Consider the following 54,432-nt stretch of genomic DNA (forward strand, 5'->3'; position numbering starts at 1 on the left):
TGCAGCAGGCGCATACCCTGGCCAAGCTGCTGCTGACCGATGTGCGCGAGGCGGTGAGCCAGTTGCGCGACAGCGGCGCGATCGACCTGGCGGCGGCGCTGCGGCCGCTGGCCGAGCGGGTGCCGTCGCTGCAGATCCACCTGCAGGTGGAGGAGCCGCTGACCGTGGAGGATCCCGAGCGCGCGCACGTGTTGTTGCGCTGCACCCAGGAAATCATCACCAACGCGGTGCGCCACGCCCAGGCCGACAATCTGTGGATCGAGGTGCGCCGTGACGGCCCACAGGTGGTGATCCAGGCGCGCGACGACGGCCGCGGTTGCGAGACGCTGGCCCCCGGCAACGGCCTGCGCGGCATGCGCGAGCGCCTGAGCCAGTACGGCGGCAGCCTGGACGTGGCGGCCGCGCCCGGTGCGGGCTTCCGCCTGCGGGCCGCCGTTCCCGGCGCCGCCACCCTGCTGCCACCCGCCGTTTCCCAAGGAGTGCTGTGATGATCCGTGTGTGTCTGGTCGACGATCAAACCCTGGTGCGGCAGGGCATCCGCTCGCTGCTGGCGCTGGACGGCGGCATCGAGGTGGTGGCCGAGGCCAGCGACGGCCGCCAGGCGGTGGAACTGATTCCGCAGGTGCTGCCCGACGTGGTGCTGATGGACATGCGCATGCCGTCGATGTCCGGGCTGGAGGCGCTGCAGGTGCTGTCGCGCGCCGCCGCGCTGCCGCCGACCATCATCCTGACCACCTTCGACGACGACCAGTTGGTCCTGGCCGGGCTCAAGGCCGGAGCCAAGGGCTATCTGCTCAAGGACGTGTCGCTGGAGCAACTGGTCGGTGCGATCCGCACCGTGGCCGCCGGCGGCTCGCTGGTGCAGCCGGCGGTGACCCAGCGCCTGCTGTCGGGCCTGGAGCACATGCGCAACGATTTCGTCAGCCTGGACCGGCCCGACCCGCTGACCGACCGCGAGACCGAGATCCTGCGGCTGATGGCCAGCGGCTTCTCCAACAAGGAGATCGCCAATTCGCTGGGCGTGGCCGAGGGCACGATCAAGAACCACGTCTCCAACATCCTGTCCAAGCTCGGCGTGCGCGACCGCACCCGGGCGGTGCTGAAGGCGTTCGAGCTGCAACTGGTCTGACGGGGCGGGAGAGCACGGCTCGGCCGGGCGAGCGCCGGCGGGACGGCCCGGCCCTGCGCCGCAGGTGGTCTGAACGCGACAGGAGGATGGCCCGCCGAGGTCGGTCTCGCGCAGGCCGGGCGGGTTCTTTACGACCGGAGGCCATGCACTGGATGCCGGCACAGAGGTGGCACGCCTGTCTCCCGCCGGGAAGTGGTCTGGCCCGGGTCGGGCAGACTCCAGGCATGTCGATCCGCCCGATGGCGCCGCCATTGCTCGTTTCGATGCGATCGCGGATCGGGCGCGCAGGCCTGTCCGGTGTCGCTGCCAGGACAATGGTCTGGTCGCCTCAGGCGCCGTGCGCATGGCCGTTGCCGGCACCGCCCGAGGCCGTTGTGGGGCGGGGCGAAGCGGCATTCCGTGATGTGCTGACCACGGACAGCGAAGCCTGCTAGGATGGGCGCTTCGCTTCATCAACCCGGCCGTGGGATCGGCCCCGGAGACCTCCTGAATGACCCGTATTATCGAGTTCCTGATCGCCCTGGGGATCGTGGCTGGCCTGTTCGTCATCGTCGGCGTGGTGCTGCCCTCGGAGCGTCACATGTCCGAAAGCGTCGAGACCAATCGGCGCATGACCATCGTCTATGACACGGTCAACAGCCTGCGTCGGTTCAAGGACTGGAACCCTCTGGTGCTGCGCGACCCGCGCATCGAGCTGAAGCTCTCCGGCCCGGAATCCGGCGTCGGCGCGCGCCTGGACTACAGCTCCAAGGAGGGCTACATCGGCAAGGGTAGCTGGACCATCACCTCGACCGAGAAGAACAAGGACGTGGTCATCGCCATCGAGGACGAGACCAAGGGCAAGGACAAGACCACCAGCTTCAAGCTGGAGCCGACCGGCAAGAACGGCCGCAACGTGAAGATCACCCAGGACTACACCGTCAAGTACGGTTGGGACCTGCTGGGTCGCTACGCCGGTCTGTATGTCAGCCGCCACGTCGGCGACGACATCAAGCTGGGCCTGTCGCGCCTGAGCAACGTGCTGGCCACCGTGCCGAACGTGGACTACCGCTCCGACGACACCCCGCTGAAGGACCTGAAGGTCGTCGACGTGCCGGCCGAGGACCTGCTGGTGGTCAACGCCGGCAACATCGACCGCGACAACGACTCCATCAAGAAGTCCATCAAGGACAACCAGGAGTGGATCAAGCGGGTGATGGACGCCAACGGCCTGGAAGCGGCCGGTCCGGTGCGCATCGTCACCACCGACTTCGGCGCCGACAAGTACGCGTTCGACGTCGCCCAGCCGGTGCGCAAGCGTGCCGGTGGCGCGCCGAAGGACGACGCCAAGAAGGATGAGAAGAAGGACGACAAGAAGGACGATGCGGCCGCCGCGCCGGTCGATGCCACCCCGGTTGCCGCCTCCGGCGAGCCGCTGAAGGTGACCATCCCGCAGGGCGCCCCGGTGACCTACGTGCGCACCGAAGCGCACCGCTCCGCCTTCGCCAGCTACACCGGCCACATGGCCGGCCTGGATGCGGCGCGCAATGCGCTGCGTGCCTGGGCCGCGACCAGCGGCTACGACGTGACCGACCGTCCGTACGAAGCCTGGAAGGGCGGCGTGGACAAGTCGTTCTCGCCGGAAGGCACCTACGACATCTACTGGGCGATCAAGTAAGTCCTGCCCTGGTGGACGAGTGAACCGGAACGCGCCGCATCTTGCGGCGCGTTCTGTTTATGGGGCCGGCAAACGCTGCCGCGCTCCCGGAGGAAACCCTCATGCTGACATTCGATCGCCGTGCGCGCGGGCCGTTCTGGCTGTGCAGCGCCGGTGCGCTGCTGGCGGCCGTGTCCATCGGCCTGTCGGCCTATGCCTCGCACGGCGTGGCCGAGCCCCTGGCGCAATCGCACCTGCAGACCGCCGCGCTGTACGCCTTCGGCCACGGCGTGGCGCTGGCGGCGCTGGGTCGCCGCAGCGAGCGCCTGCTCGGGCGCCTGGCGCTGTGCCTGTTGCTGCTGGGGACCGTGCTGTTCTCCGGCAGCCTGGCCGGCAACGCGCTGGCACAGTGGCCAACCCGGCTGGCGCCGATCGGCGGCACCACACTGATGCTGGGCTGGTTGCTGTTGGCGGTGGATGCGTTGCGGCGCTGAGCCGGATTCACGTCGGCGCCGGATGAGGCAAGTCAGGCGCAGGGTAAGTGCGCAACGACGTATTTGAGACTTGCAGTTGCGCAACTGGAGCGGTTCGGCTCGATTCGGCCGCCGCGGTGGGGGACTCAGGGTGTCGGCGCTGCAGGCGCGCTGGCGGTCGTGGCCGCGTTGTTCGATTCGGCGCTTGTGGATGGCGGGGATGGCGGGATCGCGGGCGTGCGGAACAGCGGGTCGTCGCTCAGCCTTGGCCGTTGCGACGATGGGAAGCGTCGTTCCTGTTGTAGCCAGCGGTGGTATTGGAAGGTGCCCCGCGCTGCGCTCAGATAGGCCAGCGCGATCAGCACGGCGATGCCCAGGCCATTGATGCTGCCCCCCAGCAGATAGCCGATGCGGATGAGGACGTAGACCGCCAGTTGCAGGCACGCGGCGATGCGGCTCTTGCGGTAAGTGCCATAGGCGAGTCCGGCGACCAGCAGCGTGCCGAGGCCATAGGCGATGCCCTCGAAGACATCGTCGCCGAGGAAGGCGCGCACGCCCAGCGCAAGGTTGATCAAGGCCATCAAGCTGGCGACGATCCAGCCGGCGGCGATCTTGCGCAGGATGGTATCGGGCGCTTCGGCCAGGACCGCCGCGGTCTGTGCGCTCTGCGCATGCGGCGCGGCGTAGGGATTCTCGGGCACGAATGCAGCTTCCGTTTGCGTCGGGCGATCCCTCGACAACGGCTTGCGATGCCAAAACTTTACCGCGCGATGCGTGGCCTGCGTGGGCGATCGCCCGCGCTGGGGTGTGCCACGCGCCGCGCTCAGCGGTCCCCGACCAGTTCCACCTGCGTCTGCAACCGCACCCACGCGTCCTGGCTGGGATCGTTGACCGTGACCTGCACGGTGTAGGTGCCGAGCGGGTCGCTGTCCTCGAAGCGCAGTTGCACCGACAGCGGCGCCAATTCCAGCAGTCCAGCGGCGGCCGGTGCGCCACCCATGCCCAGCGGGCGCATCGGATCCTGCAGGGTGGTGCTGCCATCGGGGCCGAGCATGCGCAGGCTCATCTGCGCATCGCAGGCGCCGCCGTTGTTGGGACTGGGCGCGCAGCCGGAGTACAGCAGCGCCACGCGCAGCAACTGGCCGCGCTTCACGCGCGCGATCGTGCGCAGATTGGGCGCATGCGCGGCGTCGGTCTGGCCCCACTCCTGCGCGAACGTGGCGAAGTCGGCGTCGTCGGCGATCTGCAGCGCGGCGGCGAAGGCCTTGTCGTGGCCGCGCTCGGCGCTGTCGGGCAGGGCCGAGCCCTGCCGGTCGTGCCATTGCGCGGCGGCGCAGGTGGGCAGGGCCAGGACCAGGAGGGTCAGTGCCCGCCAAGTGGCGGTGCCGGCGCGCGGCCGGCGCGTGTGGGAACGGATCATGTGCGAGCGGCCTCCTGCCAGCACCAGTGCCAGGGTTCGTAGACGATGCCATGCGGGTTGTCGCGCGGATAGCTCATCCGGTAGCCGAAGGCAGCGGCATGCCGGAGCAGCCAGGCGAAGGCCGGCGTGCGCTCGAAGCTTTCCTCGGCCGGCGGCTCGCCGGGTGTGCCGATGTCCAGGGCGTGCCCGCTGTGGTGCTCGCTGAAGCCCGGCGCGGCATTGACCGCAAGGATCTGCTCCAGGGTCTGCCCGCGGGCGAACTTGCGGGCGAAGATGCCGAGTTGATACGCGTGGCTGCGATAGCCCGAGATCGCCTCCAGCACCACGCCATCGCGCGCGGCGGCATGGCGCAGCGCGTGCCAGGCGCGTGCGGCGCCCGCGCTCAGCCACAGCGGGCGGCGGTAGCGGTCGGCGCCGGCCGCGTGCAGGGTGGCCGGTTCCGGCTGCAGCGGCAGGCCGGTGCGCTGCGCGTAGGCGTCGGCGGACAAGCCCAATTGGTCCAGTTGGGCCTGCAGCGCGTGCAGCGGCAACCAGGCCTCGGCATCTCGTAGCGCGCCGCGTGCGGGCAGGGCGTCGAGCCGATCCAGCGCCGCGTCGATGCCGGGTTCGTGCATCAGTCGCGGGACCAGTGCGTGCATCCCGTGTGCGTTCGCGCTCGCCAGGTAGCGCCCGTCGTGCTTGCGCCGCAGGAGCCAAGTCGCCTGCGCGAGCTGGCGCGCGTCGGCGTTGCTGCGGGCGCGCAGCCGCGCAGCCGGCAGCAGTTCGATGGTCTCGGTGTTGAGCAGCAGACGGGGAACGGTGCGCATCGGCACAGAGTAGAGCCAAGCACCGCGGGCGGCCAGTCGCCGGGCGATCCCGCCGCGCCGCGCACGACAGGGGCAGGCGCGGCTCAGAAGAACTCGTCGAGCAACTGATGGAACTGCAGCCGCGTGATGTCCGGCGTGGCGATGCCGTACGCGGCGAAGAAGTGGTCGGCGAGCGCCGGGCCGAATTCGTCCAGGCAGTTGGCCAGGATCGCCAGGTCCTGGTACGGATCGGCGACCCCGGCGCGGCCGAGATCGATCACGCCGACGACGTGGTCCGGCGTGTCGAGCAGGATGTTGTCCAGCGAATAATCGCCGTGGCTCAGTACGCGTTCGCTGGCCAGCGGCAGCAGCGCGGTCATCGCCTGCCAGGCCATGTCCGCCGACCAGCCGGCACGCGTGGCGTCAAAATCCTCGGTGTCGACCAGGCCCGCCTGCAGCCGGCGCTGCGCCGCGGCCAGGCGCCGTGGGTGGCTGGCGTCGAACGGGCAGGTGTCGATCGGCGTGGCGTGGAAGTGGCGCAGGAACTCGGCCAGCGCCTGCACGATGCGCTCGGCCTGCGCCGGCGCCTCCTGCAGCCATTGGTAGGCGGTCTTGCCCGGCAGCGCTTCGCTGAGCAGCCAGGCGCCGGCAGCGTCGGCCTCGAAATGCAGTACGCGCGGCACGCCGCGTGTTCCGCGCAACCAGTGCAGCCGTGCGAACTCGTCCACCACATCGTCGTGCGAGGTGCCGGTGCCGCGCTTGAGGTACAGATCCGGGGTGCCGGCACCGCCGAGCCGGTAGACCTGGGCGCCGGCTTCGCCGACCAGATTGCGGTGCCAGTGCAGCCCGTGCAGCCGCGCCGACAACGTCGGCGGCAGCGCCGGTGCGGTGGTGCGAATCTCGCGGGGCGCTGCGTCGTCCATCGGACCGATCCTCAAGGCGTCATGTGGCGGGCGATGTTGTCGTCGCCGTCGTCGCGCCGCGCGCGGCTGGCGACGAAGACGCGCATGGCTGGTGTTCCAGCATATATCGCTTCGCATACGCCAGAACGCCCAACGCGGTGTGCTCTACGGATCGGGCGCGTCGCACGGCGAGGCCTTGCCGCACCGCGCAGCATGTCGTGCCCTGCGCGGCCGGTCGCAGCAGCGGCCGACGCGGCGAGGTGCGTCGGACTCAGGCCATGCGGCGCGCCGTGCCGCGCGTGACTTCGCCACCGTGTACCTGCCCCGCCAGCGTCTGCCATTCCTGCAGCACCTGCCTGGGGTGTTCGACGCTGAGCAGCAGCCAGCCGCCCTCGTGCAGCGGAACAGCCAGGACGCGGTCGCTGGTGATCAGACAGAACGCCTTGTGCCCGTCGCGGGTGCGGTAGTGGCCGGCATGGAAGCCGGGATAGCCGAAGCCGAGCAGCTTCAAGGCCGGCTTGAAGCCGGTGTGCTCGGACAGCGCGACCACGCGCGCGTCCCTCAGGCGCAGCGCAGCCAGCGGCAAGCGCTTGGTCAGGAAGGTCGCGCGCACGTCCAGCAAGCCGTCGTGCAGCAGCACGCGCTGCCGCGCGAAGGTGGCGGTGCCGGCCACGCCGATCAACGCCAGCAGTCCGAAATGCCACCACAGCGCGCCGGGCCGTGCGGCGTGCAACGCGAAGCCACCGACCACCGCGGCCACGACCAGTAGCGGCAGCCACAGCCACAAGGCCAGGCCCAGTCGATGCGCCGGCGCCACCGGATACTGCCGCGCCGGGGAGGGCCGCGCAGAGCGCAGCCGGCTCATGGTGCGGCTCCATGGCTGGCGGGCAGGGCCTGCACCCAGGTCGCGACATCGGCGATCAGGGCCGGGTCGACGTGGCCGGGCGTGGCGTACTCGGCCGGTCCGGGCGCACCGCTGTCCGCTGTGAGGTCGCCGGCCTGCAGGCGATCCAGTAGCCCCCTGGCGGTCTGTTGCGGCGCCGCGCCCAGCGCCGTGAGCGGGCCAAGCAGCGCCACCGGTGCAGGCGCAAGAACCCGATGCCGGCGCATGTCAGACCTCCCGCTTGAACATCAGCAGCGGTTTGGTGCCCGGCAGTGCGACGACGTTGACCAGTTCCCAGCCGAGCTTGCCGTGCTTGTTCAGGTCGGCCTGCAGTTCGTCCAGTTTCAGCCCCAGCATCAGATTGGTCTTGGCCTCGACGGTGAGGTATTCCCAGCGCTTGCTCATGTTTCCGGTTCCTTGTCGTCACGCGGCTTGGGCAGCCGCCCTGCCTTGCGCAGCGCGTCGCGCAACACGTATTCGATCTGCGCGTTGAGGCTGCGCAGTTCGTCGTCGGCCCAGCGCTGCGCCGCCGCCAGCACGTCGGCGTTGATGCGCAGCGGATAGGCCTTCTTCTCGCTCATGACCGCTCCCGCCGCGCGGCGTCGCTGCGGCGCAGGTGCAGCAGCATCGACACGATCAGCGCGTTCACCGTCAGCAGCAGTGCGATCGCCACCGCGTAGACGCCGGCGCGCTGGCCGCCGGTCCAGTACAGCGCCGCCGCGCCGAGCAGGATCGCCAGGCCGATCAGCGCCCAGCGCAGGCCCAGCCCGCGCGCGCGGTCGTCGCCCTTGCCGCCGACCCAGGCGGCGATGACCAGGGCCGGCAGGCCGGAGAGGGCGAGCGCCAGCGGCGCGATGGCGGCGTGCATGGACATTGACACCTCAGTACAGCGAGCCGGCGTTGACGATCGGCTGGGTGCCGCGGTCCGAGCACAGCACGGTCAGCAGATTGCTGACCATGTGCGCTTTGCGCTCCTCGTCCAGCTCGACCACGCCGTTCTTCTGCAGTTCGGCCAGGGCCATCTCGACCATGCCCACCGCGCCGGCGACGATGCGGGTGCGCGCGGCGATCACCGCGTTGGCCTGCTGCCGCTGCAGCATCGCCTGTGCGATTTCCGGGGCGTAGGCGAGGTGGCTGATGCGCGCCTCGATCACGTCCACGCCGGCCTGGGTCAGGCGTTCGTCGAGGTGGCGCTTGAGCTGTTCGCTGATCTCGTTGGGGTGGCTGCGCAGCGAAATCTGCCCGTCCTCGTGCTGGTCGTAGGGATAGCTGGTGGCCATCGCGCGCAGCGCCGCCTCGGACTGGATGTGCACGAAGCTCTCGTAGTCGTCGACGTTGTAGACCGCTTCGGAGGCATCCATCACCTGCCACACGATCACCGCGGCGATCTCGATCGGGCTGCCGTCCAGTTCGTTGACCTTGAGCCGGCCGCTCTCGAAGTTGCGCACGCGCTGGCTGACCTTGCGCTTGCTGAAGAAGGGGTTGTTCCAGCGCAGGCCCGGGTCCTTGACCGTGCCCACGTAGCGACCGAACAGGCTCAGCACCGCGGCCTGGTTCGGTTCCAGCGCGTACAGGCCGACCACCAGGAACAACGCGACGGTCAGCACCGGGATCGCGACCAGCAGGGTCCATGGCATCGCCGACGGCTGCAGCACGCCGGTGGCGATGATCGCACCGGCGCCGGCCACGAACACCAGGACCAGGCCCACGATCATCGGAATGCCGGGCAGGGAGGAACGGGGCTGCTCTTTCATGGTGGACGTCCTTGGGTGGTTGGACTAAACGATATCAAATTGATATCAGTTTGCAAGAGGGCCGGGATTGGGGAATCGGGATTCGGGATTGGCTGAAAAGCCGGGATTCGGGAGTCGGGAGTCGGGATTCGGGATTCGGGAGCGGTAGAAGCTAGGAACGCGGACGGACAAAGGGGTTCGCTTGCGCGAATCCCTGATTTGGTTGTTTCACAGTGGAAAGTCGCTGCGATAGCAAGCCGATCGCTGCCTGGCCGAAGTCGTCGAATGGAAGGTGGAGGGCAATGTCCCCGGCTGGCAGCGGGCAGTCGGCACGATGTCAGGCCGTCATTGACCCGCTCTTACAAATCCCCAGTCCCGACTCCCGAATCCCGGCTTTTCAGCCAATCCCCAATCCCGACTCCCCAATCCCGTCGCCGCAAGCGGCGACCACTCACCCGCCGAGGATCAACACCGGCGAGCGGAAACCGCTGAGGTGATGGGTGCCGGTGGCGATGTCGCTGCGGTAGCGGCCTGGGATCTCGATCTGGCAGCGTTTGCCGATGCGCACGCCGGGGCCGATGTCCACCTGTCGGCCGAGCGTGGCCTGTGCACCGATCTGCGCGTCGGCGCCGAGCGTCGCGCCGGCCTCGATCCACGCCGAGGCGCCGACCTTGACCGCCGATTCCAGCACCGCCGCCGCGCCGATCCAGGCGTTGAAACCGATGTCGCAGTGCGCATCGACGATGGCGCCGGCGCCGATCGCGCAGTTCTCGCCGACGCGCGCGCTGGCCGCCACCTGCGCGCCGCGGCAGATCAGCGGCGGCATCTTGAAGCCGCGTGCCTTCAGTTCGCCCATCAGTTCCTGGCGGCGGAAGTTGAGGAACTGCGGGCCCCAGGCGACGAAGGCGGTGGCGCCGGTGTCGGCCAGTGCGTGCAGGGCATCGAGGTCGAAGCGGTAGTCCTTGCCCTGCGCTACGTCCAGCGGATGCAGTACGCAGTCCGGCGCCGCCTCGGCCCAGGCCGCCAGCGCCCAGCGTAGCAGCGCACCGCTGCCGACCACGTATTTGTCAGAGGACATGGCGGCCCTCCATGACGTCCATGTACCAGCGTTCGATCTGCATGTTGGCGTGCTCGTAGTCGCCCAGCACGGCGCGCGGGGCGCCGGCGCGCAATCCCGACTGCACCTGTTCCATGATCTCGATGTCCTCGCGCAGCACCTTCTCGGCGCCATGCAGGTGCCCGAGCAGCACCGCGTCGGAACCCGGGTAGCGCTGCTTCTTGCGCGCGGTGACGTAGTACACCAGCAGGTCGGTGCGCTGCGCCGACACCGGCTGATGGTGCTCGATGATGAAGGAATAGCCACCCGAGCCCGAGGCGATGTGCAGGTTCGGGTACAGCAGCCAGTTCAGATACCAGTCGTCGTTGCCGAAGCGTTCGACGTGCGCGTGCCAGGGGTAGTGCGCCATCGCCACCAACGGCTCGTTGAGCCCGCCGCTGCTGAACGTGCGCAGGCGCGCCAGATGCGCCTCGCGCGAGGCGCTGCCCTCGGCGTGGTAGCGGCGCGCCTCGGCGATGCCGGCATCGTCCATCTGCACCTGGAACTTGACCTGCTGCGCCAGCGTGCGCGCATGCACGAAGCGCGGGTGCAGCGCATCGCGCAGGTTCTCGTAGGCCAGCTTCCAGTTGAAGTCGGCCTCGAAGGTCGCCACCAGCACTTCGTCGTCGAACTGCTCGGAGGCGGCGCGCAGCATCTCCAGCGCCTCCAGCGAGAACTGCCTTTCCAGCGGCATCGGCGCGGGCGACAGGTTCACGAACACCAGCTTGCCGATGCAGGCCACCGCGAAGCGGCGCAGCCGCAGGCAGGCGCGCGCCTCCGGTGCCAGGCGGTAGGCATCGTCCTGGAAGGGGATGTTGTCCACGCTGCCGTCGGCGCCGTAGCGCCAGCCGTGGTAGCTGCAAACCAGCGGGCGCACGCCCTGCGGTTGCTGTTGCAGCGGGTTCTGCCGGTGCAGGCACAGGTTGTCGAAGGCGCGCAGTTCGCCGTCGATGTTCTGCACCACCACGTCCACCCCGCACACCGAGCGGCGGACGAAGGCATTGGGCTTGTCCAGCAGCATGCGCGGGGCCACGAACTGCCACAGCGGCTTCATCAGGAGCTCGCGTTCGCGCGCGAACCAGGCCTCGTCGATGTAGGCTTCGGCCGGCATCAACGAGTGCATGGGCGCTCCCCGGTGGTGCGGCAGGGCGTGCCGAGGCGATTTCCGACGCTGCGTGCGTGCATGGCGAGACATCCCCAGTGACGCCGCAGAAGATAGCACCTCGCTGCGCGCACGCGATGGCGTAGCCGGCCCTGTGCCGGCGTGGGGCGCCGGCCCGTTAGAATACGGTCCCCCTCTTCGCGCAGGCGCCACCGTCATGGTCACTCTGGGAACCCCGCTGTCCGCTTCCGCCACCCGCGTGCTGCTGCTCGGCTCCGGCGAACTCGGCAAGGAAGTGGCGATCGAACTGCAGCGCTTCGGCGTGGAGGTGATCGCGGTGGACCGTTATGCCGATGCACCGGCGATGCAGGTCGCACACCGCAGCCACGTGGTCGACATGCTCGATGCGATGGCACTGCGCGAACTGATCGCGCGCGAGCGGCCGCACCTGATCGTGCCGGAGATCGAGGCGATCCACACCGAAACGCTGGTGGCGCTGGAGCGCGACCTCGGCCAGCGGGTGATTCCGACCGCGCGCGCGGCGCGGCTGACCATGGACCGCGAAGGCATCCGCCGCCTGGCCGCCGAGACCCTGGGCCTGCCGACCTCGCCGTACCGCTTCGTGGACACGCCCGAGCAGTACCGCGAGGCGATCGCCGCGGTCGGCCTGCCGTGCGTGGTCAAGCCGGTGATGTCGTCCTCCGGCAAGGGCCAGAGCACGCTGCGCAGCGCCGCCGACATCGATGCGGCCTGGGAATACGCGCAGACCGGTGGCCGCGCCGGCGCCGGCCGCTGCATCGTCGAAGGCTTCATCGACTTCGAGTACGAAATCACCCTGCTGACCGTGCGCCACGCCGGCGGCACCGCGTTCTGCGATCCGATCGGGCACTGGCAGAAGGACGGCGACTACCGCGAGAGCTGGCAGCCGCAGCCGATGTCGGCGCTGGCGCTGCAGCGCGCGCAGGACATCGCCCGCGCGGTCACCGACGATCTCGGCGGCTGGGGGCTGTTCGGCGTGGAGCTGTTCGTCAAGGGCGACGAGGTCTGGTTCAGCGAAGTGTCGCCGCGGCCGCACGACACCGGCCTGGTCACCCTGGTGTCGCAGGAACTGAGCGAGTTCGCCCTGCATGCGCGCGCGATCCTCGGCCTGCCGATTCCGTCGATCCGCCAGAACGGCCCGTCGGCCTCGTGCGCGCTGTTGGCGCACGGCGAAGGCGTGCCGCGCTTCGGCAACGTCGACGCCGCGCTGCAGGCCCCGGACACCGCCCTGCGCCTGTTCGGCAAGCCCAGCGTGCACGGCCACCGCCGCGTCGGCGTGACCCTGGCCCGCGGCGCGAGCATCGACGAAGCGCGGCAAACCGCCCGCGACGCCGCCGCCGCCCTCACCATCGACCTAGACGCATAAAGCTTCGAGCGCTCGGAAAGCGGGGCCAAAGGGGACCCGCTTTCCCATTTCCCATTCCCGGCCCCTCAGGCCGGCGGCGCAAACCGTGCCGCCGCCAGGCGGATGCTCCACACCAGTTCCACCATCGCCAGATTGTTGAGCAGGGCCTCGCCGCCCAGCACCAGCCAATAGCCGGCGCCGTCGACCCAGAACGGCACGAACGACCAGTCCGGCAGCAGCAACTGCGGCTCGCTGTAGAACGCCACGTAGCGGTGCGCGCCATGCCAGCCGCGCGCGCTCTGGCGCTGGGCGAAGCCGGAGAAGTCGGCGGCGGCCACGCTCAGCGTCTCGGCCTGTTCCTGGTCCAGGCCGGCATGGCCCAGGCAGAAGCCGCTGTCGGAGGCCAGCACCGCGCGGCGTTCGGCCGACAGCGGGGCGATCACGTGCTGGGCGAAATCGTCCAGGCGGATTTCCGGCCCCGGTACCGCGCGCCGCAGCAACTGCACCCATTGCTGTTCGCGCGCGTCCTGCAGCAGCCGCTGCGCGTCGCCGCCCACGCGCTGGCGCCATTCCTGCAGCGACAACGCACCGTGCGCACCGAGCAGCAATTGCAGCGCGCGCTGCATGCGGTCGGGCGTGGCGCTGGCAAAGCCGTGCAGTACGCCATGCGGGGTCGGCATCAGCCAGGTCGGTTCGGAGCCGGTCGGTTCGTGGGTCGTCATAGCGGCGCACTCGCGCTGGAAAAGGACAGGGCGTCGACGCTGCGGCCGCCCAGCGGCTCACGCTGCTGCAGCCAGCGTGCGGTGCGGTCCCAGCGGTCTCCCAGGGCCAGCGCGTGGCGGCGCAGTTCGCGGGTGGCAAGCATGAAGGCGAGCTTGTCCTGGCAACTGATGCAGTAGTCTAGGAACTCGCGCTCGCAGCGCGCCGCGGCGATCGGCGCGCCATCGCACAGCGCGTCCACCACTTCGCGCACCATCCGCCGCGAATGATCCGGGCTGGCCCGGCGCACCCGCGCCGGCACGTCGGCCGACGGCCGCGCCAGCACGCTCCAGCGCGTGGCCAGGGCGTTGATCGGCAGCAGCGCGTGGCCCTGGCTGTGGCGCTGGAAGGCCTCGGCCACGTGCGGCGGCAGATGCGGCGCGGCCATCTGCAGCGCCAACTGGCGCAAGGCGATGTCGTGGCGTGGCAGCGCCACGAACAGGTCGGCGAGCACGCCCTGGGTCGGTTCGTTGTCGTGCAACTGCAGCGCCGCATGCAGCCGCGCCAGGTGCGCGGCGGCGTCGCGCGGGTCGCGCAGCAACGCACGGGCATGGGTGCGCATCACCAGGCGTGCGGGATCGCGAGCGGGAGTGGTGGCCATGGGCGCCTCAGTCCAGCAGGGTGTCGATCAGGTCGATCATGAATTCGGCGTCCTCCGTGGCCATCGCCTCGAAGCCCTGCTCCAGGCCCAGCGCGTCCAGCACCGCCTGGTCGTCGCGGTGCGCGGCATCGCCCAGCGCGAGCAGGGCATCGCGCAGCACCGGCAGTTGCGGGCCCAGCCGCGGATGCGCCAACAGCACGTGGCCGATGTCGCACAGCGCGCTTTCCACCAGCGGGCGCAGTCGTGCACGGGTCAGCTGCGACAGGCCGTGGTAGGCGGTGGCCAGGAACAGGCCGGCGTCGGCTTCGCCCTCCAGCAGCAACCGCGCCACGGCGGCGTAGCTGCTGGCCGGGCGCCAGGCGATGCGTTCCGGCTCCAGGTCGGCCGGTTCCAGCAGGCGCAGGCCGATCAGGCGCACGTCGTGGTTGGCGGTCAGCGCGATGCGGCAGCCGTAGGGCAGGTCTTCCACGCAACGCGCCGGCGCCTCGGCCGCGGTCGCGATCACCACCTCGTCGGCGCGGCCGCGCGGCCGCACCAGCGGCAGGTAGCCGCGGTCGCGGATCAGGGCGCTGGCGTCGAACGGGCTGGCGTACACCAGGTCGACGACGCTGTCGTCCAGCAACTGCCGCTGTTCGGCGGCATCGGCCGGCATCAGCAGGCGCAGGCCGATGCCGGCGCGGCGTTGCAGCACCGTGCTGAGCAGGTACCAGCCGCCGAAGTATTCGGGCGCGAAGTCCGGCGCGACCAGGAACGTGCAGCTCATGCCGGCGCCTCCGCCTGTTCGTCCTGCAGCCATTGCGCGTACAGCGGCTGCAGCGCCTCGATGCGCCGCCGCGAGGGCTTGCGCCGCACCGAGGTGAAGCCGACCACGCGGCCGTCGCGCACGTTCGGCAAGGCGGTGGCGTAGACCCAGTAGCAGGCGCCGTCGCGGCGCAGGTTCTTGACGTAGCCGTGCCATTTCTCGCCGGCCAGCACGGTGTCCCACAACGCGCGAAACGCGCGCCGCGGCATCTCCGGGTGGCGCAGGATGCAGTGCGACGCGCCGATCAGCAGGTCGCGCGGCCAGCCGCTGAGTTCGACGAAGGCGTCGTTGGCGTGGGTGATGACGCCGTCCAGGTCGGTGCGCGAGACGATCAGGCGTCCGTCCGGGTAAGCGACCTCGCGCTCGCTCCAGTACACGGTGCGGCGGCTGCCATCGTGATAGCGCAACTCGGCGCTGCGGTGCGGCTCGTGCGGCGGATCCATCGGCGGCAGCGGCATGGCGGCGCCCTACAGGATCTGCTGCAGCGCCTGCGCGGCGCGCTTGATGTCCAGGAACACCAGGCCGAGCCTGGCGCTGGGCTTGGCCAGCACGGTGAGCACCGCCTCGCGGCCGGCCGCGCTCATGATCACGTAGCCGAGTTCGCCCTGGATCAGCACCCGCTCCAGCGTGCCGCGCGCCAGCTCGCGCGCGCTGCGTTCGCCCAGCGCGAGCAGCGCCGCCGACATCGCGCCGACCCGGTCCTCGTCCATGCCCTGCGGCATCGCCGAGGCGATCATCAGCCCGTCCAGGGAGATCAGCGCCGAGGCCTCGATGTCGGCAGTAGCGCCGTTGAGGCCTTCCAGCGCCTGTTGCAACTGTTGCGTTCGCATGCTCGCCTTCCGCTTGCGCATCCCGACCGGGTGCGGGAGGCATTGGACCGCGTCGGCGCGGGTTTGCCCTTGATCTGGATCAAGGCCGATCGCGGTGCTTGGCGCGGCAGGCGGTCCACGGGCAACGTGGGCCATGGTCTGCCAGAAACGACGCGGCGGCCCATGGGGCCGCCGATGCTGGCTGCGCGGGCCGCGTTGCGACCTGCGCGGTGTTCTCTCGCCTTCGCCTACGGTCCCGCGGCGACGTCGACCCAGACCAGATGGTGGTCGCTGCCGTCGGCGATGGCGGCAGCGGGATCGCTGGAAGCCGGCCAGAACACGCCGCTGTCCAGGTAGCGGAAGTTGCGCGACGGCAGCACGTAGTCCAGGCGCATGGTGCCGGCCTTGGGCCCGAAATCACCGGTGACCTGCTGCGGCGGGCCGCAGTGCGCGACGCCATTGGCCGCGTAGGCGCGCGTGGTCTCCTCGCCGCCGGCGCTGTGCGGAGTGGGGTAGTGCAGCACGCGCGGATGCGTCACCAGTGCACGAATCGCGTCGTGGCGGCCCTCGCCATCGATCACGTCGTTGTTGAGATCGCCGAGCATCACGAACTGCGCATCGGCGGCCAGCCCGCCGCAGCGCCCGGCGTCGTCGCACAGCCAGCGCGCCTTGCCGCTGCCGGCGTCGTCCAGGTACTCGCGCCACAACCGCAGCTCGTCGTGATTGCGCGCCGCATTGCGCTTCTCCGCGCCGTCGAACACCGGCGGGGTCGGGTGCGCCACCAGCGCGTGCAGCACGCCCAGCGGGGTGCGCACCGGCACGTCCCAATGCGATTTCGACGACAGCCGCAGCTGCGCCCACACCGCGTCGCTGTAGAAGAAGCGGCCGGTGGCCGGATCGACCGGGCGCAGTGCCCCGGGCATCGCGCTCCATTTGAACAGGCGGAAGCTGCGCACTGCCGCGGTATCTATTGGGTATTTGGACAGCAGCAGCATGCCGTACTGGCCGGGATGCAGCCCGTAGCCCCACGCGTCGTTGCCGCGCGCGCGGCCTTCGCCGCCGACATGGCCGTCGTTGTCCAGGTCAAGGCCGCTGGGCACGCCGGTGTTGACCGGCGCCAGGTAGCGATACGGATAGCGCAGCGCCGCACCGCCGTGCGGCTGCGGCACCGCCAGGTAGCGCTGCTCGAACAGATCGGCAGCGCGGTGCGCGTCGTCGTAGTCGAACTCGTTGAGCAGCACGATGTCAGGGCGCACCTGCTGCAGCACCGCGGCGATCTTGCGCGCCTGCGCGCTGTCGCCCTGCAGGGCGGCGATCAGCGCGCCGGGTTCGTCGGCATTGAGCGAGGTGTTGTAGGTGGCCAGCCGCAGCGTCGTGGCGGCTGGCGCGGCAGCGTCGGTCATCGGGGAGGGAGTGGGAGCGGTGTGCGCGCAGGCGCCGCACAGCAGGGTCAGGGCGAGCAGGAGGAGGCGTGATGTCATGCGCCCAGTTTCGCATGCGCTGCATGTCGGCACGATGGCGCAACCACCGCGGCGATACCGGCCGGGCCGCGCCAGCGGCCGTCGGCTAGCTGCCGAGCTGGCGCAGGTAATCGTCGAAGTCGCGCCAGTGGCGGCCGTCGTAGGCCTGCAGCGGCCGGAAGCGGCGCTTGTAGTCCATCTTCTGGTGGCCGCGGATCCAGTAGCCCAGGTACAGGTGGCGCAGGCCCTCGCGTCGCGCCCAGGCGATCTGCTGCAGGATCGCCAGCGTGCCCAGGCCGCGTGCGCCGGCGTCCGGGTCGTAGAAGGTGTAGACCGCCGACAGCGCCTGTTCGGCGATGTCGGTGACCGCCACCGCCAGCAGCGGCCCACGCCGGCCGTCCGGCAGGCGTTGCCGCAGTTCCAGAAAGCGCCCATGCGACCAGCGGCCGATCAGGAACTGGTCGAACTCGTGTGCGCCGTGATCGTCCATGCCGCCGCCAGGATGGCGATGGCGCAGGTAACGTTGATACAGCGCCAGTTGTTCCTCGCTGCGCTCGGCGGCGACGATGCGCACCTCGATATCGGCATTGCGCGCCAGGCAGCGGCGCTGGCTGCGATCGGGCACGAAGTCCTCGATCGGGATGCGCACCGCCACGCAGGCGCGGCAGTGGTCGCAGTGCGGGCGGTAGACCAGGTCGCCGGAACGGCGGAAGCCCCAGCTCAACGCCAGCGGATACAGCGCGCCCAGGCGCGGATCGTGCGGGTCCAGCACCAGGTCGCGCGCCTGCCGCTCGGGCCAGTAGCCGCACGCGTGCTGGCCGGTCTGGAACAGCCGCAGGTCGTCGCTGGCGTCGGAGTGGATGGCCATGCGCCGAGCATAGCGCTTCGCCATCGCAGGGGCCGCGACTGTCCGCACCATGAATACGCCCGGCAGCCGGTCAACCGTGGCGGCGACGGGGCGTTGTCTGCAGGGAAGGCGCCACGGCGCCGGCCCGATGCAGGGGCCGCCCGCGGCGCCGGACGCCTGCCGTCCCGGCAGGTTCCCATCATCCTCAGGGAGTGACCCATGAAGTCTCGCAAACCGCTGCTTGCCCTGGCCGTGCTGGCCGTGCTGTCCGGCGCCGCCTACGCCGTTACTCCGCCGCCGGCCGATCCCGCCGCGCCCGCCGATGCCGGCGGCATCGCCGCGCTCGACAAGAACGGCGACGGCGTCATCGACCGCAGCGAGGCCGCCGCCGATCCGCGCCTGGCCGAGCATTTCGACGCGCTGGACAAGAACCACGACGGCAAGCTCAGCCGCGACGAGTGGCCGCGTCACGGCCGCCATGGTGGCCGTGGCGGCCCGGGTGGCCCGGGCGACCACGGCGTGCCCGGCGCGATGATGGCCAAGCTGGACACCAACAAGGACGGCCGCATCAGTCGCGCCGAAGCGCAGGCCGATCCCAAGCTCGCCGCGCGCTTCGACAAGATGGACGTGAACAAGGACGGCTACATCGACCGAGCCGACTTCGAGCTGCGCGCCAAGCAGCACCGCGATGCCTGGTTCGCCGCCGCCGATACCAACAAGGACGGCATGCTCAGCCGCGCCGAGTTCGATGCGGCGCAGGCCAAGCGCTGGGCGCATCGTCCGGACGGCCCGCGCGGCGGCGACGCACCGCCGCCGCCGATGCCGGCTCCGGACAGCAACTGAGCCATCCGCCGCGGCGATGGCCGCGGCGTCTCTGCACCAAGGCGCCGATCGACAGCGCCCCTGCGCCCCACGCGCAGGGGCGTTTTTTGTGTGGGAGGAAACCTGCTGTCTCGCGTCGCGCCGTCATGCACCGGAGGCGATCATCGGCTGGCTGTCACCAGCATGGGCGACAGCGCGCAGGCGTCGCCTTGCGCTCGGCGCGGCTCAGTTGCCGCGCGGTGCCGGCTGCACGCGCACGCGCACTTCGTCGCTGCCGGTGTCCTGTGCCGGCGGCCTGGCCGGCCGCGTCGCGGCGGGTTGCGCCGGTGCGGCGGTGGGCGCCCGGTTGTCGCGATGGCGCAGCACGGTGATCAGCGCCACCGCACCGATCGCCAGCAACAGGGCGATGCGGATCCGCCAGGCCCAGCGCTTGCCACCGTCCGGCGCCACCTGCGAGCGGAACTCGTTCAGATAGGGCGCGCGGCCTTGTTCCGGGTCGCGGCGGGTACTGTCGAGCAGGCCGGCGTCGCGCAGCAGTTCGCGCGCGCGCGGCTGGTCGTTGGCATGCACCACCCACACCGTGGGCTGCGCCTGCGCCGCCACCGGATCCAGATAGCTGAACTGGCCGCTGCGGCGGGTCCGGTAGGAGCGGCCATTGCTCAGCCGCACCTCGATGCCGGCATCGCGCAGCAGGGCGGCCACGCCTTCGGCGGTTTCCACGCGTTGGCTGCTGAAGATCTGGCGCATGTCCGTGTCCTCAGCGCTTTGCCGGAACCTGCGCCGCGGCGTCGGCGTCAGGGACCACGCGGATCAGACCTTCCTGTGCGGTGCTCGCCACCAGGGTCCCGTCGCGGGTGAAGAACTGCCCGCGCGCCAGGCCGCGCGCGCCCTGCGCGCTGGGGCTGTCCAGCGAGTACAGCAGCCAGTCGTCGGCGCGGAACGGACGGTGGAACCACAGTGCGTGGTCGAGCGAAGCCATCTGCACGTTCGGCGTGTAGTAGCTGATGCCGTGCGGGAAGGTGGCGGTGCCGAGCAGATGGAAGTCCGAGGCGTAGGCGAGCAGCGCCTGGTGCAGTTCCGGCGCATCGCCGACCGGCTCGCTCAGGCGCAGCCACATCTGCTGGAACGGCGGGCGCTTGGGCGGATTCAGTTCGTCGCGCGGATACACGTGGCGGAACTCGAACGGGCCGCCGCGCGAGAGCCAGCGCTGCACCTTGGTCGGCAGCGTCGCCAGCACTTCCGGGCGCGCCGCCGGAGTCGGCTCGATGTCTTCCGGCTGCGGCACTTCCGGCATCTTCAGCTGGTGGGTGGCGCCGTCCTCCTGTTCCTGGAACGAGGCCGCGCAGAAGAAGATCACCTTGCCGTGCTGGATCGCGGTGACCCGGCGCACCGAGAAGCTGCCGCCGTCGCGGGTGCGGTCCACGTCGTAGACGATGGGATGTTCGATGTCGCCGGCGCGCAGGAAGTAGGCGTGCAGGGAATGCACGCGGCGCGCGTTCTCCACCGTGGCCTGCGCGGCCGACAGCGCCTGGCCCAGCACCTGGCCGCCGAACACGTACTTGGTGCCGATGTCGCGGCTCTGGCCGCGGAACAGGTTGTCCTCCAGCCGCTCCAGCGACAGCAGCTCGATCAGTTCGGAGACGACGGGGGCGGGCTTGGCGGACAAGAGGCGGGGCCTGGCGACGGACGTGCGCCGATTATAGCGGGCCGCCCGTGCGTGCCCGCCTGCCGCCGCGCTCAGCCCTTGCCGAGCCGCGCCGCCAGCGCGCGCAGCGCGGCCTGGGTGTCCGGCGCCTGCCAGTCGTCGATCAACCGCTCCAGCCCGATGTGCTCGTCGGCCAGCGCCACGCGCAGGTCGGCGCGGGCGATGGCGCGGGTCTGCAGCATCGGCTGCCGCGGCCGCTTCAGCAGGTCCAGCAACCAGGCCAGCGCGCGCGCCACCACCAGGTCGGCGTCGACCAGTTCGTCGACCAGGCCGATCTCCAGCGCGCGCTCGGCGCTGACCAGGTCGCCGCCGACCAGCAGGCGCTCGGCGCGGTGCGCACCGACCACGCGCCGCAGCAGGCGCTGGATGCCTTCCGGCGCGACCAGGCCGACCTGGGTCTCGTTGAGCCCGATGGTGACCGGGCGCGCCGGCTCGGGGCTGCGCGCCATCACCCGGTAGTCGCAGCACAGTGCCAGCACGCAGCCGCCGGCCGGGGCGTGGCCGGTCAGCGCCGCCACCACCGGCATCGGGCTGGCGGCCAGCGCGCGCGCCGCGCCGAAGAACTGCTGCCAGCTCGCGAGCAGCTTGGCGCGGTCGTCGCCGTGACTGAGCAGGTGCGGCACGTCCATGCCGGCGGAGAACAGCCGCTCGTTGCCCGACAGCACCAGGCCGCGCGCGCCGTCGGCGCCGGCCTGCTCGATGGCCTGGATCAGCTGCCGGCACAGGTCGGTGTCCAGCGCATTGACCGGCGGCCGCGCCAGGCGCAGTTCGCGGATGGGGCCGTGGTTGATCACGTCGATGAGCGTCGTCATGCTGCGGTCTGCTTTCGAAGAAGGAACCGCGGCGATGATAACCAAACCATTCGCTGGCGTATTGTTCGTGCTGTGCGCGGCCGCCACCGCGGCGTCGGCCGCGCAGCCGGCCTGCGTCACCCTCGAACAGGGCTGGGTGCGGCTGCCGCCGAATCCGGCGATGCCGATGACCGCCGGCTACGGCGTGCTGCACAACGGCTGCGCCAAGCCGGTCACGGTCACCGGGGCCAGCAGCCCCCGCTTCGGCGATGTGTCGTTGCACGAGACCACGGTCGTGGCCGGCGTCAGCCGCATGCGCGCGGTCGAGCGCGTGCCGCTGGCGCCTGGCGCGCGCGTGGAACTCAAGCCCGGCGGCATGCACCTGATGCTGATGCAGGGCAAGGGTGCGCTGACCGAAGGCCAGGCCGTGCCGCTGCAACTGCAGCTGGAAGGTGGCGGCAAGGCCGATGCGACGCTGGCCGTGCGCAAGCAGGCGATGTAGGGGGAGTTCCTTGGTACCTCGTAGGAGCGGCTTCAGCCGCGACAGGCGAAGCCCAGCGTCGGCTGACACCATCCGTCGTCGGGACTGAAGTCCCTCCCACAAGGAGCGCACGCTGCTCCTGACGTGGGCAGTGCCACTGCGAAGGCGGACGATGCGCCGGGTCGGGCCCGGCGCAAGCGCAGGCCTCAGCTCGTCGCCTTGCGCACGGCCTCCGGCAGCGGCGCGCTCTTGCCGGTCTGGGTGTCCATCCACACCACCACCACGTTGCCGTCGGAATAGAGCCGGCTCTCGTCCTGCTGGTCGACGATGCGGTGGCCGATGGTCACGCTGCTGGTGCCCAGGCGCTCGACGAACAGTTCGACCAGGATGTCGTTGGGCCACACGATCGGTGCGCGGTAGTTGACGTTGGTCGCCGCCACCACCGGGGCGATGCGATCGCGCATCGACACGCCGTCCACGCCCAGCATCCAGCGCACGCGCGCCTCTTCCAGGTAGGAGATGTACTTGGCGTTGTTGACGTGGCCCATGCTGTCCATGTCGCGCCAGCGCACGCTGATCGGGATGCGCGCCAGGATCTTGTGTTCGCTGCTCATCAAACGTCCTTTTTCTTCTTGCTGGTACTGGTGGCGCTCTTGCTGGCCTTGCCGCTCTTGGCCGCCACCGCCTGCTTCTTCGCCGGCTTTTCCGGCTTGACCTTGCGCGGCGGGCGCGCGTCGGGCTTGTTGGCCATCGCCGCCGGCTGCTCCGGGCGTGCGCTGGTGGACGGCAGCATCCGCGCCAGGAACTGGCCGGTGTACGACTGCGGGCAGGCCGCCACGTCTTCCGGCGTGCCGGTGACCAGGATGGTGCCGCCGCGGTGGCCGCCTTCCGGGCCGAGGTCGACGATCCAGTCCGCGGTCTTGATCACGTCCAGGTTGTGTTCGATCACCACCACGGTGTTGCCCTCGTCGCGCAGCTTGTGCAGCACGCCCAGCAGCGCCTCGATATCGTGGAAGTGCAGGCCGGTGGTCGGCTCGTCGAGGATGTACAGGGTGCGGCCGGTATCGCGTCGCGACAGCTCCTTGGACAGCTTCACGCGCTGCGCCTCGCCGCCGGACAGGGTGGTCGCGCTCTGCCCGAGCTTGATGTAGCTCAGGCCCACGTCGACCAGGGTCTCCAGCTTGCGCGCGATCGACGGCACCGGCTCGAACAGCTTCAGCGCATCCTCGACGGTCATCTCCAGCACGTCGTTGATGTTGAAGCCCTTGTACAGGATCTCCAGCGTCTCGCGGTTGTAGCGCTTGCCGTGGCAGACGTCGCAGGGCACGTACACGTCCGGCAGGAAGTGCATCTCCACCTTGATCAGGCCGTCGCCCTGGCAGGCCTCGCAGCGGCCGCCGCGCACGTTGAAGCTGAAGCGGCCCGGCGAGTAGCCGCGCGAGCGCGCTTCCGGCACCTGCGCGAACAGTTCGCGCAGCGGCGTGAACAGGCCGGTGTAGGTGGCCGGGTTGGAGCGCGGGGTGCGGCCGATCGGCGACTGGTCGATGTCCACGACCTTGTCGAACAGGTCCAGGTGCTCGATCTCGCGGTACGGCGCCACGCTGTGCGAGGCACCGTTGATCTCGTTCGCCGCCAGGGTGAACAAGGTGTCGTTGATCAGGGTCGACTTGCCCGAGCCGGACACGCCGGTGATGCAGGTCAGCAGGCCGGCCGGGATGTCCAGGTCGACGTTCTTGAGGTTGTTGCCGGTGGCCCCGCGCAGGTGCAGGGTCATCTTCGGATTGGCCTTGTGGCGCTTGGCCGGGATCTCGATGCGGCGCTTGCCCGACAGGTATTGCCCGGTCAGCGAGCGCGGCGCCTTCAGCAGGTCCTGTACGCTGCCCTGGCCGACCACCTCGCCGCCGTGCACGCCGGCGCCGGGGCCGATGTCCAGCACGTAGTCGGCCAGGCGGATCGCATCCTCGTCGTGCTCGACCACGATCACCGTGTTGCCGAGGTCGCGCAGGCGGGTGAGGGTGCCGAGCAGGCGTTCGTTGTCGCGCTGGTGCAGGCCGATCGAGGGTTCGTCGAGCACGTACATCACCCCGACCAGGCCGGCGCCGATCTGGCTGGCCAGGCGGATGCGCTGCGCCTCGCCGCCGGACAGGGTGTCGGCCTTGCGTTCGAGGGTCAGGTAATCCAGGCCGACGTCGACCAGGAAGCCCAGCCGCTCGGCGATCTCCTTGACGATCTTGCTGGCGATCTCGCCGCGCCAGCCGGGCAGGTCGAGCTGGCGGAAGAAGCTCAGCGCGTCGTCGATCGGCAGCACCACCAGGTCCGGCAGCGGACGGTCGGCGACGAACACGTTGCGCGCGGCCTTGTTCAGGCGCGCGCCCTTGCAGTCCGGGCACGGCCGTTCGCTGATGTACTTGGCCAGTTCCTCGCGCACCGCCGGCGATTCGGTCTCGCGGTAGCGGCGCTCCAGGTTGGGGATGATGCCTTCGAAGCGATGCTTGCGCTGGGTGCGGCCGCCGGCATCGGTGAAGTAGGTGAAGGTGATGGTCTCGTCGCCGCTGCCGTACAGCACCGCCTGGCGCACGCTCGCCGGCAGCGACTGCCAGGGCGCGTCGACGTCGAACTTGTAGTGCTTGGCCAGCGAGGCGATCAGCTGGAAGTAGTACGCGTTGCGGCGGTCCCAGCCGCGTACCGCGCCGGCCGACAGCGACAGCTCCGGATGCACCACCACCCGCTCGGGATCGAAGAACTCGGCCACACCCAGACCGTCGCAGCTCGGGCAGGCGCCCATCGGCGCGTTGAACGAGAACAGGCGCGGTTCCAGCTCCGGCAGCGAGTAGTCGCAGACCGGGCAGCTGTACTTGGAGGAGAACAGGTGCGGCGCGGCCGCGGTGTCGTCCAGCGACTGCACCGCCACCATGCCGTCGGCCAGCTTCAGCGCGGTCTCGAAGCTCTCGGCCAGGCGCTGCTTGATGTCCTCGCGCGGACGGAAGCGGTCGATCACCGCCTCGATGGTGTGCTTCTGGCGCAGCGCCAGCGCCGGCACCGCGTCGATCTCGTACAACTCGCCGTCCACGCGCACGCGCACGAAGCCCTGCGCGCGCAGTTGCTCGAACACCTGCGCATGCTCGCCCTTGCGCTCGCGGATCACCGGCGCCAGCAGCATGTAGCGCTGCTCCGGGTCCAGGGTCAGCACCTGGTCGACCATCTGGCTGACCGTCTGCGCCTCCAGCGGATAGCCGTGGTCGGGGCAGCGCGGCTGGCCCACACGCGCGTACAGCAGGCGCAGGTAGTCGTAGATCTCGGTGATGGTGCCGACGGTCGAGCGCGGGTTGTGCGAGGTCGACTTCTGCTCGATCGCGATCGCCGGCGACAGGCCCTCGATGTGATCGATGTCGGGCTTCTCCATCACGCTGAGGAACTGCCGCGCGTACGCCGACAGCGACTCCACGTAGCGGCGCTGGCCTTCGGCGTAGATGGTGTCGAACGCCAGCGAGGACTTGCCGGACCCGGACAGGCCGGTGATCACGATCAGCTTGTCGCGCGGCAGGTCGAGGTCGAGGTTCTTGAGGTTGTGCGTCCGCGCGCCGCGGATGCGGATGTAATCCATCGCCATGAAGAGATTCCGGAATGTGCCGGCCGTGGCGGTGCCGCTGGCCAGTGTGGGGGCGGAAAGGGGACGGCAATCGATCAGCGTACCCAGCTTGTCAGGTGGGGGCAATTGCCGCAGATCCCAGCGCCGCCGGGCGCCGGCGGCTGGCTGGTTCAGGCAGCCGCGCCGGCCCGCGGGGCTTGACAGTCCGGGCCTGGGTGGGCTTGACCCTGCCGCGCGCGGCGGCTTACAATCCCGCTCCTGTCTGCCCGAAACGGCACGGCAGGAACGACCACAATAACTACAGAGGAAGTCTGGTCATGTACGCAGTACTGGTCACCGGCGGTAAGCAATACCGCGTCGCGCAGGGCGAAACGCTCCGCGTGGAAAAGCTCGAAGTCGAAGCCGGCAACGAGATCACGTTCGACAACATCCTGATGCTGGGCGACAGCGACGGCATCAAGATCGGCGACGCGCTGAAGGGCGCCGCCGTCACCGCCAAGGTCGTGGCCCACGGCCGCGCCGACAAGGTGCGCATCATCAAGTTCCGCCGCCGCAAGCACCACATGAAGCGTCAGGGTCATCGGCAGCACTACACCGAAATCGAGATCACCGGCATCGCCGGTGGCGACAAGAAGTAAGGAGCAGCAGTCATGGCACACAAAAAAGGCGTAGGTTCCTCGCGCAACGGCCGCGACTCCAACCCGAAGTACCTGGGCGTGAAGATGTTCGGCGGCCAGGCCATCGAAGCCGGCAACATCATCGTGCGTCAGCGCGGCACCCAGTTCCACCCGGGCGCCGGCGTTGGCCTGGGCCGCGACCACACCCTGTTCGCGCTGGTCGACGGCAAGGTCGAGTTCTCGGTGAAGGGCGCCAAGAAGCGCCGCACCGTGAGCGTGGTCACCGAGGCGTAAGCCGCCGGTGTCCAGGGCCTGCGCCGTGGCGCAGGCTTGCTGACGAAAGCCCCGCTTCGGCGGGGTTTTTCGTTTGGTGGCCGGGATGGCGGGATTGGGGATTGGGGATTCGCAAAGGCGGATTCCGCCAGGACCCTCGATTGCTGGCCTCCGTTCCGTTGCCTCCGTTCTTTTGCTGGCGCCGCTAAACTGTGGCGTCCGGTGTTTTCCCAATCCCGAATCCCGAATCCCGAATCCCATGAAGTTGGTAGACGAAGCGGAAATCCAGGTCACGGCCGGCAATGGCGGCAATGGCTGCATCGGCTTTCGCCGCGAGAAGTTCATCCCGCTGGGTGGGCCCGATGGTGGCGATGGCGGCAATGGCGGCAGCGTGTGGCTGGTCGCCGACGAGAACCTCAACACCCTGGTCGACTTCCGCCACCAGCGCGCGTTCCGTGCGCAGCGCGGCGAGAACGGCATGGGCCGGCAGATGTACGGCAAGGCCGGCGAGGATCTGACCATCACCGTGCCGGTCGGCACCGTGGTGATCAACGTCGAGACCGACGAGGTCATCGGCGACCTGGTCGCGCACGGCGACCGCCTGCTGGTCGCGCAGGGCGGCAAGGGCGGCCTGGGCAACATGCATTTCAAGAGTTCGGTGACGCGCGCGCCGCGCAAGGCGACGCCGGGCGAGGAGGGCGAGGAGCGCACGCTCAAGCTGGAGCTGAAGCTGCTGGCCGACGTCGGCCTGCTCGGCTTCCCCAATGCCGGCAAGAGCACCTTCATCCGGGCGGTGTCCGCGGCCACGCCGAAGGTCGCCGACTATCCGTTCACCACGCTGTATCCGAACCTGGGCGTGGTCAGCGTCGAGGCCTATCGCAGCTTCGTGATCGCCGACATTCCGGGGCTGATCGAGGGGGCTGCTGACGGCGCCGGCCTCGGTGCGCAGTTCCTGCGCCACCTGCAGCGCACCCGTCTGCTGCTGCACCTGGTGGATCTGGCGCCCATGGAAGGCGGCGTGGACGGCGTGTCGCCGACCGAGCAGGTGCGCGCGATCGAGCGCGAGCTGCAGAAGCACGATCCGGAACTGCTGGCCAAGCCGCGCTGGCTGGTGCTGAACAAGGCCGACCTGATGTTCGAGGACGAGGCGCGGGCGCTGGCCGAACAGGTCGTCGCCGAACTGGGCTGGACCCAGCCCTGGTACCTGGTCTCGGCGCTGGGCCGCGAAGGCACCTGGCCGATCATGAAGGACGTGATGGCGTTCTTCGATCGTCAGCGCGAGGACGCGCTGGATGCGGCCGCCGATGCCTCCTGAGTCCCGCGCCGTGCGACGGCGCGCAGCGTGGGATGACGCGCACACGAAAAACCCGGCCGAGGCCGGGCTTTTTCGTGGTGCTGCCGGAAGCATGAGCGCTTCCGGCGTCGACGGCAGCCGATCAGGCGGCGGTCTTGATCGCCTTGATGCGGGCGCTCAGACGGCTCTTGTGACGGGCAGCCTTGTTCTTGTGGATCAGGCCACGCGAGCTGAAACGGTCGAGGATCGGCTGGGCGATGGCGAAAGCGGCTTCGGCGCCGGCTGCGTCGTTGGCGTCCAGGGCCTTGATGACCTTCTTGACGGCGGTGCGCAGCATCGAACGCTGAGCCGTGTTGCGCGCGTTGCGCACGACGGTCTGCTTGGCGCGCTTCTTGGCGGACTTGATATTGGCCACGGTGGTGGTTTCCTGGAAAGCTGTGTGGTGGATAAAAACAAGCGGGAGAGTATGAAGCGTCCGAATATTCGCGTCAAGTCAATTGTCAAGAGGGCCGTCGCATGAGCCAGCCGCGCATGCTCCGCGGGCTGCTCTCCTTCAGCAGCATGACCATGGTCTCGCGCGTGCTGGGCCTGGTGCGCGACCAGGCCATCACCATTTCCTTCGGCGCCAACGCCACCACCGACGCGTTCTGGGTGGCGTTCCGCATTCCCAACTTCCTGCGCCGGCTGTTCGCCGAGGGCTCGTTCGCCACCGCCTTCGTGCCGGTGTTCACCGAGGTGAAGGAAACCCGCCCGCACGCCGACCTGCGCGCGCTGATGTCGCGGGTGTCCGGCACCCTGGGCGGAGTGCTGCTGCTGGTCACCGCGCTGGGGCTGATCTTCACCCCGCAGGTGGCGATGCTGTTCAATCCCGGCGCCACCGACGACCCGGCCAAGTTCGGGTTGATCGTCGACCTGCTGCGGCTGACCTTCCCGTTCCTGCTGTTCGTGTCGCTGACCGCGCTGGCCGGTGGCGCGCTCAACAGCTTCCACCGCTTCGGCCTGCCGGCGCTGACCCCGGTGATCCTCAACCTGTGCATGATCGCCGGCGCGCTGTGGCTGGCGCCGCGGCTGCAGGTGCCGATCCTGGCGATGGGCTGGGCGGTGCTGGTGGCCGGCGTACTGCAGTTGCTGTTCCAGTTGCCGGCCCTGCGCGGCATCGACCTGCTGACCCTGCCGCGCTGGGGCTGGCGGCATCCGGACGTGCGCCGGGTGCTGACCCTGATGGTGCCGACCCTGTTCGGCTCCTCGATCGCGCAGATCAACCTGCTGCTGGACACGGTGATCGCCTCGTTTCTGTACGCCGGCTCGCAGAGCTGGCTGTCGCAGGCCGATCGCTTCCTGGAGCTGCCGCTGGGCGTGTTCGGTGTGGCCCTGGGCACGGTGATCCTGCCGGCGCTGTCGCGGCACCACGTCAAGACCGACCGCGCCGGTTTCTCCAACGCGCTGGACTGGGGGCTGCGCACCACGCTGCTGATCGCGGTGCCGGCGATGCTGGGGCTGATGCTGCTGAGCCAGCCGCTGGTGGCGACGCTGTTCCAGTACGGCAAGTTCACCGCCTTCGACACGCGCATGGCGGCGATGTCGGTGTTCGGGCTGAGCTTCGGCCTGCCGGCGTTCGCTCTGCTCAAGGTGTTGCTGCCGGCGTTCTATTCGCGCCAGGACACGCGCACGCCGGTGCGCGCCGGCGTCGCCGCGCTGGTCGCCAACATGGCGCTGAACCTGTTGTTCCTGGCGATCCTGTACCAGTTGTGGGTGCCGGCCGAGCTGCGCGCGCAGGGCGTGCGCGCGGCGCTGGAGGCGGTGCCGGGCCTGCACCTGGCGCTGGGCCTGGCCAGTGCGGTGGCCAGCTACCTCAACCTGTCGCTGCTGTGGCGCTGGCTGCGCCGCGACCAGGTCTACCAGCCCAAGCCGGGCTGGGGCGGCTACCTGCTGCGGCTGGGCCTTGCCTGTGCGCCCATGGTTGCGGTGCTGCTGCTGGGTCAGCATTGGCTGCCGGCGTTCACCGGGATGGACAAGTGGCACCGCATCGGCGGCCTGCTGCTGCTGGTCGGTGGCGGCGGCACCGTGTATCTGCTGGCGTTGCTGGCGCTTGGGTTCCGGCCGCGGGATCTGCGCGAGCATTGAGAAGGGCCGGGAGTGGGGATTCGGGATTCGGGATGCGTAGGAGCGGCTTCAGCCGCGACCTGGGGTGCCGGTGAAATCCCCCGGTCGCGGCTGAAGCCGCTCCTACGACGGGAGGCTGCGCCCGGGCTGTGGCCCCAGCCGCTATACTCGACGGTTACGCATCATCGACCGGCGCTTCCTGCGCCGGCGCTTCGGACCGAGGAATGAGCAGGCTGTTTAGAGACGTCGAGGGCGGGACCCTGTTCCCGCAGGGAAGCGTGGTCTGCATCGGCGCCTTCGATGGCCTGCACCTGGGCCACCGCGCGCTGGTGCGGCAGGCGATCGCGCGCGCGCGCGCGGCGGACGTGCCGGCGGTGGCGCTGAGCTTCGAGCCGCTGCCGCGGGAGTTCTTCGCCCCGGCCGCGCCGCCGCCGCGGCTGACCCTGGCCCGGGCCAAGGTGCAGGGCCTGCTCCAACTCGGCATCGACAGCGTCGGCCTGCTGCGCTTCGACCGGCGCATGGCCTCGATGAGCGCGGAAGACTTCGTGCAGCGCGTGCTGGTCGAGCGCCTGCGCGCGCGCGAGGTCTGGATCGGCCCGGCGTTCCGCTTCGGCCACAAGCGTGGCGGCGACATCGCGCTGCTGCGCGCGCTGGGCGCGCGGCACGGCTTCGCCGCCGACGAGATCGCGCCGGTGCACCTGCGCGAGGAGCGCATTTCCAGCACCCGCATCCGCGAGTTGCTGGTAGCGGGGGAGTTCGCCCATGCCGCCGAACTGCTCGGCCGCCCGTACGCGATCGGCGGCCGCGTGGTGCGCGGCAAGCAGCTCGGGCGCACGCTCGGCTATCCCACCGCCAACCTGCGGTTCGCCCGCACCCCGGCGCTGTCCGGCATCTACGCCACCTGGGTGCACGGGGTGGCGGCGCAGCCATGGCCGTCGGTGTCCAGTTTCGGCACCCGCCCGACCGTGCAGGGCGTGGAGCCGCTGCTGGAAGCGCACCTGTTCGATTTCCAGGGCGACCTGTACGGTCGCCACATCGAGGTGGAGTTCGTCGCCAAGCTGCGCGACGAGGAAACCTTCGCCGATCTGCCGGCGCTGACCGCGCAGATGCACCGCGACGCCGCGCTGGCGCGGCAACTGCTCGCCGCGCCGGCCGCCACGGGCCTGCCGCCCGTGTCCGCCGCCCCGCGCGCGGACCTCCCCCTGAAGACCACCGACCGGTAACTGCCCGTGACCCAGGACTACAAAGCCACCCTCCATCTGCCGGCGACCGAGTTCCCGATGCGCGGCGACCTGCCCAAGCGCGAGCCGGACATCCTGGCGCGCTGGGAGAGCGAGGGCCTGTACACGCGGCTGCGCGACAACGCCCAGGGCCGGCCGCTGTTCGTGCTGCACGACGGCCCGCCCTACGCCAATGGCGCGATCCACCTCGGCCATGCGGTCAACAAGATCCTCAAGGACATCATCGTCAAGTCCAAGTACCTGTCCGGCTACGATGCGCCGTACATCCCGGGCTGGGACTGCCATGGCCTGCCGATCGAGATCGCGATCGAGAAGAAGTTCGGCAAGGTCGGGGTCAAGCTCGATGCCGAGCAGTTCCGGCAGAAGTGTCGCGAATACGCCAACGAACAGATCGACATCCAGCGTCGCGACTTCAAGCGCCTGGGCGTGATCGGCGACTGGGACAACCCCTACCGCACGCTGGACTTCCATTTCGAGGCCAACGAGATCCGCGCGCTGGCCCGGATCGTCGAGAACGGCCACCTGACCCGCGGCGTGAAGCCGGTGCACTGGTGCTTCGACTGCGGCTCGGCGCTGGCCGAGGCCGAGATCGAGTACGCCGACAAGCAGTCGCCGACGGTGGACGTGGCCTACACGGCCCGCGACGGCGCGGCGCTGGCCGCCGCGTTCGGCGCGACTCTGCCGGACGGTGCCGAAGTCGCGGTGCCGATCTGGACCACCACGCCGTGGACGCTGCCGGCCTCGCTGGCGGTGTCGCTGGGGCCGGACCTGGTCTATGCGCTGGTCGAAGGCCCGGCCCGCGACGGCCGCCGCCGCTGGCTGGTGCTGGCCGATGCGCTGGCCGAACGCGCGCTGCAACGCTATGGCGTCGATGAGGTCGTGGTGCACGGCCGCGTCGCCGGCGCGGCGCTGGAACACCAGGTGCTTGCGCACCCCTTCTACGACGAGCGCGACGTGCCGGTGATCCTCGGCGACCACGTGTCCGACACCGACGGTACCGGCGCGGTGCACACCGCCCCCGGCCACGGCCAGGAGGACTACGTGGCGGTCAAGCCGTACGGGCTGCTGGAGCGCTACGGCGCGGCGCAGATCAACCCGGTCGATGCGCGCGGCGTGTACCTGCCGTCGACCCCGGCGGTCGATGGCACGGAGCTGGCCGGGCTGCACATCTGGAAGGCCAACGACGTCATCGCCGACCTGCTGGCCGGGCGCGGGCTGCTGCTGGCGCGCGCCAGCATGGTCCACAGCTACCCGCATTGCTGGCGGCACAAGACGCCGATCGCGTTCCGCGCCACGCCGCAGTGGTTCATCTCGATGGAGCAGGCCAACCTGCGCGCCGAGGCGCTGCAGGCCATCGAGGGCGTGCACTGGTACCCGGCCTGGGGCCAGGCGCGCATCGCCGGCATGGTCGCCGGGCGCCCGGACTGGACGATCTCGCGCCAGCGCACCTGGGGCGTGCCGATCGCGCTGTTCGTGCACCGCGAGACCGGCGAGCCGCACCCGCGCAGCACTGAGCTGATGCGCCAGGTCGCCGACCGGGTCGAGGAGGGCGGGGTGGACGTGTGGTACGCGCTCGACGCCGCCGAGCTGCTTGGCGACGAGGCGGGCGACTACGACAAGATCACCGACATCCTCGACGTCTGGTTCGATTCCGGCGTCACCCACGAGGCGGTGCTGACCGAGCGTGGCCTGCCCAAGCCGGCCGACCTGTACCTGGAAGGCTCCGACCAGCACCGCGGCTGGTTCCAGTCTTCGCTGCTGACCGGCGTGGCGCTGGACCACGCGGCGCCGTACCGTCAGTGCCTGACCCACGGCTTCACCGTGGACGAGCACGGCCGCAAGATGTCCAAGTCGCTGGGCAACGGCATCGAGCCGCAGGACATCATGAAGACGCTGGGCGCGGACATCCTGCGCCTGTGGATCGCCTCGGCCGACTACAGCAACGAGATGTCGCTGTCGCAGGAGATCCTCAAGCGCAACGCCGATGCCTACCGGCGCCTGCGCAACACCGCGCGCTTCCTGCTCGGCAACCTGCACGGCTTCAACCCGGCCGTGCACCTGCGGCCGCTGCCGGAGCTGGTGGCGCTGGACCGCTGGATCGTGCACCGCGCCTACGAGGTGCAGGAGCAGATCAAGGCCGCCTACGCGCGCTACGACTTCGCCGCCATCGTGCAGGCGCTGCTGAACTTCTGCAGCGTGGACCTGGGCTCGCTGTACCTGGACGTGACCAAGGACCGGCTGTACACGATGGCCGAGGATTCGCTTGGCCGGCGCTCGGCGCAGACCGCGATGTTCCATGTGGCCGAGGCCTTCGTGCGCTGGATCGCGCCGATCCTGAGCTTCACCGCCGACGAACTGTGGGGCTACCTGCCGGGCGCGCACCTGGGCAACGTGCTGTTCGCGACCTGGTACGAAGGCCTGGCGCCATTGCCGGACGACGCGGCGCTGAGCGCGGCCGACTTCGAGCAACTGCTGGCGCTGCGCGAGCAGGTGGCCAAGGTGCTGGAGCCGATGCGCGGCAACGGCGTGATCGGCGCGGCGCTGGAGGCGGAGATCACCGTCGCCGCCGACGCCGCCACCGCGGCGAAGCTGCAGCCGCTGCAGGAAGAGCTGCGCTTCCTGTTCATCAGCGGCGACGTGGTGGTGCGCGAGGCCACGACCGACGAGATCTTCGTCAGCGCCCAGGCCACCGAGAAGCCCAAGTGCGTGCGCTGCTGGCACTACCGCGCCGACGTCGGCGCCGACCCGGCGCACCCGGAACTGTGCGGCCGCTGCGTCAGCAACATCGAAGGACCGGGCGAGGAGCGCCGCTGGTTCTGAGTCCCGTCCCCGGCCACGCCACCTGCGCGTCGCCGGGGCCAGCGGCGGCGCCGTGGCTGCGGCGCCGGCCGTCCCTTCTTTCTTCCTTCGCCCAAGGCGGACTTCCCGCATGACCGCACGACCCAACCCCTCCGCCCTGATCTGGCTGCTGCTGTCGGCCGCGGTGATCGGCCTGGACCAGTGGAGCAAGGCCTGGGTGCTGTCCAGCCTGCCCGAGTTCACCGCGGTGCCGGTGATCCCCGGTTTCTGGAATTGGTACCGGACCTACAACACCGGCGCGGCGTTCAGTTTCCTGAGCCAGGCCGGCGGCTGGCAGCTCTGGTTCTTCACCGCGCTGGCGGTGGGCATCAGCGGCCTGCTGGCCTGGTGGCTGGCGCGTACCCCGCGCGGCGAGTGGCGCAGCGCGCTGCCGTACGCGCTGGTGATCGGCGGGGCGATCGGCAACGTGATCGACCGGCTGATGCACGGCCACGTGGTCGATTTCATCCAGTGGTACGTGGGCGAGCACTACTGGCCCTCGTTCAACATCGCCGACTCGGCGATCGTCGCCGGCGCCATCGGCATCGCCCTGTTCGGCGTGTTCGACGGCAAGGCGAAGCGAAAAGCGGGATAATCGGTGCCACTCTCCCTGTCGAAGCGCCTGGCCCCCTGCGGCCGGCGGATCTAGCTAATGGATGTCCTGCTCGCCAACCCCCGTGGCTTCTGCGCCGGCGTCGATCGCGCGATCGAGATCGTCAAGCGCGCCATCGAAACCCTGGGCGCGCCGATCTACGTGCGTCACGAGGTGGTGCACAACCGCTTCGTGGTCGATGACCTCAAGCAGCGCGGCGCGATCTTCGTCGAGGAACTGGACGAGGTGCCCGACGGCAACACGGTGATCTTCAGCGCCCACGGCGTGGCCCAGGCGGTGCGCCAGGAGGCCGAGCGGCGCGGGCTGAAGGTGTTCGACGCGACCTGCCCGCTGGTCACCAAGGTGCATTTCGAGGTGGCCCGGCACTGCCGCGCCGGCCGCGACGTGGTGCTGATCGGCCACGCCGGCCACCCGGAGGTGGAAGGCACGATGGGGCAGTGGGACCGCGAGTGCGGCACCGGCCGCATCTACCTGGTCGAGGACATCGAGCAGGTCGCCACGCTGGACGTGCAGCAGCCGGAGAACCTGGCCTACACCACCCAGACCACGCTGTCGGTCGACGACACCCGCGGCATCATCGAGGCGCTGCGCGCACGCTACCCGGCGATGCAGGGCCCGAAGAACGACGACATCTGCTACGCCACCCAGAACCGTCAGGACGCGGTGCGCGACTTGGCCAGGGAGTGCGATCTGGTGCTGGTGGTCGGTTCGCCGAACAGTTCCAATTCCAACCGGCTCAGCGAGCTGGCGCGGCGCGACGGGGTGGAGTCCTACCTGATCGACGGCGCCGACGAGATCGACCCGGCCTGGATCGCCGGCAAGCGCCGGGTTGGCCTGACCGCCGGCGCCTCGGCGCCGCAGGTGCTGGTGGACGGCGTGATCGCGCGGTTGCGCGAACTCGGTGCCGACGGCGTGTCGGAACTGGCGGGCGAACCGGAGTCGATGGTGTTCGCCCTGCCCAAGGAACTGCGGCTGCGCCTGGTCGACTGACGGGCGCGTGCGGTCGCGCGTTCTGCACTGGAGAGGCGGCTGTCGTGGCGAGCCGTAGGAGCGGCTTCAGCCGCGACTTCCATTCCGTCGCGCCCGGCGCTGCTGATGGGCACTGCGACCAACCCGCTTTCACCGCAATCAAGCCGGATGCAGGTTTTCTCGTAGGAGCGGCTTCAGCCGCGACGGGCCTTATCGAGAACGCCCGTCGCGGCTGAAGCCGCTCCTACGAAATAGCCGAGACGGGCGTGATGTGCGCGCCAACAGGGTATTGGAGGTGGCACGAAGCAGCCTCCACGCGAGTCCGAGCCGTTCTGTTGGCGGTGCCGGCACCGCGCGTGGCCTCCGGCGCCTGCCGCGCCGAAGCCACTACGGCTTACTGGCGCTGCAAGCCCCGCGGCCGCCCCTGCGCATCGAAGTCGATGCCCACGGTCACGCGATCGCCTTGCACGCCATCGGGCATCCAGCGCAGGCGGCCGCGCCGGCCCACCAGCACGTACACGTGATCCACCTTCTTCGGCTCGGCCTGTAGCGCCTCGCCCTGTTCCTGCAGGGCCGTGGCCACCCGGTAGGCGCCCTCGAAATCGATGTCCTGCAGCGCGGCGGTGTCGGTGGCCGGCTTGAGGAACGGCCCGAACATGCGCGGATTCACTGGCGCATCCTTGTGCCAGGCGTCGTCGTGGAAGCTGTATTCGTCCACGCGGTCCGGCTGTGCGGGGTCCAGCAGCTCGAGTCCGATCCGGTCGTCGTAGAAATGCACGGCATGGAACACGCGCAGGTCGTGGCCCTGCAGGGCGGGCAGGTCCGCCAGCGCCTGCCGCGCCGCGCGCAGCCGCTGCGGGTCGAACAGCAGGTTGCCGCGCGGTGCCGGCGTCGGCGCCGGCTCGGTGTCGGCAGCGCGGGCAGTCGGGGTCGGCGCCTCCAGCGATTGCGGCGTGGAGGTGGACTGCAGGGCGGCCGGCCCCGTCGCCTGCAGGCGCGATCCCGCCTGCAGGGTGGCGCGGATGGTGTCCCAGGCGCCGCCGGCGAAGGCGAGGCCGCCGAGCAGCAGCACCACGCCGGCGAAGACCAGTGGGGTCGGCGGCGTCTTCATGGCAGCTCCAGGTCGGCGCGGGCGGGGTGCTGCGGGTCGTACAGCACCGACACCGTCTCGCGCGGCAACTGCCCGACGTCGAGCAGCGACACGAACCGCCGCATCGTCGCTTCGTGCGGAGTGCCCGACGCGTCCTCGAACGCCACGCGGAATTCCACCTGCGGCTGCTCGTTGAGGGTGGTGCCGGTCTGGCGCACGTCCAGCACCCGCGCACGGGCGCGCAGGCCGCGGTACTTCAGGGTCTCGTCGGTGGCGTTGCGGCGGATCACGCGCAGGATCACGCGCAGCGCCAGCACATAGCCGTTGAGCACCAGCGCACTCATCAGCAGCGGGTGGTTGAAGGACAGGAAGGTCCAGCCCAGGCCGCGGTTCTGCAGGTGCCAGGCCACCACGTAGGCCGCACCGACCAGGACCACCAGCAGCACGGCGCCGGCCGCACGTCGCCACAGGCTGGCGCGGTCCAGCGCCGGTTCGGCGTCCTCCAGCACCAGGTTCGGAGTGGCGCCCGGCGTGGTGCTCAGCCGCAGCGGCACGGTGCGTCCGCTCTCGAAGCGGCGTTGCGCCGGCTGGCGGTCCACGATCAACACGGTGTCGCGGATGGGGGTGCCAGACAGGTTGTCGAAGGCCAGGGTCAGCGACAGCTGCGGCCAGCCCTTGACCTCGACGCCGGTGGGTGCGGCGCGTTCGATCAGTGCCTCGCGGCGCACGCCGTGGGCGAGCAGGTGGCGCACGCGGTGCAGGGCGCGCCCGGGCATGAGCAGCAGCGTGTCCAGGTAGGCGTAGAGCAGGTGCAGCCACAGGCCCAGCGACAGCGCCAGCAGGGTCAGCGCCCATGCGGGCGTGCTGGGCTGGGCCAGCACGCGTGGCCAGTCGCTGCCGAAGTAGAGGATGCAAGGGAAGGGCAGGGCGAAGAACAGCAGGAACGCGAGCCAGAACCAGGCGAACAACTTCACGATGAGCAGGGGGATCGGTACGACGGGGGCGGGAGGGTAACCCATCGATTGCGGCGCGCGCGCGAGGGCCCGGGCAGCGATTGACCCCGGCCCGGGCCGACGCCTAGAATTGCCAGTTCCGCCGGAATAGCTCAGTCGGTAGAGCGGCGCATTCGTAATGCGTAGGTCGCAGGTTCGACTCCTGTTTCCGGCACCAGTTGCACCCAGAAGGCAGCCGCGAGGCTGCCTTCCTGGTTTCTGCGCTCCCGTTTTTCTGCGACGCAGGTCCGTGCGCGCAGCGGCCTGCGACGCCGTGTCGCAGGCGGGTGCGGCAATGTGTCGCACATAAAAACGCGGCCTGGCGCCCGCCCGGGCTTGTCAATGACTTCCGGAGTTGCCGCACGGCAGCATAAAATGCGTCGTTGATCGCGCATGCCGGCCCGGATGCCGCGGCGGACGCGGGACAGCCCCCTCTACGGCGCCCCCCGCCTCCCGCTCCCGCGCGGTTCGCATCCCCTACGCAATTGGATCGTTCGATGATTCCGTTGAAACAACTCCGGCGCTCGCTGCGCTCCGGTCTGTTGCTGCTGGCCGCGCTGCTGCTGGCCGGCTGCAACTCGGCCATCCTCAACCCCAAGGGTCAGATCGGCCACGACGAGAAGACGCTGCTGATCACCTCGGTGGTGCTGATGCTGCTGGTGGTGATCCCGGTCATCGTGATGACCCTGGCCTTCGCCTGGCGCTACCGCGCGTCCAACACCAAGGCCCGCTACGAGCCGAACTGGTCGCACTCCACCGCGATCGAGGTGGTGGTGTGGTCGATCCCGTGCATGATCATCCTGGTCCTGGCGGTGCTGACCTGGCGCTCCTCGCATGCGCTGGATCCGTACAAGCCGCTGGACTCCAAGGTCAAGCCGATCACCATCGAGGCGGTGGCGCTGGACTGGAAGTGGATGTTCATCTACCCGGAGCAGGGCATCGCCACGGTCAACGAGATCGCGTTCCCGGTCGACACGCCGCTGAACTTCAAGATCACCTCCGACACGGTGATGAACTCGTTCTTCATCCCGCACCTGGGCACGCAGATCTATGCGATGGCCGGCATGGAGACCAAGCTGCACCTGATCGCCAACGAGCCGGGCGAGATGTTCGGCCTGTCGGCCAACTACAGCGGCCACGGCTTCTCGAAGATGGGCTTCGCCGCGCACGCCACCGACCGCGCCGGCTTCGACGCGTGGGTGGCCAAGGTCAAGGCCTCGCAGAAGACCCTGGACCAGGCCGAGTTCCAGGTGCTGGCGGCCAACCGCAACGACAAGGCCGCCTACCCGGTGACGTACTACGCCTCGGTGCAGGACGGCCTGTTCAAGTCGTTGATCGACAAATACATGATGGGCAAGGGCCACAAGATGGAAGGCCACGACGCTCATCCGGCATCGGCTGCTGAGCCGGTCGCCATGTGCACTTCTGGAGACAAGTGATGCTAGGCAAACTCACGCTCGAGGCGGTTCCGTACCACGAGCCGATCATCATGGCGGCCCTCGGCGGCGCCGGCCTGCTCGGCCTGCTGGTGGTGGCCGCGGTCACCAAGTACAAGCTGTGGGGCTACCTCTGGAAGGAGTGGTTCACCTCGGTCGACCACAAGCGCATCGGTGTCATGTACATCGTGGTGGCGCTGGTCATGCTGCTGCGCGGCTTCGCCGACGCGGCGATGATGCGCACCCAGCAGGCGATCGCGCACGGCGGCAACGAAGGCATCTTCCCGCCGCACCACTACGATCAGATCTTCACCGCGCACGGCGTGATCATGATCTTCTTCATGGCCATGCCGTTCATGACGGGCCTGCTGAACCTGATCGTGCCGCTGCAGATCGGCGCGCGCGACGTGGCGTTCCCGTTCCTGAACTCGCTGAGCTTCTGGCTGTTCGTGGCCGGCGCGGCGCTGGTCAACATCTCCCTGGGCGTGGGCGAGTTCGCGCAGACCGGCTGGCTGGCCTACCCGCCGCTGTCCGGGCTGGAATACAGTCCAGGCGTCGGTGTCGACTACTACATCTGGGCGTTGCAGATCTCGGGCCTGGGCACATTGCTCACCGGCATCAACTTCTTCGTGACGATCATGCGCATGCGCGCGCCGGGCATGACCCTGATGCGCATGCCGATCTTCACCTGGACCGCGCTGATCACCAACATCCTGATCATCGCCGCGTTCCCGATCCTGACCGTGGCGCTGGCGCTGCTGGGTGCGGACCGCTACCTGGGCACGCACTTCTTCACCAACGACGGTGGCGGCAACGCCATGATGTACGTCAACCTGATCTGGATCTGGGGCCACCCGGAGGTCTACATCCTGATCCTGCCGGCGTTCGGCATCTTCTCCGAGCTGATCGCCACCTTCAGCCGCAAGCGCCTGTTCGGCTACACCTCGATGGTGTACGCGACCTCGTGCATCGGCGTGCTGTCGTTCATCGTGTGGCTGCACCACTTCTTCACCATGGGCTCGGGCGCCAACGTCAATGCCTTCTTCGGCATCACGACGATGATCATCTCGATCCCGACCGGCGTGAAGATCTTCAACTGGCTGTTCACCATGTTCCGCGGCCGCGTGCACATGACCGCACCGGTGCTGTGGACCATCGGCTTCATCATCACCTTCGTCATCGGCGGCATGACCGGCGTGATGCTGGCGATCCCGGCGGTGGACTTCGTGCTGCACAACAGCCTGTTCCTGATCGCGCACTTCCATAACGTGATCATCGGCGGCGTGGTGTTCGGCTACCTGGCGGGCCTGACCTACTGGTTCCCGAAGGCGTTCGGCTTCAAGCTCAACGAGAAGCTGGGCAAGGCCTCGTTCTGGTGCTGGATCATCGGCTTCTTCATCGCCTTCATGCCGCTGTACGTGCTCGGCTTCATGGGCATGACCCGGCGCATGAACAGCTACAACCATCCGGAGTGGGCGCCGTGGCTGATGGTGGCCGCGGCGGGTGCGGCGATCATCGGCACCGGCATCTTCCTGAACCTGGTGCAGATCGGCTACAGCATCTGGAAGCGCAAGGACAACCTGGACCTGACCGGCGACCCGTGGGACGGCCGGACCCTGGAGTGGGCGACCTCCTCGCCGCCGCCGTTCTACAACTTCGCGGTGCTGCCGCACATCGACGACCGCGACCAGTTCTGGGAAGACAAGCTCAAGGGCAAGGGCTGGCCGCGTCCGGCCAAGTACGAGCCGATCCACATGCCGCGCAACACGGCGGCGGGTCTGTGGATCGGTGCCTTCAGCGTCGTCATGGGCTTCGGTCTGACCTGGCACATCTGGTGGATGGCGGCGATCGGCCTGGTCGGCATGATCGGCAGCTTCATCGCGCGCACCTTCGATGACGACATCGATTACTGGGTCCCGGCGGAGGAAGTGGAGCGCATCGAGAACGCGCGCTTCGCCCTGCTGGAACAGCAACACGCGGCCAACGCCGCAAAGGCGGTCTGAACCATGGCTTCCACGACGCTCGATCCCCACGCCGCCCACGCGGGCGGCCACGACCACGACCACGAACATCACGACGCGGGCGGCAACACCGTCTTCGGGTTCTGGGTCTACCTGATGAGCGACTGCCTCATCTTCGCCGGCCTGTTCGCCACCTACGCGGTGCTGGCCGGCGCGACGGTGGACGGCCCGACCGCCAAGGAACTGTTCGACCTGAAGTTCGTGCTGGTGGAAACCTTCCTGCTGCTGTTCAGCAGCCTGGGCTTCGGCCTGGCGATGATCTCGGCGAACAAGCGCAGCATGGGCGGCCTGTACGGCTGGCTGGCGGTTACCGCGGCGCTGGGCCTGGGCTTCCTGGGCATGGAGCTCTACGAGTTCCACCACCTGATCGAAGAGGGCGCCGGCCCCGGCCGCAGTGCGTTCCTGTCGGCCTTCTTCACCCTGGTCGGCACCCACGGTCTGCACGTGGCCTCGGGCCTGCTGTGGATGACCGTGCTGGTGATCCAGATCGCCAGGAACGGCCTGACCCCGCGCAACATGACCCGCCTGGCGTGCCTGAGCCTGTTCTGGCACTTCCTGGACGTGATCTGGATCGGCGTGTTCACCATCGTCTACCTGCTGGGAGCGCTGTAATGGCCAACCATCATTCCTCCGACACGCACGCCGACCACGGCCACGGCGGCGGCCTGAAGTCCTACCTGGTCGGCTTCGTGCTGGCGGTGATCCTGACCGTGATCCCGTTCGGCATGGTGATGAGCGGGGCGTTCCCGCGCGGCGTCACCGTCATCGTCATCGCGGTGCTGGCCGCGGTGCAGATGCTGGTGCACCTGATCTACTTCCTGCACATGGACCGTTCGGCCGAACAGCGCTCCAACGTGCACGTGGGCCTGTTCTCGCTGCTGATCATCGGCATCGTGGTGGTCGGCTCGCTGTGGGTGATGCACAACCTCAACGTCAACATGATGCATTGAGGGCGGCACCGCCGCAGGTTCGCAAAGGCCGCCTCCGGGCGGCCTTTTGCGTTCTACGGTCCGGTGCGGCCGCCCTGCAAGGTGCAGATGGCCGATAGGCGCGCCGCCGTCAGCTGCGGTCCGAGCCGAGCGTCGCGGAGAGTTTCAGCAGGACCTGCGCGTCTTCCGCGCTGAGGCGATCGAGCAGCCAGGTTCTGACCGCGGCGGCGTGGATCGGCCGCGCCGCCGCGATCTTCTCCCGGCCCAGGGCGGTGATGGCCACCGTCACCACGCGCGGCTCGGCGTCGCTGCGGCGGACCAGGCCGCGCGTCTGCATGCGCGTGAGCTGATGCGACAGCCGGCTCTTGTGCCACCCCATGGAATCGGCGAGCGCCTGCTGACGCAGCTCGCCCTTGCCCAGATCCACCAGCCGCGACAGCACGCCGAAGTCGCTGCCGGTCAGGCCGGCATGGTCGGCCAGGTCCTTTTCGACGGCGGTCATCACCGTCTGGCCCATCTGCTTGAAGGCGTGCCAGATCGCCAGTTCGCCTGCGGAGAGTCGTGGGTGTTTCATGCGGTCACCATAGGTGGCGCTGGTTGACATGGCAACCCGAAGGGCGTACTTCTAGGTTGACATGACAACCTATGCGTGGCCGCTGGCAGGCGTGCGATGCCAGCCGAGCGGATACGCAGTTCCTGGAGGCGATGGCGATGTCCGCAATGACGTTCGCAGGTGTGGATGTGGTGATGACCGGCGGCAGCGACGGCATCGGGTTCGGCCTCGCGCGGCGCTTCCTGGCCGCGGGGGCAAACGTGCTGGTCACCGGCCGCGATGCAGGCAAGCTCGACCGCGCGGCCCAGGCCGCGCCCGGTCTGCAGACCCTGGTCAACGACATCGGGGTCGCCGAAGAGCGCGAGCGACTCGCGCAGTACCTGCACGCGCGGCATCCCGGGCTGCGCGTGGTCGTCAACAACGCCGGCATCCAGCGGCGTGTCGCGCTCGCCGACGACCAGGCGCCCTGGGCCGAGCGGCAGCGCGAGATGGACATCCTGTTCGCTGCCGTCGTGCATCTGAACCATCTGCTGGTCCCGCTGTTGCTGCAGCATGGCGCGCCTGCGCTCATCGCCAATGTCTCCTCCGGCGGCGCCTTCGTTCCGCAGCCGTTCGCCCCGGTCTACAGCGCCTGCAAGGCGGCGCTCCACAGCTATACGCGCAATCTCCGCTTCGCGCTTGCCGCGACGCCGGTCAGGGTCGTCGAGATCATTCCGCCCGCGGTCCGCACGGCGCTGGCGGGCCCTGGCATGGCCCACGGCGCGGACCTGGACGACTTCTGCGACGCCATCTTCGCCGGCCTCGCGGCGGGGCAGGCCGATGAGCTTGGCTTCGGAATGACCGATACGGCGGAGTTTCGGCAGCGTCTCGACGTGGAGCGTGCCGTGTTCGATGGATTCTCCGGACGCTTTCCCGTGCGCAGGTACTGAAGCGCGATCTGCGGCCTCTTCGGGCTCGCCTCTCGTCGCGCGCGGCACGAACCGGTCGCGCGATCGCCACGGGCATGACCTATGGCATGGCACGCGGCGGCGGCGCAGGCATAGCATGGGGGTTTGCCTGTCCGCTGTCGTTCGCCCCCTGGAGACCCCATGAAGAAGTCCACCGCCTGGATGGCGCCGTTGCTGCTGGCCGCCACTGTCGCGTTCCAGGCCTCGGCGCAGACCGCACCGCCGCGCGACGTGCCGTTCGCCGGCACGCTGAAGATCGATGTCGATGCCACCGATCTGGCCCATCGCATCTTCCGCGTGCGCAGCACCATCCCGGCTACGCCGGGGCCGATGACCCTGCTGTATCCGCAGTGGATCCCCGGCAACCATTCGCCGACCGGCCCGATCGACAAGCTCGCCGGGCTGGTGATCAAGGCCAACGGCAAGGTGCTGCCGTGGACGCGCGACCAGTACGACGTCTATGCGTTCAAGGTCGACGTGCCCGCCGGCGTCAGCGAGATCGTCGCCGAGTACCAGTTCCTGTCCTCGCAGGGCGACGGCCAGGGCCGGGTGATGATGACCCCGGAGATGCTCAACCTGCAGTGGAACACCACCGCGCTGTATCCGGCCGGCGTGTACGCGCGCAACATCAAGGCGCAGGCCAGCGTGACCCTGCCGGCGGGCTGGAGCTATGCCACCGCGCTGGAGACCGCTACGCGCAGCGGCGACACGGTCACGTTCAAGCCGATCGATTTCGACGACCTGGTCGATTCGCCGATGTTCGCCGGCAAGTACTACAAGCGCATCGTGCTGGACGACAAGGGCAAGGCGCCGGTGGCGCTGAACGTGTTTGCCGACAAGCCCAAGTCGCTGGAGGCCAAGCCCGAGCAGGTCAAGGCGCACGTGGCCCTGGTGCAGCAGATGGACAAGCTGTACGGCGCGCGCCACTTCGACCACTACGAGTTCCTGCTGGCGCTGACCGACAAGCTCGGCGGCATCGGCCTGGAGCATCATCGCTCCAGCGAGAACAGCGGCCCGCTCGACTACTTCACCGAGTGGGACAAGAGCTGGGAGATGCGCGACCTGCTCGCGCACGAGTTCAACCACTCCTGGAACGGCAAGTACCGCCGCGGCGCCGACCTGGCCACGCCCAACTTCAACGTGCCGATGGGCGACAGCCTGCTGTGGCTGTACGAGGGCCAGACCCAGTTCTGGGGCGAGGTGGTCGCCGCGCGCGCAGGGCTGTGGACCCAGGACCAGGCGCGCGACATGCTGGCCAACGTTGCCGCGACCTACCAACGCGGCCGGCCCGGCCTGGCCTGGCGCGCGCTGCAGGACACCACCAACGATCCGACCATGTCGATGCGCCGGCCGCGCGCCTACCGCAGCTACCAGTTGAGCGAGGACTACTATTCCGGCGGGCAGATGGTCTGGCTGGAGGTCAACGCCAAGCTGCGCGAGCTCAGCGGCGGCAAGCGCTCGCTGGACGATTTCGCCAAGGCGTTCTTCGGCATGCACGACGGCGCCTGGGACGTGAACCCCTACACCTTCGACGACATCGTCGCCACGCTCGACGGCATCGCCAAGTACGACTGGGCGACCCTGCTGCGCAGCCGTCTCGATGCGCACGATTCGCTGGTCGGCGGCATCGAGGCCAGCGGCTGGAAGCTGGTCTATACCGATCAGCCGAACGCGGCCAACAAGACCAGCGAGGCGCGCAACAAGAGCCTGGACCTGAGCTATTCGCTGGGTCTGAGCCTGGACCAGCAGGGCCAGGTGCAGGCCGTGCTGTGGGACAGCCCGGCGTTCAACGCCGGCCTCATCGCCGGCAACCGCGTGGTCGCGGTCGGTGGCCAGGAGTACAGCGCCGAGGCGCTCAAGGACGCGATCACCGCGGCCAAGGGCGGCAGCACGCCGGTCGAACTGCTGGTCAAGCGCGGCGACCGCTACGACACCTTGCGCATCGCCTACCACGGCGGTCTGCAGTATCCGCACCTGGAGCGCATCGCCGGCACGCCGGATCGCCTGAGCGAGCTGTACAAGGCGCGCTGATGTTGGCTGATGCGGCCGACGACCCGGCGCCATGGTGCGCCGGGTGGTAGGCAGAGTGCGTCATGGCGTCTTGATGTGGATCTTCCGGCCGCTGCGGATCGCCCAAGGCCGCAGCGGCGATATTCCTGCAGCCAGCGGAGCGTCGTGTGGGAGCGACTTCAGGCGCGACGATCGGGAAAGGGAACGCCTCCCAGGTAGCGTGCAGTCGGGACTGAAGTCCCTCCCACAAGGCATCGTCTGGGCGCATCGTGTAGGAGCGGCTTCAGCCGCGATCGGGCATTGCCGGTAACGCCAGGTCGCGGCTGAAGCCGCTCCTACGGAAATGCCTGGTTTGCCTGCCCGGCGATGCCGCTGGACGAGCGCGGCGCACCTCCGTCGCGGACGCTGAGACGGCCAGCCACTATGCTGATGCATTGTCTGAGCGGACCAGAAGCAGATGGCGAAAGCGAAAACGGCCTATGTCTGCGGCGAGTGCGGCGCCGAATACAACAAATGGCAGGGCCAGTGCACCGAATGCGGTGCCTGGAACACGTTGAGCGAGATCGTGCTGGAGAGCGCGGCCACGGCCAAGGCGCCGGCCGCGGCGCGCCGCAGCGGCTGGGCCGGCAAGGCCGAGACGCCGAAGATCACCGCGCTCAAGGACGTGGAGCATCGCGACCAGGCGCGCGTGTCCACCGGCATCGGCGAGTTCGACCGGGTGCTGGGCGGCGGCCTGGTGGAAGGCGCAGTGGTGCTGATCGGCGGCGACCCCGGCATCGGCAAGTCGACCCTGCTGCTGCAGGCGCTGGCGAAGATGGCCGGCACGCTGCCGGTGCTGTACGTGACCGGCGAGGAATCGCTGGGCCAGGTCGCCGGGCGCGCGGTGCGCCTGGACCTGCCGCTGGACGGCCTCAACGCGCTGGCCGAGACCGGCATCGAGCACATCCTGCAGCACGCCAGCGCGGCGCGACCCAAGCTGATCGTCGCCGACTCGGTGCAGACCCTGTGGACCGAGGCGCTGACCGCCGCGCCCGGTTCGGTGAGCCAGGTGCGCGAGAGCGCGGCGCGGCTGGTGCGCTATGCCAAGGAGACCGGCACGGCGGTGTTCCTGGTCGGCCACGTCACCAAGGAGGGCGGCATCGCCGGCCCGCGCGTGCTCGAGCACATGGTCGATGCGGTGCTGTACTTCGAGGGCGAGAGCGGCAGCCGTTTCCGCCTGCTGCGCGCGTTCAAGAATCGCTTCGGCGCGGTCAACGAGCTGGGCGTGTTCGCGATGGGCGAAAAGGGCCTGAAGGAAGTCTCCAACCCGTCGGCGATCTTCCTGTCCGGCGGCAGCGCGCACCAGCCCGGCAGTTGCGTAATGGTCACCCGCGAGGGCACGCGGCCGCTGATGGTGGAAGTGCAGGCGCTGGTGGATGCCTCGCCGCTGTCCAATCCGCGGCGCGTGGCGGTGGGCCTGGAGCAGAACCGGCTGGCGATGCTGCTGGCGGTGCTGCACCGTCATGGCGGCATCGTGGTCGGCGACCAGGACGTGTTCGTCAACGTGGTCGGCGGCATCCGCGTGCAGGAGACCGCGGCCGACCTGCCGGTGCTGCTGGCGGTGCTGTCGTCGCTGCGCGACCGGCCGCTGGCGGAGAAGACCATCGCCTTCGGCGAGGTCGGCCTGTCCGGCGAGATCCGCCCGGTGCCCAACGGCGAGGACCGGCTGCGCGAGGCGGCCACGCACGGCTTCAAGCGCGCCATCGTGCCCAAGGCCAATGCGCCCAAGACCGGTACGGTGAAGGGCATGGAAGTGATCGCGGTGGAGCGCCTGGCGCAGGCATTGGAGGCGGCGAGCGAATAGGCCGCGGCTCGACAGTCGCGTCATCGCTGTTTCTGCGGGCTGCGTCGCTGCGGATCGCGGCGAGGTGGTACGTGCGACGCTGCGGTCCAGGTCGCGCCGCCGTCGCATCGCGCGGCTGGCGTGGGCGCTCCGCTCGCTCCGTCAGCATGCGCTGCATCCATTCGCTGCACGGATGCGTGCGATTGGCCATGGATCGCAGTCAGGACATGATGCTTTCGCACAGCGAACGGCGCGCGTCGCCACGCGCGCCGTTCCCGTTGCGGTGCCGCAGGCGCGATGGCGCCCGCGATTGCGTCAATCCTTGCGGTAGATCGCGCCGAGCTTGTCGATCTCGTCGCCGTCGCGGCCGGTGAAGCCGGCGATGTGCCAGCCGCTGGGCGCGGTGAGCGTGTAGGTCTCGGCGGTCGGCGTGCCGGCGCTCAGGCTGCGGCCCTGGTTGGTGCGCAGGCTCAGCGAGAACAGCCGGGTGTGGCCGTTGTACTGGCCCACGCTCAGCGTGGCCGAGGTCAGTCGCTCGTTGGCCGCCAGGCGCAGCGTGACCGCATCACCGCCGCTGCCGCCGTGGGCCAGGGTGCTGCCGTTGTCCAGGCCCAGTGCGATCCCGTCCAGGCGCTCGGCGCCGCGCAGGGTCACGCTGGCGATGGTGCGCTGCTCGGCGCCTTTCGCGATGTCGTTGAACGGCGTGCCGTGCGGGCCGCCGAACTGGTCGCTGGTGCGCACGCTGGTGCCGACCGCCCAGCCGAACTGCGCGGCCAGCGGGTAGTGGTCGGACAGCGGCTTGCCGGCGCTGTCGTAGAAGTTGCCGTCGTCGAGCTTGTAGCGGTTGGCGACCAGGGTCAGTTGCGGCGCGTCGCGGTACAGGATCTTGTCCACCACCTCGCAGTCGTTGGTCGGCGGGGTGCCGCACAGCAGCGGCGCGGCGCCGGCCGCCGGGGCGCTGCCCTTGACCAGTTCCACCCAGGCATCGGTCAGGCCGTTGCCGGCGATCAGCGTGCGGATGTTGTCGTCGGCGCGGGTGTAGCGGGTGTTGGAGTCCATCATCACCAGCACCGCGTTGCCGGCCGACCAGGTCTGGATGAACTGCGAGAGCTGGCTGATGTTGGCGCGCCGCGCAGCCAGGTCGGCGCTCTCGGTGCCGGCGTTGGGATGCGCGTTGTACACGTCCAGCAGCACGCCGTCGTCCAGGCGCACGCGCATGTAGCTGAAGCCCTTGGGGGTGAGGCAGTCGGTGCCGTTGCACTTGTCCCACTTGATGCGGGTGAAGTCGTCGAAGCGGTAGTTGCTCAGCGTGTTGAGGCCGTCGCCGATCGCCGCGCCGCCGCTGGTGGGCGTGCGGTAGGGGTGCTGGTCGCCCGCGTACAACGTGGCGTGGTAGTTGAAGTCTTCCTGCACGTTGATCAGGCCGTACGGCGCCAGCTTCGGTGCGATCTGGGCGGTGTTGGCGGCCGGGTTGCTGCTGGAAATGCCCTGCGGCAGGCCGGCGACGTTGTAGGTGAGCACGTCGAGCACGCCGACGTCCGATTGCGCGTGGACCACGCCGGCGCAGGCCAGGCTCAATCCGATACCGTAGCTCACGAGGGTGCGTAGATGCTGGATCATGAATCGCCTCTTGCGGGTTGGGAGGAACAGCGGGTGGCGCGAGCGCCAGGGGGCGGTGCCGGAAGGCACCGATGCCGCCGCGCGACCGGCAGGGGCCGGCGCACGTGGCGTCATGGGGTCAGGAACTGCGGATCGAGCGTGGCCTCGACCGCGGCGGCGAAGGCCGGCAGCGGGCAGTCGTAGGCGGCATCGGCGCGGCTGCACTGCGGGATGAACACGGGCGACTCCAGCGGCGGCGCCTGCACCGTCAGCGCGCGGCGTTCGCGCAGCTGCGCCAGGCTCTGCGCGGTGTAGCGCAGGCGGATCACGCGTTCGCCGTCGGCGCGGCGCCAGCGCTCGAACACCAGCGCGCCGCCGGGCACGGTCTGGTCGGGCTGGTAGCCTTGCAGTTGCCAGTGCAGGTCGAGCATGCCGGCCAGCAGGGTCAGGGTGCCGTCGTGGCCGGACAGCACCACCAGCCGCGCCGCGCCGCCGATCGGTTCGGCGCGCGTGGCCTGGCCGCTGCCGTCCAGCAGCGTCGCCAGCAGCCGCGCCGCCAGCGGCGAGGCGGCCATGCGTGCCACGGCCGGCGCGCGCAGGCGCAGCGCGAATTCCGCCTGGTGCGGGGCGAAGGCGCGCAACAGGCTGGCCTCGTCCACGCCGCGCCAGCCGAGCGCGGCGAAGTCCTGGCCGTCGGCCCAGCCCATCAGCAGGCTTTCGCTGAGGCCGGAGGCGGCCGCGGCCGGGCCTTCGACGCCGGGGATCGCGTCGTCGGCGTCGCCCAGCCGCGGTGGCACCGCATCCAGGCGCAGCTTGCCGTTGCCGGCGGCTGCCGCGCAGGGCCGCTGCGCGCACTGCAGCAGCAGGTGCTGCAGGCTGTCGATGGCATCCGCCTGGGCCGCATTCCAGGCCTGCGCATCGCCGCCGATGCGGCCGGCGATGGCCGCACGCATCCGCGCCACTGCGGCGGGATCGCGCAACGCGGGCGCGCCGTCGAACAGCGGGTCGGAGGTACCCTCGGCGACGCTGTGCACTGGGTTGGCGCAGCCCGGGGTCAGCGTGCTGGCCAGCGCCTGCGCCGAGGCGATGGTGCGCTGGGTGCGGTTGGCCCAGTAGTACGCGGCCGCGCAGCCGTCGCCGGCGAACAGCCCCAGCGGTGCATAGCGCGCGCGGTAGTAGGCGCCGAACAGCCGTTCCAGCGCCGCGCCGTTCGCGGTGAGATAGCCGGCCGGCACCGCGAAGCGCGGCCATGGGCGTGCCGAATAGCGCTCCAGTTGCTCCGCGCTGGACATCGCCGCGCGCACGCCGTGGCGCTTGAGGATGACGACTTTTTCCAGCGTTTCTGTCGCGGCCGCTTGCGCGTGTGCCGCGGCGCAGCCCAGCGGCATCAGGGCGAACAGGACGAGGGTGGCGAGGCGCGACAGCGATGGCATCGGCAAGCTCCAGGCAGAGGCGGTGCGCCGCGCGGCGGTGTGCGGCGCACGGTGCGGTGGCGGGCGACCGCGGCCATGCAGGCCGCGGTCGCCGGCTGGCTGCGGCACGCGGGCCGCGGCGCGGCGGATCAGAAACGTGCGCGCAGGCCCACCGACCAGGTGCGGCCGTAGTCGGTGTAGCCGCCGAACAGGCGGTCGCCGACGTACTGGCGCTGCACGGCGCCGGTGAGGTTGATCGCGTTGACGAACACCGACAGGGTGTCGTTGACCTTCCAGGCCACGTTCGCGTCGAGGCTGCCGAACGTGTCGCTGTTGAGCGTGGCGACGTTGGCGGTGCCGACCGCGTTGACGATGTCGTCGCTCCAGCTGTAGCTCACCCGCGCCATCAGCGGCCCCTTCTCGTAGAACAGCACCGCGTTGTAGGTGTTCTTGGCCACGCCTTCGAGGCTGTCGGTGAAGGTGCGGTTGCCGTCGCGGTAGGTGGCCTCGCTGTCGGTCCAGGTGTAGTTGAGCTGCATGCCGAGTCCGTCCAGCGGCGCCGGCAGGCCGGCGAAGACCTGCTGGTAGGCCACTTCCACGCCCTTGACGCTGGCCTGGCTGCCGTTGGTCTTGGACGAGAGCAGGTAGGTCTGGCCCTGGTACTGCAGGTTCGACATCTGGGTCTGGATGAAGCGTGAGATGTCCTTGTAGAACACGCCGCCGGTCAGCGCCGAGGTGCCGTCGATGTACCACTCGAAGGTCAGGTCGTACTGCCAGGCCTCGAACGGGCGCAGCGACGGATTGCCGCCGCTGGCGGTGAGGATCTCGCCGCTGGAATTGAAGGTGAGCTTGGACGACAGGTCGGTGAGGTCTGGGCGGGTGATGACCTTGGCCGCGGAGCTGCGCAGCACGATGTCGTCGCGCACGTCCCAGGCGGCGTTGAACGAGGGCAGCGCGTTGCTGTAGCTGCGTGCGAAGTGCACCGGTTGCGCGCTGCCGTTGACGTCGGCATGGCCGTCGGTGGTCTGCTCGGTGCGCACCAGGCGCACGCCGAGGTTGCCGCGCATTTCGCGGCCGGCCAGTTCGCTGCCGAAGTCGGCCATCGCATAGGCCGAGCCGATCTTCTCCTTGACCTCGTAGGAGTTCTGCAGGTCGGCGCTGTTGGGCGTGTTGACCAGGTCGGCCGCGGTCGGCCAATTGCCGAAGAAGGTCGATTCGATCGGCGCCAGCCAGTGTCGCGGCAGGTTGCCGTCGGCGTCGGCGAGCATGTCGTCCACCGGCAGCGCGGTGAAGTTGCCGGCCGGGAAGCGCACGCCAGCGATGCTGGTCAGCAGCAGGTCGGCGCGGTCGTAGGTGCGCGAGCGCTGCCGGTACTTGGCGCCGACCTTGAGCTCGCGGAAGAAACCGTCGCCGAGCGCGCGCTTGGCGTCGAACTGCAGCGCGTCCTCCTTGTCACGCGCGTCGATCTCGCGCCACTCCAGGCGCCGGCCAGCCACGCTGGCCGGGTTGGTCGGGTCGAAGCCGTTGGTGAAGCGCCAGTCGGGTACGTCGTCGCCATCGGCCTGCGGCATGTCCACGCGCATCGACAGGTTGGTGCCGCTGCGCAGGCGCGTACGCCGGATCGGATCGGAGTCGTAGCTGTGCGCCTGCGAGTGGAACGCCACCGCGCCCAGCGTCCACGCATCGCCGCTCCAGGTGCTGGACAGGCGCGCGCTGCGATTGTCGTCGGTGATGCCGGAGGTCTCGCGCGAGATCTGCACCTGGCCGTTGCGGTAGTCGAAACCGGCGATGCCGTCGTGCGCCACGCGCAGGTTGCTGAGCTTGGCCAGGCTGTCGAAGCCCACGCCCAGGCTGTACTCGTCGTAGTGCACGGTCTGCTTGGCATACAGCAGGTCCAGGTTGGTTTCCCAGGCTGCGCTCGGCTTCCATTGCAGGGAGGCGGCGATACCGGTGCGCTCGCGCTGCTCCAGTTCCAGCGTCGGGCGCAGGCCGGTGGGCACGTAGTGGGCGCCGGGCACGCCCGGTACGCCGTCGCGATAGTAGTCCCAGCTCACTTCGTTGACCCGATCCTGGCGCAGGCTGCGCTGCGCATAGGCGCCGGACAGCAACACGCCGAACGTGCCCTCGGCGTTGACCCAGTTGAACAGGCCGGACACGCGCGGGTCGTTGGCGTGGGTGCGCTGCGCCTGGCTCGACTCCAGCGACACGTTGGTGAGCGTCTTACCCAGTTCCAGCGGGCGGAACGTGCGCACGTTGACGATGCCGCCGATGGCGCCTTCGTCCAGGTCGGCGGTGGGGCTCTTGATCACCTCCAGGCCGGCGACCAGTTCCGCCGGCAGGGTGTCGTAGCGGAACTGGCGGCCGGTCTGGCCGGAGGTGCGCACGTTCTCGTTGACCGCCATGGTCTGGCCGTTGAGCGTGGTCACCTGGAAGTTGGGGCCGAGGCCGCGCACGCGCACGTACACGCCTTCGCCGCGGTCGCGCACGATCGACACGCCGGGCACGCGCTGCAGCGCTTCGGCGACGTTCTGCGCCGGCAGCTTGCCGATGTCCTCGGCGGCGATCACGTCGACCACGCTGTCGGCGTAGCGCTTCTCGCGCAGCGCGGCGCTGAGGCTGCCGGCGTAGCTGCCGAGCACCTGGATGCCGTCCAGTTGCTTGACCGGCGCGTCCGCGGTCGGTGTCGGTGCCTGCGTCGGTGCGGCGGTCATCGCGGCCGGCGCGGTGCTGGCGGTCTCGGCCGGCGCGCTCGCGGCCTCGATGGTCACTGTGGTCGGGGTGAGAAAGCGGTAGCGCAGCCCGGTGCCGTCGAGCAGTTGCTGCAGCGCCTGTTCCGGCGCCGCGCCGGCGCGGCTGCCATGCGTCTGCGGATTGCCGGTGCTGCCGGCGGCGTAGACGAACTGCAGGCCGGTCTGCCGCGACAGCGCATTGAGCGCGCGCGCCAGCGGCTGCGCGGGAATCGCATCGACCGCGACGGGCGCGGTCTGCGCGCCGGCGGTGCCGGCATGCAGGGCGAGGGCGATGGAAAGGAACAGGGTACGGCGCATCGTCGGGTCCTGTGAGAGCGGGGGTGGTGGTGCGCGCGGCATCGCCCATGGGCGTTTGCCTGCGCTGTCCCCGAACTACGAGGCGCGACGACGAAGATCGGGCACCGTTTTTCGATGAATTTTCTGTGACACGTGACGGGCGTGCTGGCGTCGCGTGCGCGCACGGATGCGCGTGCACGATGCGTGTGACGTGTTGATGGCACGCACGGCGTACCGACCCTGAGCTGGACGACGCGTGCGTCGCGCATCGCGTGCGACGCGCTTGGCCCGGCTACTGTAGGCGCGCCGACGAGGGCGTGCGGCTGCGCACGTGGATGCCGTCGACGCTGGTGCGCACCTGCAATGTCGGCTGCGCATCGAGGAAGGCGCGCAATGCGGCGACGTCGTCGCCGCGCAGGTTGCCGGTCAGCCGCATGGCCCCGGCATCGGCATCGTCGATCAGCAGGCGGGTGCGGTTGAGCCGGTTGAAATCCTCGGCGACATTGGCCAGCGGTTCGTCGCGGAACACGATGCGGTGTTGCCACCACGCGTGCATGGCGGCGACATCCTCGTTGCCCAGTTCGACCCGGCCGTCTGTGGTGTCGATGCGTGCGCTCTGGCCGGCACCGAGATCGGCCAGCATCGGCTGCTGCGGCCGATCCTCGCGCCACACCTGCACGCGTCCGGACGACACCTCGATACGTGCCTGGTCGGGGTGCAGTGCGATGTCGAAGGTGGTGCCGATGTCCTGCACGCGCAGGCCGCCGGCCTGCACCTGCAGCGGGCGGCGGTCGGCCGCAACCACGAAGCTGGCCTGGCCCTGCAGCAACTGCAGCGTGCGACTCCACGGGGTCAGTGTGGCGCGCACCCGGGTCTGCGCGTTGAGCCGCACCACGCTGCCATCGGCCAGTTGCACGCTGCGCTGTTCGCCGAGCGCGGTGCGGTAGGTCTGGGTGCGCGGCCAGGCCCAGCCGACCAGGACCGCCATCGCGCAGACCGCGGCGGCCGCGGCCAGGCGCCAGCGCGATGCGGCGTGGGCGCGCGCCGCGCGCACCGGTGCTGCCGCTGGCGCGCGCCGCGGCACGGGCAGGACGATCACGTTGCCGCTCGCGGCACCATCGGCGGCGTCGCTGGCGAGCAAGGCGTCCACGTCCAGGTCCATGCCGCGCAGCGCCTCGCCGAGGTCGCCGGCCACGCGCTGCATCGCCAGATACTCGCGCAGGTGCTGCGGCGAGGCGGTCAGCCAGTCCAGCAACTGCTGTTCCTGTTGCGCATCCAGTGGCTGCATGCGTTGCAAGGCATGCCAGTGTGCGGCATCGGCGATGGCGCTGCGCGAGGAGAAGGCGCTGTCGTTCACCAGCGGTCTCCGCTGTCGGCCAGCGCGCGTCGGCAGGCCGACAGGCCGCGCACCACGTGTTTCTTGACCATGTGCGGCGAC

Annotated in this window: 55 protein-coding genes and 1 tRNA gene (2 of these 56 running past the window's edge); 23 read left to right on the forward strand and 33 right to left on the reverse strand. The window is 69.6% G+C overall.

Translation table 11 applies throughout. The features are described from left to right. The 4 genes from AC1PK7_RS05330 to AC1PK7_RS05345 all read left to right on the forward strand — a co-directional run. A protein-coding gene (locus AC1PK7_RS05330) for a sensor histidine kinase (protein WP_041500026.1) crosses the window boundary here: on the forward strand, nt 1-488 show its 3' end. Its footprint begins 703 nt before the window's first position; 488 of the gene's 1,191 nt are visible here — the last part of the coding sequence; its start codon lies beyond the left edge, outside the window; the stop codon is at nt 486-488. Then, nucleotides 488-1,129 carry a response regulator gene (locus tag AC1PK7_RS05335; protein ID WP_010341202.1) on the forward strand — a complete coding sequence of 214 codons (642 nt, stop codon included), beginning with the start codon at nt 488-490 and terminating at the stop codon, nt 1,127-1,129. Before AC1PK7_RS05330 ends, AC1PK7_RS05335 begins: the two co-directional genes overlap by 1 nt. A gap of 490 nt (nt 1,130-1,619) precedes the next feature. Next, nucleotides 1,620-2,786 (forward strand): polyketide cyclase, encoded by a 1,167-nt coding sequence (locus AC1PK7_RS05340; RefSeq protein ID WP_481100093.1) that lies wholly within the window; start codon nt 1,620-1,622, stop codon nt 2,784-2,786. Between the two features lie 101 nt (nt 2,787-2,887). Then, nucleotides 2,888-3,259, forward strand: coding sequence for a DUF423 domain-containing protein (locus AC1PK7_RS05345; protein WP_481100094.1), 372 nt, complete (start codon nt 2,888-2,890; stop codon nt 3,257-3,259). A gap of 125 nt (nt 3,260-3,384) precedes the next feature. On the opposite strand, the gene AC1PK7_RS05350 is transcribed toward AC1PK7_RS05345, so the two are convergent. The 12 genes from AC1PK7_RS05350 to AC1PK7_RS05405 all read right to left on the reverse strand — a co-directional run bounded on the left by AC1PK7_RS05350 (nt 3,385) and on the right by AC1PK7_RS05405 (nt 11,180). Then, complete coding sequence (locus tag AC1PK7_RS05350) at nt 3,385-3,939, reverse strand: hypothetical protein (RefSeq protein WP_481100095.1); 555 nt, start codon at nt 3,937-3,939, stop codon at nt 3,385-3,387. 122 nt (nt 3,940-4,061) lie between these two features. Beyond that, the gene (locus AC1PK7_RS05355) at nt 4,062-4,658 is read right to left on the reverse strand and encodes a hypothetical protein (protein WP_481100096.1); all 597 of its coding nucleotides are present in this window, start codon (nt 4,656-4,658) and stop codon (nt 4,062-4,064) included. Further along, the gene (locus AC1PK7_RS05360) at nt 4,655-5,464 is read right to left on the reverse strand and encodes a M15 family metallopeptidase (RefSeq protein ID WP_481100097.1); all 810 of its coding nucleotides are present in this window, start codon (nt 5,462-5,464) and stop codon (nt 4,655-4,657) included. Before AC1PK7_RS05360 ends, AC1PK7_RS05355 begins: the two co-directional genes overlap by 4 nt. An 83-nt stretch (nt 5,465-5,547) precedes the next feature. Further along, entirely contained in the window at nt 5,548-6,366 is an 819-nt protein-coding gene (locus AC1PK7_RS05365; RefSeq protein ID WP_481100098.1) for an APH(3') family aminoglycoside O-phosphotransferase, read from the reverse strand. A 250-nt stretch (nt 6,367-6,616) separates the two neighbouring features. After that, complete coding sequence (locus AC1PK7_RS05370; RefSeq protein ID WP_481100099.1) at nt 6,617-7,210, reverse strand: hypothetical protein; 594 nt, start codon at nt 7,208-7,210, stop codon at nt 6,617-6,619. Beyond that, the gene (locus tag AC1PK7_RS05375) at nt 7,207-7,455 is read right to left on the reverse strand and encodes a hypothetical protein (RefSeq protein ID WP_481100100.1); all 249 of its coding nucleotides are present in this window, start codon (nt 7,453-7,455) and stop codon (nt 7,207-7,209) included. The genes AC1PK7_RS05370 and AC1PK7_RS05375 overlap by 4 nt, the downstream gene beginning before the upstream one ends. A 1-nt stretch (nt 7,456) precedes the next feature. Continuing rightward, complete coding sequence (locus tag AC1PK7_RS05380) at nt 7,457-7,633, reverse strand: DUF4177 domain-containing protein (RefSeq protein WP_010341194.1); 177 nt, start codon at nt 7,631-7,633, stop codon at nt 7,457-7,459. After that, nucleotides 7,630-7,809 (reverse strand): hypothetical protein, encoded by a 180-nt coding sequence (locus tag AC1PK7_RS05385; protein WP_019801412.1) that lies wholly within the window; start codon nt 7,807-7,809, stop codon nt 7,630-7,632. The genes AC1PK7_RS05380 and AC1PK7_RS05385 overlap by 4 nt, the downstream gene beginning before the upstream one ends. After that, entirely contained in the window at nt 7,806-8,096 is a 291-nt protein-coding gene (locus tag AC1PK7_RS05390; RefSeq protein ID WP_148828828.1) for a hypothetical protein, read from the reverse strand. The genes AC1PK7_RS05385 and AC1PK7_RS05390 overlap by 4 nt, the downstream gene beginning before the upstream one ends. A 13-nt stretch (nt 8,097-8,109) precedes the next feature. Next, a complete protein-coding gene (locus AC1PK7_RS05395; RefSeq protein ID WP_026143690.1) occupies nt 8,110-8,982 on the reverse strand; it encodes an SPFH domain-containing protein in 873 nt (290 codons plus the stop codon). Nucleotides 8,983-9,412: 430 nt separating this feature from the next. Then, entirely contained in the window at nt 9,413-10,039 is a 627-nt protein-coding gene (locus tag AC1PK7_RS05400) for a DapH/DapD/GlmU-related protein (RefSeq protein ID WP_481100101.1), read from the reverse strand. Next, nucleotides 10,029-11,180 (reverse strand): aromatic ring-hydroxylating oxygenase subunit alpha, encoded by a 1,152-nt coding sequence (locus tag AC1PK7_RS05405; RefSeq protein ID WP_481100102.1) that lies wholly within the window; start codon nt 11,178-11,180, stop codon nt 10,029-10,031. The genes AC1PK7_RS05400 and AC1PK7_RS05405 overlap by 11 nt, the downstream gene beginning before the upstream one ends. Nucleotides 11,181-11,376: 196 nt before the next feature. Here AC1PK7_RS05405 and purT point away from each other — a divergent pair, with 196 nt between their 5' ends. Continuing rightward, nucleotides 11,377-12,564 carry a formate-dependent phosphoribosylglycinamide formyltransferase gene (gene purT, locus AC1PK7_RS05410; RefSeq protein ID WP_481100103.1) on the forward strand — a complete coding sequence of 396 codons (1,188 nt, stop codon included), beginning with the start codon at nt 11,377-11,379 and terminating at the stop codon, nt 12,562-12,564. 65 nt (nt 12,565-12,629) lie between these two features. Here the strand turns inward: purT and AC1PK7_RS05415 are convergent, their stop codons facing one another. The 7 genes from AC1PK7_RS05415 to AC1PK7_RS05445 all read right to left on the reverse strand — a co-directional run bounded on the left by AC1PK7_RS05415 (nt 12,630) and on the right by AC1PK7_RS05445 (nt 17,908). Beyond that, on the reverse strand, nt 12,630-13,265 hold the full coding sequence (locus AC1PK7_RS05415) for a hypothetical protein (RefSeq protein WP_481100104.1): 636 nt from the start codon (nt 13,263-13,265) through the stop codon (nt 12,630-12,632). Continuing rightward, entirely contained in the window at nt 13,262-13,903 is a 642-nt protein-coding gene (locus AC1PK7_RS05420) for a hypothetical protein (RefSeq protein ID WP_481100105.1), read from the reverse strand. The genes AC1PK7_RS05415 and AC1PK7_RS05420 overlap by 4 nt, the downstream gene beginning before the upstream one ends. A 7-nt stretch (nt 13,904-13,910) precedes the next feature. Beyond that, complete coding sequence (locus AC1PK7_RS05425; RefSeq protein WP_481100106.1) at nt 13,911-14,666, reverse strand: PhnD/SsuA/transferrin family substrate-binding protein; 756 nt, start codon at nt 14,664-14,666, stop codon at nt 13,911-13,913. Beyond that, on the reverse strand, nt 14,663-15,163 hold the full coding sequence (locus tag AC1PK7_RS05430) for a PAS domain-containing protein (RefSeq protein ID WP_481100107.1): 501 nt from the start codon (nt 15,161-15,163) through the stop codon (nt 14,663-14,665). The genes AC1PK7_RS05425 and AC1PK7_RS05430 overlap by 4 nt, the downstream gene beginning before the upstream one ends. A gap of 9 nt (nt 15,164-15,172) precedes the next feature. Then, nucleotides 15,173-15,535: a roadblock/LC7 domain-containing protein gene (locus AC1PK7_RS05435; RefSeq protein WP_010341183.1), complete on the reverse strand. Its 363-nt coding sequence runs from the start codon at nt 15,533-15,535 to the stop codon at nt 15,173-15,175. A 227-nt stretch (nt 15,536-15,762) separates the two neighbouring features. Then, complete coding sequence (locus AC1PK7_RS05440) at nt 15,763-16,995, reverse strand: endonuclease/exonuclease/phosphatase family protein (RefSeq protein WP_481100108.1); 1,233 nt, start codon at nt 16,993-16,995, stop codon at nt 15,763-15,765. An 85-nt stretch (nt 16,996-17,080) separates the two neighbouring features. Further along, the gene (locus AC1PK7_RS05445; protein ID WP_481100840.1) at nt 17,081-17,908 is read right to left on the reverse strand and encodes an arginyltransferase; all 828 of its coding nucleotides are present in this window, start codon (nt 17,906-17,908) and stop codon (nt 17,081-17,083) included. A gap of 132 nt (nt 17,909-18,040) precedes the next feature. Between AC1PK7_RS05445 and AC1PK7_RS05450 the strand changes: the two genes are divergently transcribed. Beyond that, nucleotides 18,041-18,664 (forward strand): EF-hand domain-containing protein, encoded by a 624-nt coding sequence (locus AC1PK7_RS05450; RefSeq protein WP_481100109.1) that lies wholly within the window; start codon nt 18,041-18,043, stop codon nt 18,662-18,664. A gap of 204 nt (nt 18,665-18,868) precedes the next feature. On the opposite strand, the gene AC1PK7_RS05455 is transcribed toward AC1PK7_RS05450, so the two are convergent. The 3 genes from AC1PK7_RS05455 to AC1PK7_RS05465 form a co-directional block, all read right to left on the reverse strand. Next, on the reverse strand, nt 18,869-19,390 hold the full coding sequence (locus AC1PK7_RS05455; RefSeq protein ID WP_481100110.1) for a putative signal transducing protein: 522 nt from the start codon (nt 19,388-19,390) through the stop codon (nt 18,869-18,871). A gap of 10 nt (nt 19,391-19,400) precedes the next feature. After that, entirely contained in the window at nt 19,401-20,309 is a 909-nt protein-coding gene (gene tesB, locus AC1PK7_RS05460) for an acyl-CoA thioesterase II (RefSeq protein WP_010341175.1), read from the reverse strand. A 71-nt stretch (nt 20,310-20,380) separates the two neighbouring features. Further along, a complete protein-coding gene (locus AC1PK7_RS05465; protein ID WP_420009160.1) occupies nt 20,381-21,160 on the reverse strand; it encodes an enoyl-CoA hydratase/isomerase family protein in 780 nt (259 codons plus the stop codon). Between the two features lie 34 nt (nt 21,161-21,194). On the opposite strand from AC1PK7_RS05465, the gene AC1PK7_RS05470 reads away from it, so the two are divergent. Continuing rightward, nucleotides 21,195-21,641, forward strand: a complete 447-nt coding sequence (locus AC1PK7_RS05470) for a copper chaperone PCu(A)C (RefSeq protein ID WP_481100111.1) — start codon at nt 21,195-21,197, stop codon at nt 21,639-21,641. 185 nt (nt 21,642-21,826) lie between these two features. Here the strand turns inward: AC1PK7_RS05470 and AC1PK7_RS05475 are convergent, their stop codons facing one another. Beyond that, on the reverse strand, nt 21,827-22,234 hold the full coding sequence (locus AC1PK7_RS05475) for an acyl-CoA thioesterase (protein WP_481100112.1): 408 nt from the start codon (nt 22,232-22,234) through the stop codon (nt 21,827-21,829). Next, nucleotides 22,234-25,230: an excinuclease ABC subunit UvrA gene (gene uvrA / locus AC1PK7_RS05480; RefSeq protein ID WP_010341171.1), complete on the reverse strand. Its 2,997-nt coding sequence runs from the start codon at nt 25,228-25,230 to the stop codon at nt 22,234-22,236. The genes AC1PK7_RS05475 and uvrA overlap by 1 nt, the downstream gene beginning before the upstream one ends. 296 nt (nt 25,231-25,526) lie before the next feature. On the opposite strand from uvrA, the gene rplU reads away from it, so the two are divergent. The 3 genes from rplU (at nt 25,527) to cgtA (ending at nt 27,414) form a co-directional block, all read left to right on the forward strand. Then, entirely contained in the window at nt 25,527-25,847 is a 321-nt protein-coding gene (rplU, locus tag AC1PK7_RS05485) for a 50S ribosomal protein L21 (RefSeq protein ID WP_010341170.1), read from the forward strand. A gap of 12 nt (nt 25,848-25,859) precedes the next feature. Further along, on the forward strand, nt 25,860-26,120 hold the full coding sequence (gene rpmA / locus AC1PK7_RS05490; protein WP_010341169.1) for a 50S ribosomal protein L27: 261 nt from the start codon (nt 25,860-25,862) through the stop codon (nt 26,118-26,120). Between the two features lie 238 nt (nt 26,121-26,358). Next, nucleotides 26,359-27,414 (forward strand): Obg family GTPase CgtA, encoded by a 1,056-nt coding sequence (gene cgtA, locus AC1PK7_RS05495; protein WP_010341168.1) that lies wholly within the window; start codon nt 26,359-26,361, stop codon nt 27,412-27,414. Between the two features lie 121 nt (nt 27,415-27,535). On the opposite strand, the gene rpsT is transcribed toward cgtA, so the two are convergent. Beyond that, nucleotides 27,536-27,808, reverse strand: coding sequence for a 30S ribosomal protein S20 (gene rpsT / locus AC1PK7_RS05500; RefSeq protein ID WP_010341167.1), 273 nt, complete (start codon nt 27,806-27,808; stop codon nt 27,536-27,538). 116 nt (nt 27,809-27,924) lie between these two features. Between rpsT and murJ the strand changes: the two genes are divergently transcribed. From murJ to ispH, 5 genes are all read left to right on the forward strand, one after another. Beyond that, nucleotides 27,925-29,517 carry a murein biosynthesis integral membrane protein MurJ gene (gene murJ, locus AC1PK7_RS05505; RefSeq protein WP_481100841.1) on the forward strand — a complete coding sequence of 531 codons (1,593 nt, stop codon included), beginning with the start codon at nt 27,925-27,927 and terminating at the stop codon, nt 29,515-29,517. Between the two features lie 203 nt (nt 29,518-29,720). Beyond that, nucleotides 29,721-30,719: a bifunctional riboflavin kinase/FAD synthetase gene (locus tag AC1PK7_RS05510; protein ID WP_481100113.1), complete on the forward strand. Its 999-nt coding sequence runs from the start codon at nt 29,721-29,723 to the stop codon at nt 30,717-30,719. A 6-nt stretch (nt 30,720-30,725) separates the two neighbouring features. Continuing rightward, nucleotides 30,726-33,557 (forward strand): isoleucine--tRNA ligase, encoded by a 2,832-nt coding sequence (gene ileS / locus AC1PK7_RS05515; RefSeq protein ID WP_481100114.1) that lies wholly within the window; start codon nt 30,726-30,728, stop codon nt 33,555-33,557. A 109-nt stretch (nt 33,558-33,666) separates the two neighbouring features. Beyond that, entirely contained in the window at nt 33,667-34,170 is a 504-nt protein-coding gene (gene lspA / locus AC1PK7_RS05520) for a signal peptidase II (protein ID WP_010341163.1), read from the forward strand. Between the two features lie 57 nt (nt 34,171-34,227). Beyond that, nucleotides 34,228-35,178: a 4-hydroxy-3-methylbut-2-enyl diphosphate reductase gene (ispH, locus tag AC1PK7_RS05525; protein ID WP_150409294.1), complete on the forward strand. Its 951-nt coding sequence runs from the start codon at nt 34,228-34,230 to the stop codon at nt 35,176-35,178. A 373-nt stretch (nt 35,179-35,551) separates the two neighbouring features. On the opposite strand, the gene AC1PK7_RS05530 is transcribed toward ispH, so the two are convergent. After that, a complete protein-coding gene (locus AC1PK7_RS05530) occupies nt 35,552-36,268 on the reverse strand; it encodes a hypothetical protein (RefSeq protein WP_481100115.1) in 717 nt (238 codons plus the stop codon). Further along, complete coding sequence (locus AC1PK7_RS05535; protein ID WP_481100116.1) at nt 36,265-37,221, reverse strand: hypothetical protein; 957 nt, start codon at nt 37,219-37,221, stop codon at nt 36,265-36,267. The genes AC1PK7_RS05530 and AC1PK7_RS05535 overlap by 4 nt, the downstream gene beginning before the upstream one ends. Nucleotides 37,222-37,341: 120 nt before the next feature. Between AC1PK7_RS05535 and AC1PK7_RS05540 the strand changes: the two genes are divergently transcribed. From AC1PK7_RS05540 to cyoD, 5 genes are all read left to right on the forward strand, one after another. Beyond that, nucleotides 37,342-37,417 (forward strand) — tRNA-Thr (locus AC1PK7_RS05540). 319 nt (nt 37,418-37,736) lie between these two features. After that, on the forward strand, nt 37,737-38,678 hold the full coding sequence (gene cyoA / locus AC1PK7_RS05545; protein WP_010341159.1) for a ubiquinol oxidase subunit II: 942 nt from the start codon (nt 37,737-37,739) through the stop codon (nt 38,676-38,678). Then, nucleotides 38,678-40,678 (forward strand): cytochrome o ubiquinol oxidase subunit I, encoded by a 2,001-nt coding sequence (gene cyoB / locus AC1PK7_RS05550; RefSeq protein ID WP_010341157.1) that lies wholly within the window; start codon nt 38,678-38,680, stop codon nt 40,676-40,678. The genes cyoA and cyoB overlap by 1 nt, the downstream gene beginning before the upstream one ends. A 3-nt stretch (nt 40,679-40,681) precedes the next feature. Continuing rightward, a complete protein-coding gene (gene cyoC / locus AC1PK7_RS05555) occupies nt 40,682-41,308 on the forward strand; it encodes a cytochrome o ubiquinol oxidase subunit III (protein ID WP_242156489.1) in 627 nt (208 codons plus the stop codon). After that, nucleotides 41,308-41,646: a cytochrome o ubiquinol oxidase subunit IV gene (cyoD, locus tag AC1PK7_RS05560; protein ID WP_481100117.1), complete on the forward strand. Its 339-nt coding sequence runs from the start codon at nt 41,308-41,310 to the stop codon at nt 41,644-41,646. The genes cyoC and cyoD overlap by 1 nt, the downstream gene beginning before the upstream one ends. A 109-nt stretch (nt 41,647-41,755) precedes the next feature. Here cyoD and AC1PK7_RS05565 read toward each other — a convergent pair whose 3' ends face one another. Next, the gene (locus AC1PK7_RS05565; RefSeq protein WP_481100118.1) at nt 41,756-42,229 is read right to left on the reverse strand and encodes a MarR family winged helix-turn-helix transcriptional regulator; all 474 of its coding nucleotides are present in this window, start codon (nt 42,227-42,229) and stop codon (nt 41,756-41,758) included. Between the two features lie 41 nt (nt 42,230-42,270). Between AC1PK7_RS05565 and AC1PK7_RS05570 the strand changes: the two genes are divergently transcribed. The 3 genes from AC1PK7_RS05570 (at nt 42,271) to radA (ending at nt 46,978) form a co-directional block, all read left to right on the forward strand. Next, entirely contained in the window at nt 42,271-43,107 is an 837-nt protein-coding gene (locus AC1PK7_RS05570; protein ID WP_481100119.1) for an SDR family NAD(P)-dependent oxidoreductase, read from the forward strand. 159 nt (nt 43,108-43,266) lie between these two features. After that, a complete protein-coding gene (locus AC1PK7_RS05575; protein ID WP_481100120.1) occupies nt 43,267-45,156 on the forward strand; it encodes a M61 family metallopeptidase in 1,890 nt (629 codons plus the stop codon). Between the two features lie 436 nt (nt 45,157-45,592). Then, a complete protein-coding gene (gene radA, locus AC1PK7_RS05580) occupies nt 45,593-46,978 on the forward strand; it encodes a DNA repair protein RadA (protein ID WP_017907382.1) in 1,386 nt (461 codons plus the stop codon). Between the two features lie 294 nt (nt 46,979-47,272). Here the strand turns inward: radA and AC1PK7_RS05585 are convergent, their stop codons facing one another. The 5 genes from AC1PK7_RS05585 to AC1PK7_RS05605 all read right to left on the reverse strand — a co-directional run. Beyond that, nucleotides 47,273-48,577, reverse strand: coding sequence for a jacalin-like lectin (locus AC1PK7_RS05585; RefSeq protein ID WP_481100121.1), 1,305 nt, complete (start codon nt 48,575-48,577; stop codon nt 47,273-47,275). Nucleotides 48,578-48,687: 110 nt separating this feature from the next. Continuing rightward, nucleotides 48,688-49,989, reverse strand: coding sequence for a histidine-type phosphatase (locus tag AC1PK7_RS05590; protein ID WP_481100122.1), 1,302 nt, complete (start codon nt 49,987-49,989; stop codon nt 48,688-48,690). Nucleotides 49,990-50,117: 128 nt separating this feature from the next. Then, nucleotides 50,118-53,015 carry a TonB-dependent receptor gene (locus tag AC1PK7_RS05595; RefSeq protein ID WP_481100123.1) on the reverse strand — a complete coding sequence of 966 codons (2,898 nt, stop codon included), beginning with the start codon at nt 53,013-53,015 and terminating at the stop codon, nt 50,118-50,120. Between the two features lie 271 nt (nt 53,016-53,286). After that, nucleotides 53,287-54,282, reverse strand: a complete 996-nt coding sequence (locus AC1PK7_RS05600; protein ID WP_481100842.1) for a FecR family protein — start codon at nt 54,280-54,282, stop codon at nt 53,287-53,289. 65 nt (nt 54,283-54,347) lie between these two features. Then, on the reverse strand, nt 54,348-54,432 hold the 3' portion of the coding sequence (locus AC1PK7_RS05605) for an RNA polymerase sigma factor (protein ID WP_209029497.1). 440 nt of this gene lie beyond the right edge of the window; the window shows 85 of its 525 coding nt (coding positions 441-525); the start codon falls outside the window, past its right edge; the stop codon is at nt 54,348-54,350.

This window comes from Xanthomonas sp. NCPPB 3174 (assembly GCF_056725205.1).

Excerpts from the sequence above, each read along its gene's own strand:
- AC1PK7_RS05335 (WP_010341202.1), top strand. The coding sequence starts at position 488 with ATGATCCGTGTGTGTCTGGTCGACGATCAAACCCTGGTGCGGCAGGGC.
- AC1PK7_RS05340 (WP_481100093.1), top strand. The coding sequence starts at position 1,620 with ATGACCCGTATTATCGAGTTCCTGATCGCCCTGGGGATCGTGGCTGGC.
- AC1PK7_RS05345 (WP_481100094.1), top strand. The coding sequence starts at position 2,888 with ATGCTGACATTCGATCGCCGTGCGCGCGGGCCGTTCTGGCTGTGCAGC.
- AC1PK7_RS05355 (WP_481100096.1), bottom strand. The coding sequence starts at position 4,658 with ATGATCCGTTCCCACACGCGCCGGCCGCGCGCCGGCACCGCCACTTGG.
- AC1PK7_RS05360 (WP_481100097.1), bottom strand. The coding sequence starts at position 5,464 with ATGCGCACCGTTCCCCGTCTGCTGCTCAACACCGAGACCATCGAACTG.
- AC1PK7_RS05365 (WP_481100098.1), bottom strand. The coding sequence starts at position 6,366 with ATGGACGACGCAGCGCCCCGCGAGATTCGCACCACCGCACCGGCGCTG.
- AC1PK7_RS05370 (WP_481100099.1), bottom strand. The coding sequence starts at position 7,210 with ATGAGCCGGCTGCGCTCTGCGCGGCCCTCCCCGGCGCGGCAGTATCCG.
- AC1PK7_RS05375 (WP_481100100.1), bottom strand. The coding sequence starts at position 7,455 with ATGCGCCGGCATCGGGTTCTTGCGCCTGCACCGGTGGCGCTGCTTGGC.
- AC1PK7_RS05380 (WP_010341194.1), bottom strand. The coding sequence starts at position 7,633 with ATGAGCAAGCGCTGGGAATACCTCACCGTCGAGGCCAAGACCAATCTG.
- AC1PK7_RS05385 (WP_019801412.1), bottom strand. The coding sequence starts at position 7,809 with ATGAGCGAGAAGAAGGCCTATCCGCTGCGCATCAACGCCGACGTGCTG.
- AC1PK7_RS05390 (WP_148828828.1), bottom strand. The coding sequence starts at position 8,096 with ATGCACGCCGCCATCGCGCCGCTGGCGCTCGCCCTCTCCGGCCTGCCG.
- AC1PK7_RS05395 (WP_026143690.1), bottom strand. The coding sequence starts at position 8,982 with ATGAAAGAGCAGCCCCGTTCCTCCCTGCCCGGCATTCCGATGATCGTG.
- AC1PK7_RS05400 (WP_481100101.1), bottom strand. The coding sequence starts at position 10,039 with ATGTCCTCTGACAAATACGTGGTCGGCAGCGGTGCGCTGCTACGCTGG.
- AC1PK7_RS05405 (WP_481100102.1), bottom strand. The coding sequence starts at position 11,180 with ATGCACTCGTTGATGCCGGCCGAAGCCTACATCGACGAGGCCTGGTTC.
- purT (WP_481100103.1), top strand. The coding sequence starts at position 11,377 with ATGGTCACTCTGGGAACCCCGCTGTCCGCTTCCGCCACCCGCGTGCTG.
- AC1PK7_RS05415 (WP_481100104.1), bottom strand. The coding sequence starts at position 13,265 with ATGACGACCCACGAACCGACCGGCTCCGAACCGACCTGGCTGATGCCG.
- AC1PK7_RS05420 (WP_481100105.1), bottom strand. The coding sequence starts at position 13,903 with ATGGCCACCACTCCCGCTCGCGATCCCGCACGCCTGGTGATGCGCACC.
- AC1PK7_RS05425 (WP_481100106.1), bottom strand. The coding sequence starts at position 14,666 with ATGAGCTGCACGTTCCTGGTCGCGCCGGACTTCGCGCCCGAATACTTC.
- AC1PK7_RS05430 (WP_481100107.1), bottom strand. The coding sequence starts at position 15,163 with ATGCCGCTGCCGCCGATGGATCCGCCGCACGAGCCGCACCGCAGCGCC.
- AC1PK7_RS05435 (WP_010341183.1), bottom strand. The coding sequence starts at position 15,535 with ATGCGAACGCAACAGTTGCAACAGGCGCTGGAAGGCCTCAACGGCGCT.
- AC1PK7_RS05440 (WP_481100108.1), bottom strand. The coding sequence starts at position 16,995 with ATGACATCACGCCTCCTCCTGCTCGCCCTGACCCTGCTGTGCGGCGCC.
- AC1PK7_RS05450 (WP_481100109.1), top strand. The coding sequence starts at position 18,041 with ATGAAGTCTCGCAAACCGCTGCTTGCCCTGGCCGTGCTGGCCGTGCTG.
- AC1PK7_RS05455 (WP_481100110.1), bottom strand. The coding sequence starts at position 19,390 with ATGCGCCAGATCTTCAGCAGCCAACGCGTGGAAACCGCCGAAGGCGTG.
- AC1PK7_RS05465 (WP_420009160.1), bottom strand. The coding sequence starts at position 21,160 with ATGACGACGCTCATCGACGTGATCAACCACGGCCCCATCCGCGAACTG.
- AC1PK7_RS05470 (WP_481100111.1), top strand. The coding sequence starts at position 21,195 with ATGATAACCAAACCATTCGCTGGCGTATTGTTCGTGCTGTGCGCGGCC.
- AC1PK7_RS05475 (WP_481100112.1), bottom strand. The coding sequence starts at position 22,234 with ATGAGCAGCGAACACAAGATCCTGGCGCGCATCCCGATCAGCGTGCGC.
- uvrA (WP_010341171.1), bottom strand. The coding sequence starts at position 25,230 with ATGGCGATGGATTACATCCGCATCCGCGGCGCGCGGACGCACAACCTC.
- rplU (WP_010341170.1), top strand. The coding sequence starts at position 25,527 with ATGTACGCAGTACTGGTCACCGGCGGTAAGCAATACCGCGTCGCGCAG.
- rpmA (WP_010341169.1), top strand. The coding sequence starts at position 25,860 with ATGGCACACAAAAAAGGCGTAGGTTCCTCGCGCAACGGCCGCGACTCC.
- cgtA (WP_010341168.1), top strand. The coding sequence starts at position 26,359 with ATGAAGTTGGTAGACGAAGCGGAAATCCAGGTCACGGCCGGCAATGGC.
- murJ (WP_481100841.1), top strand. The coding sequence starts at position 27,925 with ATGCTCCGCGGGCTGCTCTCCTTCAGCAGCATGACCATGGTCTCGCGC.
- AC1PK7_RS05510 (WP_481100113.1), top strand. The coding sequence starts at position 29,721 with ATGAGCAGGCTGTTTAGAGACGTCGAGGGCGGGACCCTGTTCCCGCAG.
- lspA (WP_010341163.1), top strand. The coding sequence starts at position 33,667 with ATGACCGCACGACCCAACCCCTCCGCCCTGATCTGGCTGCTGCTGTCG.
- ispH (WP_150409294.1), top strand. The coding sequence starts at position 34,228 with ATGGATGTCCTGCTCGCCAACCCCCGTGGCTTCTGCGCCGGCGTCGAT.
- AC1PK7_RS05530 (WP_481100115.1), bottom strand. The coding sequence starts at position 36,268 with ATGAAGACGCCGCCGACCCCACTGGTCTTCGCCGGCGTGGTGCTGCTG.
- cyoA (WP_010341159.1), top strand. The coding sequence starts at position 37,737 with ATGATTCCGTTGAAACAACTCCGGCGCTCGCTGCGCTCCGGTCTGTTG.
- cyoB (WP_010341157.1), top strand. The coding sequence starts at position 38,678 with ATGCTAGGCAAACTCACGCTCGAGGCGGTTCCGTACCACGAGCCGATC.
- cyoC (WP_242156489.1), top strand. The coding sequence starts at position 40,682 with ATGGCTTCCACGACGCTCGATCCCCACGCCGCCCACGCGGGCGGCCAC.
- cyoD (WP_481100117.1), top strand. The coding sequence starts at position 41,308 with ATGGCCAACCATCATTCCTCCGACACGCACGCCGACCACGGCCACGGC.
- AC1PK7_RS05565 (WP_481100118.1), bottom strand. The coding sequence starts at position 42,229 with ATGTCAACCAGCGCCACCTATGGTGACCGCATGAAACACCCACGACTC.
- AC1PK7_RS05570 (WP_481100119.1), top strand. The coding sequence starts at position 42,271 with ATGCGTGGCCGCTGGCAGGCGTGCGATGCCAGCCGAGCGGATACGCAG.
- AC1PK7_RS05575 (WP_481100120.1), top strand. The coding sequence starts at position 43,267 with ATGAAGAAGTCCACCGCCTGGATGGCGCCGTTGCTGCTGGCCGCCACT.
- radA (WP_017907382.1), top strand. The coding sequence starts at position 45,593 with ATGGCGAAAGCGAAAACGGCCTATGTCTGCGGCGAGTGCGGCGCCGAA.
- AC1PK7_RS05585 (WP_481100121.1), bottom strand. The coding sequence starts at position 48,577 with ATGATCCAGCATCTACGCACCCTCGTGAGCTACGGTATCGGATTGAGC.
- AC1PK7_RS05590 (WP_481100122.1), bottom strand. The coding sequence starts at position 49,989 with ATGCCATCGCTGTCGCGCCTCGCCACCCTCGTCCTGTTCGCCCTGATG.
- AC1PK7_RS05595 (WP_481100123.1), bottom strand. The coding sequence starts at position 53,015 with ATGCGCCGTACCCTGTTCCTTTCCATCGCCCTCGCCCTGCATGCCGGC.
- AC1PK7_RS05600 (WP_481100842.1), bottom strand. The coding sequence starts at position 54,282 with ATGCAGCCACTGGATGCGCAACAGGAACAGCAGTTGCTGGACTGGCTG.